We start from the raw sequence: 55,690 nt of genomic DNA, 5'->3' as shown, positions 1-55,690 counted from the left end.
GCATCGGCCATGGCGCGCAGCGTCTCGATGGCGTCGAGTTCGTTGCGCCCGATCCTGCGGTCCACGATCTCTTGCGTCGCGGCGGCGGAATCGAAGCGCCACACTTGGCCGCGCCGGACCATGGGCAGCGGCATCGGCCAGTCGTCCTCCCCCACCTGCAGCAGGGCTTCGTCCGCGCTGGGCTGGAGGATCTCGTTCTTCACGTCATAGGCGGCGACGACGGCGTCGCGCGCCGTGCGATCGGCCACGCGGTCGCCGGAGCGGACCAACCGCCGCCCCACCGTGCCGAGGATGCCGAGCAGGGCGCGCTCATCATGCGCCCGCATCGCCGCGATCAGCGCCGCGAAACCATCCTGCGGAGACCGGAAGGCGCGTGGCGGCACGGGCCGCGATGCCGGCGGCCGCTCCGGCGCCGCGGCCGGTTCCGGCGAGGCCGCCGGCGGGGGCTGCGTCTGTGCGGCCGCAGGCGCGGCGGCCAGCAGGCCGGCGAGGATCAGGGCCAGGTGGCGTGTGGTGTCCATCCGTCGTCTCCTCACCGATGCCGCCGTCCGCCGCCGCCGCGTGCCGCGCGGCCGCCGCCTCCACCGCCATGCGGGCGCTGTGCGGTCTGCCGTTGCTGCGCTCGCGCGCGGGCGGCCGGCTGCCCCTGGCGGCTCGCCCTGCCGCGCGAGGCGGCCGCCCGTTCATGGCCGCCCTGGCCCACGCCGCGCAGACCCTGCGGCGCCTGCCGAGTGGCCGCCGGGCGCGTCTGCGGACGCCCGCTCGGTCGATGCTGCACGGCGGGGCGGTTCGCCACCGGCCGGGCGCCACCTTGGCCCCGATTGCCGCCCAGGCTGGGACGTTGGCCCTCCGGCCTTCTACCGCCCCCGCCCAGATTGGGCCGATTGGCGCCATCGCGGTTCGGCAGGCGGTCGGCGATGTTCGGGCGGTTGCCATCCGGCCTTCCACCGCCTCCGCCCAGATTGGGCCGATTGGCGCCATCGCGGTTCGGCAGGCGGTCGGCGATGTTCGGGCGGTTGCCATCCGGCCTTCCGCCACTCCCACCGAGATTGGGCCGATTGGCGCCATCGCGGTCCGGCAGGCGGTCGGCGATGTTCGGGCGGCTGCCATCCGGCCTTCCGCCACCCCCGCCGAGATTGGGCCGATTGGCGCCATCGCGGTCCGGCAGGCGGTCGGCGATGTTCGGGCGGCTGCCATCCGGCCTTCCGCCACCCCCGCCGAGATTGGGCCGATTGGCCCCATCGCGGTCCGGCAGGCGGTCGGCGATGTTCGGGCGGCTGCCATCCGGCCTTCCGCCACCCCCGCCGAGATTGGGCCGATTGGCCCCATCGCGCCCAGGCAGCCGGTCGCCGAGGTTCGGATGATCGGTATTCGCCTGTTGCAGGCGGCCGCGGAACTGCTCTCGCGCCGCGGCGCGATCGACGCCGCCGCCCCCGGGCCGACGCCCCCCCACGCGGTCCCGCACGCGATCGCTGCCGTAGTTCACGCCATGCCGATGCGTGACGTCATGCTGCCAGCGATTATTGGTGATGCGGTCGCGGTTCACGTTGATGCTGTTGAAGCGATTGACGTCGATATCGACATCTCCGCGGCCCCAGCCGGGCCGCGCCCAACCCCACAGCGAATCCACCACCGCGACGCTGCCGGCGAAGGCCATCCCGGTCAGGATGGCATTGCCGACCCCCCAGCCGATCGGGGGCGGATAGTAGTAGGGCGGGTTCTCGGGATAGGGCCAACTCCCATAGACGACCGACGGGTCATAGGCCGGCACATAGACCTGACCCGGATCCGTCGGCGCGATGGCGATGGTCTGCGCTGGCGGCTGCACCGCCGCACCCTGCGCGGGCGCGACGGTCACATTCTGCGTCACGGTCACCGTCTGCTGCGGCCCCGTCTGCAACGATCCATTGGCCTGCGCCCGCCCGCGCAGCACCTGGATCGCGTTCATCACGTCATCCTGCTGCGCCAGCACCGCGTCGCCCATCTGCTGCGTCCAGTCGAGCTGCTCGTTCATCAGCCCCAGCACATCCGGGAAGGGCACCAGCGACTTCACCGATGGGTCCCAGGACTGCCCGTTCAGCGCCTGCACCAGCGCGTCACCGCGCAGCGCCGCATGGTCGTCCTGGCCGAGCCAGCGATGCGCCTGCACGATCTCCAGCGGATAGGTCGCTGCGATCAGCACCTGCATCAGCAGGTCGTCCGGATACAGCGCGACCGGCGCGAACACCTGCTCGAGCTGCGCCTGCGTCAGCCGCTCCTCATCCGCCGGCGCGGCCTGCGCCGCCGCGGCGGGGGGCGATTGCGCCACGGCCGGCGCGACCCCGCAAAGTCCCACCGCCACGGCGAAAACGACCCCCAGCATCACGCCGCCCCCGTGCCGCCGGGAAACCCCCGGCGCGGGTCGCGCCCGATCCTCTCCATGCGCCATCGTCGACCTCTTGGTTCGCTTTGCCGCACCATCGCGCCCGGCAGGCAACGGAGCACCGGACGCAACCAGACACGCGCCGGCCCGGCTCCCGCCAACGGCCGTCGAGCGCCACACCGTCACTGCCGCAACCCGATATCCTTGCGCGGGAATCGCTCGAAGGTCGCGTTGTGGCGCCCCACCCGCTGCATCACCTGCGGGATGCCCCATTCGAAGCGCAGATGCCCCTGGGAGGCCTGCTCCTTCGGGTCCATGTGGAGATTGTACACCCACGGCGCGATGCCGACCTGCACCAGCGTGTTCTCATCCAGGTTCCGCCGCACCGCTTGGTTCAGGAACACCCGCCAATGGACCTTGAACTCCATCCATCGCGCGGCGGTCAGCGTGTTCTCCGAATACATGAAGATGATGTCGCGGCAGCTCTGCCCGTCATCCGCCAGCAGGAACCCCGCCTGGTCCACGCCATCGATGTATCGGTCGGGCGAGATCCGATCGACGATCCCCGCGATCGACAGCGGCGTGTTGAACATGTCGCACTGGTCGAACAGCCCGTCGCTCTGTCGCCCCGCCTTGATCATGCCGGGCCAGTAGGCGATCCCGGGCACACGCACCCCGCCCTCCCAGGTCGTGCCCTTGCCGCCGCGGAAGGGCTGGTAGGACCCGTCCGGCCAGGCATCCTCGTTGCCGCCATTGTCCGAGGTGAGGAACACCAGCGTGTTCTCCTCCTGCCCCGTCTCCCGCAGCACGGCCATCAGCCGCCCGACGATGTCATCCGTCTCGACGATCGCATCCCGATGCGGGAACCCCGCCGGACTCCGCCCCGCATAGCCCGGCGCAGGAAAATTGTCGTTGTGCAGCCGCGCGAAGGAATGCATCAGGTAAAACGGCTTCTGCGCCTGCACCTGCCGCCGGATGAACCCTTCCGAGAACTCCGCGAACCGCTGGTCCAGCATCGACAGCTCCGCCGTGCTGTCCACCGCCCGATCGACCTCCAGCGGCCCACCCTTCCGCCCCTTGGTGATCTCGGGCGGCGCCGCCGCCCGCACCGCCGCCAGCCGATCCGGCCGCAGCACCAGATCCGGGTACAGCCGCTGATCCAGCTGCTGCGACATCTCGCTGGTGACGGTCAGGATGCCATAATACTCGTCATAGCCGACCTGGTGCGGATTGAGCCCATCGCCCTCGCCCAGATGCCACTTGCCTGACATCCCCGTCTGGTACCCGGCCTCCGACAGCATCGCCGCCGTCGTCTTCTCATCCGCCCAGGGGTTCGCCGTCGGCCGCTCCCCCGACAGGATCGGCCGCGTCAGCCCGCTGCGCGTCGGAAGCCGCCCCGTGATGATCGCTGCCCGCGACGGCGTGCAGGTCGGCTGCGAATAGCAGGAGAACAGCTTGAGCCCCCCCGCCGCCAGCGCATCGATATGCGGCGTTGGCGCCCCGATCAGCATCCCCCCGCCATAGGCCCCGCAATCCCCCCAGCCCATGTCGTCCACCAGGAAGATCAGCACATTCGGCGCCCGCCCCGTCCGCGCCCGCAGCGCGGCGAGCTTGCGCGCCGCCTCCGCCTGCTGCGCCGGGCGCGGAATGGCCGGCTCCAGATGCGGCGCGGCGACGACGGTCGGATCGAAGCTGGGGGCCGCGGCCGGCGCCGTCTGCGCCCGGGCGAGCCTCGGCAGGGCAAGGCATATCGTCGTGCCGAGCAGCCAGTGGCGGCGCGATACGGCCATGGTTTCTCTCCCGTTATCCTCGCGCCGCATTCTCCGCGCGGCGTCGGCGCGACTATCGCGCAGCTCTCTTCGCGTGAGTATCAAAAAGCGAATGGGCACAACGCGTTGAAGGGAAGGACGCGCCACGAGGAGGGCGCCGCCCCCCTTCGATCCCCCCGCCGGGGTGACCGTGTCACCCCGGACCCCGCCGGAACGCTGGCCTCCCGCGACAGCCCCGCTACTTCGGGAACACGAAGACCAGGTTCAGCCTTATGCCCCAATCCGGCCCGCCATCCGGCTTTTCGGCGAAATAGCGGATGCCCGCGCCCACCTGCACCCGCTGCCCGCCGATGCTCACCAGCTGGTTGACGCCCGCATTGATCGGCACCGTCCATTGCTGGCGCGACCAGTCATAGGTCGTCTCGGTATTGAGGAAGAACGTCGTCTGCGACGGCGTGATGTAGTTGAGGAAAGGCTGCAGGAAGGTCGCATTCACCGCCTCCGACCCATCCGGCGCGCCGCCCATGCCCCAGATGTGGTTCACCAGCGCGCCGAAGATCCACGGCCCGCTCTGCCGCAGCAGCACGCCGGTCGGCCCCACGCCCCATTGCCGCTGGCTGTACCCATTGGTCCCGGACGGATAGAGCACCGCCGGCCCCAGCCCCCAGGTGATCCCATTCACCGGCTGGGAGGGCGAGAAGAAGAAGCTCTGCGTGATGTCGCCCAGCCCGGCGCGATGGTCGTCATAGACGCGCTCGGTATAGAGCACCGGCACGATGGTCCGGACGATCAGGTTCCAGCTCGGCGTCAGCGTGACCGGCACCACCGGCTGGATGTTCAGATTGTACCGGAACGCATCGCCGGTGCCGCCGCCGAAATCGAGATTGTTCTGGAACGGCACGCTGATCAGCGCCGCAACCGGATTGGCGAGCTCCGCAGCCAGATCCACATCGCTCTGCCCGAAGGCCGGGGCCGCCGCGGCGGCGGCGAGCAACGCCAGGCCGGAGGCGAGACGAGGCGCGCTCATGGCACGGAAACCCGGACGAATGGCGGCGGTCGCAGGGCGCTCGCCCTGACGTGCAGCCAAAGCCAGCGCGATATCGTCATCCTGGACGTCCCCGCGTTTCCCGATGCCGCTCTGTTGAGGCCGACGGCTGCGCGACTATCGCGCGGCGATCATCGCGTGGGTATCAAAAAGCGCTGGCGGCGCAGGGAGTTGAAGGGGAGGGGGCGCGGGTGGTGAGCGCGCTGCGAGGGGGCGCCGCCCCCTCGACCCCCGCCGGGGTGACAGGGTCACCCCGGACCCCGCCGAAAGTGCCGCCATGCCGGACGGGCTCGCAGAGAACGCCGTTGCCCCGGCAGAGGCTGGTCACATCAGACAGGTCCTCACGACCCGCGCCTCTCACGCTTCGGCGCGGGTTTGTCGACCTTGATGGCAGTATCCGGCGTTTCCGGATGCGCCAACGGAATATCCGTGAAGCCCGCGTCGAGACAGGCCTGGCGCAGCTCCGCCGAGATGAAATACGCGCCGTTCCAATTTAAGTCGCGAAACAGATGCACGCCCGCCACCGGCAGGTCCTCGCGCAACGCATAGACCTGCGGGGCCGGGAAGAGCTCGAAGCTCTCCCCATAGGACCTCGGCTCGCGGAAAAGGAAGACCTCCATCGCATCGAGATCGAAGGCGGGAAGCTGCCGGACGATATCCACGAAGAAATACGCCTGCTCCACGGGCTGCTTCCGCCGCCCTTCCAACGCGATCGGCAGGATATCGAGAGCCTCGGGATCGAAGCGCTGCCAGATCTCCAGCAGGGGCCGCGACAGGATATGCGTTCCCTTGACGACAACGGTATTAAGCAGCGGCGGCAGCCTGCGGATCGACGTCCCGACGCCGAGGCGCAATTGCGGCTTGGGCAAGGTGCGCACCTCGTCCCAGCCCCTCCCGCCGCCACTCCCATACCAGGCCACCGGGGGGGCCGTCGGAAACTCGGCCGTGTCCCATATCGTACTTGTGGTGAAGAAGCGGCGATTCATCGCCGGCACGGGATCGACCACCGGGCGCCGCGATTCGGCGCGCCTGTACTGCGCCAGCCGGGCCTTGAGATACTCCCTGTGAAGCAAGGTATGCTCGGGCCCGTCCGGCGGCCCCGCATCCAGCGCGTCCCGCGCCTGACACAGCGCCTCATAGGCGTCTCGGCGAATACCCACGAAGGTTACCCATTTATTTGCCCGAAATGCATATATTAGAGGTATCATTCAAGCAAGGTTCGGCCCGATCTTTGATGTGCTTCCTCAGATGCGCCGCTAGCCTGAGCATTGCTATGTTGTGGGCCTTGGTTTTGGATTGTGGCCCGCGCAATGTCTGCGGATATGCTTGCCGCGCGCCGCGGCGGGTTTGGACCCAGCCATGCGCACCCTGCCGCGCCGTCCCCGCTTTCCCGCTGGACAAGCCGGGCCCCAGGCCCTATACGCCCGCCCTCGCCGACCGGCCGGGGGTCTTTCCCCGGCTGTCGGCGTTTTCCGGGAACGCGGGAGACCCTTCGGGATCGCATGCACCGCGGGCCTCTGGACCAACCACAGAGGACTGCCACAGTGGCGAAGAAGATCGCAGGCTACATCAAGCTGCAGATCCCGGCTGGCAAGGCGAATCCCTCGCCGCCCGTCGGTCCCGCGCTCGGTCAGCGCGGCCTGAACATCATGCAGTTCGTGAAGGAATTCAACGCGGCGACGCAGCAGATGGAGCCCGGCACCCCGACGCCGGTCGTCATCACCGCGTATTCCGACCGCACCTTCTCCTTCGTGACGAAGACGCCGCCGAACACCTACTTCCTGCTCAAGGCCGCGAAGCTCGAAAAGGGCTCCACCGCGCCGGGCAAGGGTGCCTCTGTCGGCCGCGTGACGAAGTCCCAGCTCGTCGAGATCGCCAAGACGAAGATGGTGCACATGAACGCGAACGACGTCGACGCGGCGGTGCGCATGCTGGCCGGTTCCGCCCGTTCCATGGGCCTCACCGTGGTGGAGGGCTGATCCGATGGCCAAGCAGGGCAAGCGTCTGAAGTCCGTCTACGCCGGCTTCGACCGCGAGAAGAGCTACGCGCTGGATGAGGCGATCAAGATCGCCAAGGCCAACGCCAAGGCGAAGTTCGACGAGACCATCGAGATCTCGATGAACCTCGGCATCGACCCCCGCCACGCCGACCAGATGGTCCGCGGCGTGGTCGGCCTGCCGAACGGCACCGGCAAGACGGTCCGCGTTGGTGTCTTCGCCCGCGGCCCGAAGGCCGAGGAAGCCAAGGCCGCCGGCGCCGACGTGGTCGGCGCGGACGACCTGGCCGCCCTGGTGCAGGAAGGCAAGATCGAGTTCGACCGCTGCATCGCGACCCCGGACATGATGGGCCTGGTGGGCCGCCTCGGTAAGGTTCTCGGCCCGCGCGGCCTGATGCCGAACCCGAAGCTCGGCACCGTGACCATGGACGTGAAGGGTGCCGTGACGGCGGCCAAGGCCGGCCAGGTTGAGTTCCGCGCCGAGAAGGCCGGCATCATCCACGCCGGCATCGGCAAGGCGTCCTTCGGTGAGGACGCGCTGCTGGCCAACGCCCGCACCTTCGTCGAGGCGATCCAGCGTGCGAAGCCCACCGGTGCCAAGGGCACCTATGTGAAGAAGGTCGCGCTCAGCTCCTCGATGGGGCCGGGCGTGAAGGTCGACGTCACGACGCTGGCGGCTTCGGCCTGACGAGATACGCCCGCCTTTCGGGGCGGGCGGGCAGGGGGCACCCCTCGGGGCGCCCCCGAACCTGTCGGAGACCTCCTGTGGCCCTCGGGCCTTAAGCCGGTGCGAACCGGGCAGGGGAGAGACGGGGTGCCACAGTGATTGTTGCCCGGGGGGAAGCTCCTCGGGTGGCTTGACGTGGTGTTCCGGCCTGACAGGCGAACCGGGGCGAAGGGCAGGTGCCCCGAGCCCCCGAGTGAACCGGCCGGAGCCCTTCCAAAAGGTTTCGGCCACCGACGGAGACGTGGAGTGGACCGTACGGAGAAGCACGAGTTCGTTGCCTCCCTCGCGGCCATCTTCGCCGAGACCTCCTTCGTGCTCGTGGCCCAGAACAAGGGTCTCACGGTCGCGGATGTGAGCGATCTGCGGCGCAAGATGCGCGACGCGGGAGCGACGTACAAGGTCGCGAAGAACCGCCTGGCCACCCTCGCCCTCGACGGCACCCGTTTCGACGGCGTCAAGCCGCTGCTGAAGGGTCCGACCGCGCTCGCGTGGTCGAAGGATCCGGTGGCGGTGGCGAAGACCGCGGTCGAGTTCGCCAAGACGAACGACAAGTTCGTCGTCCTGGGCGGTGCGCTCGGCACCCAGACGCTTGACGCCTCCGGCGTCAAGGCGCTGGCCGAGCTGCCGTCCCTGGAGACGCTGCGGGCGCAGCTTGTGGGTCTCATCCAGACCCCGGCGACGCGCATCGCGGGCATCCTCCAGGCCCCTGGTGGGCAGGTGGCGCGGGTCCTGGCGGCATACGCCAAGAAGGACGAGGCCCAGGCGGCCTGAGGGCCGCAGGAACCACCCCCGGGACATTCCGGCCCCAATTCGGGTCGCGTCGCGGGGGTTGCATAACCGATGTCAAGCCATTAGATCGAGGAGCATTCAAACATGGCCGATCTCGCGAAGCTGGTGGACGAGCTGTCCGCCCTGACCGTTCTGGAAGCCGCCGAGCTCTCCAAGCTGCTTGAGGAGAAGTGGGGCGTTTCCGCCGCGGCGCCGGTCGCCGTGGCCGCGGCGCCGGCTGCCGGCGCGGCTGCCGCCCCGGCTGCCGAGGCCCAGACCGAGTTCACCGTGATCCTTGCCGCCGCCGGCGACAAGAAGATCAACGTGATCAAGGAAATCCGCACCATCACCGGCCTTGGCCTCAAGGAAGCCAAGGACCTGGTCGAGGGCGCCCCGAAGACCGTGAAGGAAGCGGTCTCCAAGGACGAAGCGGACAAGATCAAGAAGGTGCTGGAAGAAAACGGCGCCAAGGTCGAGATCAAGTGATCTCGCCCTCCATCCCCGTCCGGCGACGGGCGGGGATGGGGGACCAGTTCGATCGGGTGCGGGTGGGGTTGCCGGAAGGGTTCGGCAATGCCGCCCGTTCCTGCGTTGCCAGGGATGGCAACATCAGGGTTCCCCGTCCGGCCGGGGTGTTGCGGGCCGGGGCAGATAGGGAAGCAGGACAGGCATGAACGCTATCACGAAGTCGTTCACGGGGCGCAAGCGGATCCGCAAGAGCTTCGGGCGTCTCCCCGAAGTGGCGCCGATGCCAAACCTCATCGACGTGCAGCGCGCCTCCTACGAGGCCTTCCTGCAGATGGAGGTGAGCCCGGACAGCCGCACCCAGACCGGGTTGCAGGAAGTCTTCAAGTCCGTCTTCCCGATCGACGATTTCGCCGGGCGTGGCCGCCTGGAGTTCGTGCAGTACGAGCTCGAAGAGCCAAAGTACGATGTCGAGGAATGCATCCAGCGCGGCCTGACCTTCGCTGCCCCGCTCAAGGTGCGCCTGCGCCTGATCGTGTGGGATGTGGATGAGGACACCGGGTCCCGCTCCGTCCGCGATATCAAGGAGCAGGACGTCTACATGGGCGACATGCCCCTGATGACGGACAACGGCACCTTCATCATCAACGGCACCGAGCGCGTCATCGTCTCCCAGATGCACCGCTCCCCGGGCGTGTTCTTCGACCACGACAAGGGCAAGACGCACAGCAGCGGCAAGTACCTCTTCGCCGCGCGCGTCATCCCCTATCGCGGCTCCTGGCTCGACTTCGAGTTCGACGCCAAGGACATCTGCTACGTCCGCATCGACCGCAAGCGGAAGCTGCCGACCACGACGCTGCTGCTCGCCCTGGACGGCGTGCGCACTGAAGGGCTGCGCGCCGAGGCGGCGGCCGCGGGCCGCGAGCTGGAGCCCAACGAGATCCGCGGCATGGATGCCGAGGAAATCCTCAACGCTTTCTATGGCCAGGTGGTGTTCTCCCGCTCGGCCAAGGGCTGGTCGCGAGCCTTCGACCCCGAGGCCTTCCGCGGCGTGAAGCTGATCGAGCCGCTGGTCGATGCCAAGACCGGCCTGGTGGTCGCCGAGAAGGACGCGAAGCTGACCCCGCGCGCCGCGCGCAAGATCGCCGAGGCCGGCACCACCGAGGTGCTGGTCGGCCGCGCCGATCTGCTCGGCCGCTTCGTCGCCGAGGACATGGTCGACCTGCAGACCGGCGAGATCTGGGCCGAGGCCGGCGACGAGCTGACCGAGCCGAAGCTCGCCGCGATCGAGGAGGCGGGTCTCGACCGCCTGCCGACGCTCGCCATCGACCAGTCGGTCGGCCCGTGGATGCGCAATACGCTGGCGGTGGACAAGAACACCAACCGCGACGAGGCGCTGATGGACATCTACCGGGTCATGCGCCCGGGTGAGCCGCCGACGCCGGAGACCGCGGAAGCCCTGTTCAAGGGCCTGTTCTTCGATCCCGAGCGCTATGACCTGTCCACGGTCGGTCGCGTGAAGATGAACATGCGCCTGGGCTTCTCGATCGAGGAGGTGCCCGACCATGTCCGCACGCTGCGCAAGCAGGACATCGTCTCGGCGCTGCGCGTGCTGCTCGATCTGAAGGACGGGCGCGGGCAGATCGACGACATCGACAACCTCGGCAACCGCCGCGTGCGCTCGGTCGGCGAGCTGATGGAGAACCAGTATCGCGTCGGCCTGTTGCGCATGGAGCGCGCGATCAAGGAGCGCATGGGGTCGGTCGATATCGACACCGTCATGCCGCATGACCTGATCAACGCGAAGCCGGCCGCCGCCGCGGTGCGCGAGTTCTTCGGTTCCTCGCAGCTCTCGCAGTTCATGGATCAGACCAACCCGCTGTCCGAGGTGACGCATAAGCGCCGCCTCTCGGCGCTTGGCCCGGGCGGTCTGACGCGTGAGCGCGCCGGCTTCGAGGTGCGCGACGTGCACCCGACGCATTACGGCCGCATCTGCCCGATCGAGACGCCGGAAGGTCCGAACATCGGTCTGATCAACTCGCTCGCGACCTTCGCCAAGGTGAACAAGTACGGCTTCATCGAGACGCCGTATCGCCTGGTGAAGGACGGCAAGATCGTCGGCAGCCCGCGCTACCTCTCCGCCATGGAGGAGGAGCGGCTCGTGGTCGCCCAGGCCGATGCCGAGGTCGACGCCGAGACCGGCGAGTTCAAGAGCGAGCTGGTCTCGGTGCGCCAGGGCGGCGACTTCCGCCTGGTGAAGCCTGAGGAAGTGACGGCGATCGACGTGTCGCCGAAGCAGCTCGTTTCGGTCGCTGCGGCGCTGATCCCGTTCCTCGAGAACGACGACGCCAACCGGGCGCTGATGGGGTCGAACATGATGCGCCAGGCGGTGCCGCTGGTGCGCGCCGATGCGCCGCTGGTCGGCACCGGCATGGAATCCGCGGTGGCACGCGATTCCGGCGCGACCATCGTGGCCAAGCGCGACGGCGTGATCGACAGCATCGACGGTTCCCGCATCGTGGTGCGGACCACCGGCGACGATGGCACGACGCGCGGCGTCGATATCTACCGGCTGCGGAAGTTCATGCGCTCCAACCAGTCGACCTGCATCAACCAGCGCCCGCTGGTGAAGGTGGGCGATGCGGTGCTGGCCGGCGACATCATCGCCGATGGCCCCTCGACGGAACTGGGCGAGCTGGCGCTGGGGCGGAACGTGCTCGTCGCCTTCATGCCCTGGAACGGCTACAACTTCGAGGACTCGATCCTGATCAGCGAGCGTATCGCGAAGGACGATGTCTTCACCTCGATCCATATCGACGAATTCGAGGTGATGGCCCGCGACACCAAGCTGGGCCAGGAGGAGATCACCCGCGACATTCCGAATGTCGGCGAGGAGGCGCTGCGCAACCTCGACGAGGCCGGCATCGTCTATATCGGCGCCGAGGTGCAGCCGGGCGACATCCTGGTCGGCAAGGTCACGCCGAAGGGCGAAAGCCCGATGACGCCGGAGGAGAAGCTGCTCCGCGCCATCTTCGGCGAGAAGGCGTCCGATGTGCGCGACACCTCGTTGAAGCTGCCGCCGGGTGTCGCCGGCACGGTCGTCGATGTGCGCGTCTTCTCCCGCCGCGGCGTGGACAAGGACGAGCGCGCCCAGGCGATCGAGCGCGCCGAGATCGAGCGGCTCGCCAAGGACCGCGACGACGAGAAGGCGATCCAGGAGCGGTCCTTCTATTCCCGTCTGCGCGAGCGGATGCTGAACAAGAAGGCGTCCGGCGGCTTCAAGGGTGTGAAGGCCGGCACGCCGATCACCGATGAGGTGCTCGACCAGTTCGCCAAGGCGACCTGGCGTCAGATCGGTGTCGCCGACGACGCCGCCATGGCGGAGATCGAGGCGCTGAAGCGCGAATTCGACGCCGCGGTGGAGAAGCTGCAGAAGCGCTTCGAATCCAAGGTCGAGAAGCTGCAGCGCGGCGACGAGCTGCCGCCCGGCGTGATGAAGATGGTCAAGGTCTTCGTCGCGGTGAAGCGGAAGCTGCAGCCGGGCGACAAGATGGCCGGCCGTCACGGCAACAAGGGCGTGGTCTCCCGCGTCGTGCCGATCGAGGACATGCCGTTCCTCGAGGACGGCAGCCATGTCGACCTGGTGCTGAACCCGCTCGGTGTGCCTTCGCGCATGAATGTCGGCCAGATCCTGGAGACGCATCTGGGCTGGGCCTGCGCCTCGCTCGGCCGCCAGGTGGGCGAGATGGTGGAGGAATACCGCCATCGCGGCGGTCGCCGCTCGGAGCTCGAGGAAAAGCTGAAGGATGTCTATGGCGAGGAGATCTTCGCCCGCGACATCGCGCCGATGAGCGACGAGCAGCTGGTCGAGCTGGGCGAGAACCTGCGCAAGGGCATCCCCATCGCGACGCCGGTCTTCGACGGCGCCCGCATGGCGGATATCGAGGGCATGCTGACCAAGGCGGGGCTCGATACCTCGGGCCAGGTGTGGCTGCATGACGGGCGCACCGGCGAACGCTTCGAGCGCAAGGTGACCGTCGGCTACATCTACATGCTGAAGCTGCACCACCTGGTCGACGACAAGATCCATGCGCGTTCGATCGGGCCCTACTCGCTCGTCACCCAGCAGCCGCTGGGCGGCAAGGCGCAGTTCGGCGGTCAGCGCTTCGGCGAGATGGAGGTGTGGGCCCTCGAGGCCTATGGCGCCGCCTATACTCTGCAGGAGATGCTGACGGTGAAGTCGGACGACGTATCGGGCCGCACCAAGGTCTACGAGGCGATCGTCCGCGACCAGGACAACTTCGAGGCGGGCATTCCGGAATCCTTCAACGTGCTGGTGAAGGAACTGAAGTCCCTCGGCCTCAACGTCGATCTGGAGAACCGCCCGGCGTGACGACGCGCCGGCGCTCCATCCCTTTCCTAACGCTCAGCCGCCGTGGTGATGCCACGGCGGCGGCCTCTTGCATGAGGACGGCCGCATGAACGAGCTGATGAAGATCCTGGGCCAGACCGGCCAGGCGATGACCTTCGACCAGATGAAGATCACCATCGCCTCGCCGGAGCAGATCCGCTCCTGGTCCTATGGCGAGATCAAGAAGCCCGAGACGATCAACTACCGCACCTTCAAGCCGGAGCGGGACGGGCTGTTCTGCGCGCGCATCTTTGGTCCGATCAAGGACTACGAGTGCCTGTGCGGCAAGTACAAGCGGATGAAGTTCCGCGGCATCATCTGCGAGAAGTGCGGCGTCGAGGTCACCCTCGCGAAGGTGCGCCGCGAGCGGATGGGCCATATCGAGCTCGCCAGCCCCGTCGCGCATATCTGGTTCCTGAAGTCGCTGCCGAGCCGCGTCGGCCTGATGGTCGACATGACGCTGAAGGAGCTGGAGAAGGTCCTGTACTTCGAGTCCTACGTCGTGCTCGAACCCGGCCTGACGGACCTCAAGCTCCATCAGCTGCTGAACGAGGACCAGTACCAGCAGAAGATGGACGAGTTCGGCGAGGACGCCTTCTCGGTCGGCATCGGCGCGGAAGCCGTGAAGCAGATGCTCGGCGGCATCGACCTGCAGGCCGAAGGCGTGAAGCTGCGCGGCGAGCTGAAGGAGACGACCTCCGAGGCGAAGCGCAAGAAGCTCGTGAAGCGGCTGAAGCTGATCGAGTCCTTCGCCGAGTCCGGCGCGCATCCGCAGTGGATGATCCTTGACGTCGTGCCGGTCATCCCGCCCGAGCTGCGCCCGCTGGTGCCGCTGGATGGCGGCCGTTTCGCGACCTCGGATCTGAACGACCTGTATCGTCGCGTCATCAACCGCAACAACCGCCTGAAGCGGCTGATCGAGCTCCGCGCGCCCGACATCATCGTGCGCAACGAGAAGCGCATGCTGCAGGAATCGGTGGACGCGCTGTTCGACAACGGCCGTCGTGGCCGCGCCATCACGGGGGCCAACAAGCGCCCGCTGAAGTCGCTGTCCGACATGCTGAAGGGCAAGCAGGGCCGCTTCCGCCAGAACCTGCTCGGCAAGCGCGTGGACTATTCGGGCCGTTCGGTCATCGTCGTCGGGCCGGAGCTGAAGCTCCATCAGTGCGGCCTGCCGAAGAAGATGGCGCTCGAGCTGTTCAAGCCGTTCATCTACTCCAAGCTCGAGAAGTACGGCCACGCCACCACCATCAAGGCCGCGAAGCGGATGGTGGAGAAGGAGCGTCCCGAGGTGTGGGACATCCTCGAGGAAGTCATCCGTGAGCACCCGGTCTTCCTGAACCGCGCGCCCACGCTGCACCGCCTCGGCATCCAGGCCTTCGAGCCGACGCTGGTGGAAGGCAAGGCGATCCAGCTTCACCCGCTGGTCTGCACCGCCTTCAACGCGGACTTCGACGGCGACCAGATGGCCGTGCACGTCCCGCTGTCGCTCGAGGCGCAGCTGGAAGCGCGCGTGCTGATGATGTCGACCAACAACATCCTCAGCCCGGCGAACGGCAAGCCGATCATCGTGCCGTCGCAGGACATCGTGCTCGGCCTCTATTACCTGTCGCTCGAGACGCCGGAATTCCTCGCGACCGAGGAGAAGGACTCGCCGTCCTTCGCCTCGCTCGGCGAGATCGAGCTGGCGCTGGAAGCGAAGTCCATCACGCTGCACAGCAAGATCCGTGCGCGGCGGAAGACGATGAACGCCGAAGGCGTCGTCGTGACGGAGCGCGTGACGACGACGGCCGGGCGCGTGATGATCGGCGCGCTGCTGCCGCTGCATCCGCAGCTTCCCTACAGCCTCGTCAACCGGATGCTGACGAAGAAGAACGTCTCCGACGTGATCGACGCGGTGTATCGCCACTGCGGTCAGAAGGAGAGCGTGATCTTCGCCGACCGGCTGATGGGCCTCGGCTTCCGCCAGGCGGCGAAGGCCGGCATCTCCTTCGGCAAGAACGACATGGTCGTTCCCGACACCAAGGTCGCGCTGATCGCGAAGACCAAGGAGGAGGTGAAGGAGTTCGAGCAGCAGTATCTCGACGGCCTCATCACCGCCGGCGAGCGCTACAACAAGGTGGTCGACGCCTGGTCGCGCTGCACCGACGAGGTGGCGGGCGCGATGATGAAGGAAATCCAGAAGCAGGAGATCGGTCGTCCGACCAACTCCGTCTGGATGATGTCGCATTCCGGTGCGCGTGGTTCGCCCGCGCAGATGCGCCAGCTTGCCGGCATGCGCGGCCTGATGGCCAAGCCCTCGGGCGAGATCATCGAGCAGCCGATCATCGCGAACTTCAAGGAAGGCCTGTCCGTCCTCGAGTACTTCAACTCCACCCACGGCGCCCGCAAGGGCCTCGCGGATACGGCGCTGAAGACTGCGAACTCGGGCTACCTCACGCGTCGTCTCGTCGACGTGGCGCAGGACTGCATCATCGTCGAGCAGGATTGCGGCACCGAGCGTGGCCTGACCGTGGGCGCGGCGATGGATGGAGCGGAGATCGTCTCCTCGCTGTCCGAGCGCATCCTGGGCCGCACCTCGCAGGAGGATGTCTTCGATCCGGCGACGGGCGAGGCGATCGTGCGTCGCAACGACCTGATCGACGAGGTCGCCGCGGAGCGCGTCGAGAAGTCCGGCGTGGAGCAGATCAAGATCCGCTCCGTGCTGACCTGCGATGCGCGCCAGGGCGTCTGCGGCCGCTGCTATGGCCGTGACCTCGCGCGCGGCACGCCGGTGAACATCGGCGAGGCGGTCGGCGTCATCGCGGCGCAGTCGATCGGCGAGCCCGGCACGCAGCTCACGATGCGCACCTTCCACATCGGCGGTGCGGCGCAGCGTGGTGCTGAGCAGTCGGCGGTCGAGGCCTCGGGCGACGGCACCATCAAGGTGCTGAACCGCGTGATCGTCGCGAACAGCCAGAACCAGCCGATCGTGATGTCGCGCAACTGCGAGATCGTGCTGATCGACGCCCAGGGCCGCGAGCGCGCGCGCCAGCGCGTGCCTTACGGTGCGCGCCTGATCGGTGAGGACGGGATGACGGTCACCCGCGGCCAGAAGCTGGCCGAATGGGATCCGTTTACCCTGCCGATCATCACCGAGAAGCTGGGCAAGGTCGAATTCGCCGACCTGATCGAGAACGTCACCCTGGTGGACCGCCAGGACGACGTGACCGGTCTCTCCTTCAAGGAGGTCGTCGAATACAAGGCTCCGGGCAAGGCCGCCGATCTGCGGCCGCGCCTGATCCTGCGCGACGAGCGTAACAACGTGGTGAAGCGCGACAACGGGACCGAGGCGATCTACTTCCTCACCCCGGGCACGATTCTCTCGATCGACAACGGGGCGCAGGTCGCCGCGGGTGACGTGCTCGCCCGACTGCCTCGCGAATCGTCGAAGACGCGCGACATCACCGGCGGTCTGCCGCGCGTGGCCGAGCTGTTCGAAGCCCGCCGCCCGAAGGATCACGCGATCATCAGCGAGATCGACGGGCGCGTGGAGTTCGGCAAGGACTACAAGGCGAAGCGCCGCATCCTGGTGGTGCCGGAGCAGGTGGGCGACGAGACCCCGGTCGCGCGCGAATACCTGGTGCCAAAGGGCAAGCACGTCTCGGTGCAGGAAGGCGACTACGTGAAGCGCGGCGACCCGCTGGTCGACGGGCCGCGCGTGCCGCATGACATCCTGCGCGTCCTTGGCGTGGAGAAGCTGGCCGATTACCTCGTGGAGCAGATCCAGGAGGTCTATCGACTGCAGGGCGTGAAGATCAACGACAAGCACATCGAGGTCATCGTCCGGCAGATGCTGCAGAAGGTGGAGGTCACCGACCCCGGCGACACCACCTATCTGATCGGCGAACAGGTCGACCGCATCGAGTTCGAGATCGAGAACGAGAAGCGCGTCGAAGCCAAGGAACGCCCCGCGGTCGCCGAACCGGTGCTGCAGGGCATCACCAAGGCATCGCTGCAGACGACGTCCTTCATCTCGGCCGCGTCGTTCCAGGAGACGACCCGCGTGCTGACCGAGGCCGCGACCGCGGGCAAGGTCGACTATCTGGCCGGCCTGAAGGAGAACGTGATCGTCGGGCGCCTGATCCCGGCGGGCACGGGCTCGGTGATGAACCGGCTGCGGGCACTGGCGGCGCAGCGGGACAAGGGCAAGCTGCCGTCGAATGCTCCGGCACTGCCGGAACCGCACGCGGCGGAGTGATCTCCGCCGCATTGTGGCGCGATACGGGGCCGGCATCCGGAAGGGTGCCGGCCTCTCTCATTTCCGTGTTCCGGCAATGCCGGAGGTGGCAGGATGGCGCGGCCGGGATCCCTTGCGAAAGGTGCCCACATCCATGCAAGCCGACACGGCGCCGTTGGTGCGCTTCCAGGCAGCGGACGACATGGATGCGATGGCCCAGGCACTGACTGGGGGACATGCGGACTTCGTCCCGCTGCGCTCCGGCCGCTTTGACGGCCGCTTCTGCGAGGTCAATCTCGGCGGAACCATGATTCGGCATATCCTGCACGGGCCGATGCTGATGCTCGGGGCGGTGCGGGCTGGCCATGTCTCGCTCCAATTCGCACCGCGCGCGCAGAGCCTCCTTCTGAACGGCGTACCGCTCACCGTGTCGGACCTCGGCTATCTGCGCGGCGGTGAGGATCTGCAGGTCCGGTTCGCCGCGCCACAGGAGAGGGTCGGCATCATTATTCCCGATGACGCATTCGATGCCGCGCTCGAGGAACATGACGTGAAGGCCCGCAGCACCACCTCCCGACAGGTGTTGCCGCTGCGCGCCGGCCTGGCGGAGCGCACCCGCACCGGCCTCATCGCCATCACCGACTTCGCCGAGCGCTTCCCCGAGCATCTTGCGACGCCCGGCCTGGCGGCGGCACTCGCCGAGGAATGCCGGCGTCTGATCGCCGGCGCTTTCGCCGCCACCGACGGACCGGGACAGCGGCCCTGCTTAGGCCCTGGCGTAATCGACCGCGTGCGCCGCGCGGATGAATTCCTGCGCGCGAACATCGCTCGGCCCATCTACAGCGACGAGATCTGCGCGGCGATCGGCGTCGTGCCGCGCACGCTGCATCAGAGCTTCATCTCGGTCTATGGCATGGCGCCGGCGACCTATCTGAAGCGGCGACGGCTGCTGCTGGTGCGCCGCGCCCTGATGGCCGCGCGCGACGGCCGGACGCTCGTGAAGTCGATCGCGCTGGCGCATGGCTTCTGGCATCTTGGCCGCTTCGCGCGTGACTATGCGGCGATGTTCGGGGAAGCGCCTTCGGTCACGCTCGGACGCGGTGCCCGGCATCCCCCCCTCGTGTCAGCGCGGCTGGCGACGGGCGGCCTCTGCGCGTAGTGCCGTCGCGAGGTCGACCAGTGCGCTCACCAGCGGCCGAGGCAGCGCGGGGTCCCGCACGGCGAGGCTCTCGCAGGGGTGGGCGAGGCACGACAACGCGTCGTCAGTGGCCGTGCCTGCCCTGCTGACAGCCGGGGAGGCCCAGGCGCAGCCTTCCGATGCGCCGCCGACGGCGGCCTCCGTGGACGCGCAACTCTTCACGGACGCCATACATCTATGGCTACTCGCTGATCACCACCGAGGTGACGCGGGTGCAGATGACGAATGTCGCCGCGCCACAGGGCCTGCATGCGCCGCTTGGCGAGTTCATCAATGTCCCGCGCTATCCGCCGGCGGACTTCCGCGGCGTCTCGGTGCCCCATGCCGATACGCTCTATTCGCTGGCCTGGCTCGATGTCGGGACGGAGCCGATGGTCTTCTCCCATCCGGACATGGGCGACCGCTTCTTTCTGTTCCTGATGTACAGCCTGTGGATGCTGGTGGTGACCTCGGTCGGCACCCGCACCGGAGCGACGAAGGCGACCAACTACCTCATCACCGGATCGGGCTGGTCCGGGCAGGTGCCGGTGGGCATGGTGCAGATCAAGTCGCCGACACGGTACTTTCTGATCCTCGGGCGTCCCCAAGCCGACGGCGCGAATGCCGATTACGCCGCCGTGAACACGTTGCAGGCGCAGTACAAGCTGACGCCGCTCTCGGCGTTAGGCCCCGCATTCACCTACCAGCTGGCGCCGGTGGATCCGAATCCCGGCTTCAGCACGACCGACAAGCCGCAATCGGTGATCCTGGGCTTCTCGGCCGAGGAGTATTTCACCCGAATGCTGCGGATCATGGCGAGCCCAGTGCCGCCAGCGCCGGAAGGCGCGCCGCTGCTTGCCCGCCTGGGTCGGATCGGCATGGTGCCGGGGCAGCCCTTCGATGCGTCCAAGCTGAGCCCAGCCGCGCGGGAGGGCCTGAAGGACCTTCCGCAGCGCGCGTTGACCACCATCGGCGCGCATCGCCAGGGACTTGGCGTGGTCGTCAATGGCTGGGCGGTGACCAAGGGACTCGGCCGCTACGGCACGGACTACATGAAGCGCGCGGCGGTCGCCGCCTTCGGCTGGCCGGCGAATCTGCAGGAGGATGCGGTCTATCCCTTCACCGAGACCGATAGCGAAGGGCGGCCGCTGACCGGTGCAAACCGGTACGCGCTGACCTTCGCGGTCAGACAGGCGCCGCCGATCAACGGCTTCCAGTCCATCACCATGTATGAGATCGACGAGGGCTGGTAATTCGTGCGGAACCGGCTCAACAAGTTCATCGTCAGCCCGCGGAACAACCTCAAGGCCAACCCGGACGGGTCCATCACGCTGTATTTCCTGGTGGAATCGCCCGGCGCGGAAATGGAGAGCAACTGGCTGCCGGCGCCGCGCGGGCCATTCATCCCGAAGCTGCGGATGCATTGGCCGCGGGAAGCGGCACCCTCGATCCTGGATGGCAGCTGGGCGCCGCCCTTCATCCGGAAGGCCCCGTTGAGAGGCCGCCCGCCCGCACCGCAGGGCACCCATGCGGAGGTTGGATGACTCGGGCGCCGATCTGCTTGACTCGTTCCTGACCCCCGCGTAGAAGCCCCCCCTCGGCAGGGCCCCGGAAACGGTGCCCTGTCAGGTTTTGGTCCACAACACTGCGCAGCCGGCGCCGCCCCAACGATCGGGGCTGAGGCCGGCAGCGGGTCGGACGCCTGGAAGGCGCGGTAAGGCGCGTCTCCCAGGTGATCGCTCTTTGCAGGGCTGGGGACAGGAAGGTTTTGAAGGGGCGTCATGCCGACGATCAACCAGCTCATCGCCAAGGGGCGTGAGACGAAGCCGGCCCGGAACAAGGTTCCGGCACTGAAGGGCAGCCCGCAGAAGCGCGGCGTCTGCACGCGCGTCTACACGACCACGCCGAAGAAGCCGAATTCGGCGCTTCGTAAGGTCGCCAAGGTGCGCCTGACCAACGGCTTTGAGGTCGTGAGCTACATCCCCGGTGAAGGTCACAACCTTCAGGAGCACTCGGTCGTCCTGATCCGCGGTGGCCGCGTGAAGGACCTTCCGGGTGTGCGTTACCACATCCTGCGCGGCGTGCTCGACACCCAGGGCATCGCCAAGCGCCGCCAGCGGCGTTCGCTCTACGGCGCGAAGCGTCCGAAGTGAGGCACTGAGAGATGTCCCGTCGCCACAGCGCCGAGAAGCGCGAAGTCCTCCCCGATCCGAAGTTTGGTGACCTCGTCCTGAGCCGTTTCATGAACGTGCTCATGTATGACGGCAAGAAGAGCACCGCCGAGCGGATCGTCTATGCTGCCATGGACACGCTGAAGAAGCGTGGCGGGCCGAACAGCGATCCGCTGCGCCTGTTCCATGAGGCGATGGACAATGTGAAGCCGGCCGTCGAGGTCCGCAGCCGCCGCGTCGGTGGCGCGACCTACCAGGTTCCGGTCGAGGTTCGCCCGGAGCGCCGTCAGGCGCTGGCGATCCGCTGGCTGATCGAGTCCGCCCGCAAGCGCGGCGAGCACACGATGGAAGAGCGCCTCTCCGGCGAGCTGATGGACGCGGCGAACAACCGCGGCGCGGCGGTGAAGAAGCGCGAAGATACGCACCGGATGGCCGAAGCCAACAAGGCGTTCAGCCACTACCGCTGGTAACGAAACCCCCGATCGGGAACGAAGACGATGGCGAAGGCAAAGTTTGAGCGGACGAAGCCGCACTGCAACATTGGCACGATCGGGCACGTGGACCATGGCAAGACGTCGCTGACGGCGGCGATCACCAAGGTCCTGGCCAAGGCCGGCGGTGCGACGTTCACGGCGTATGACCAGATCGACAAGGCGCCGGAAGAGCGCGCCCGTGGCATCACGATCTCGACGGCGCATGTCGAGTACGAGACGGCGAACCGCCACTACGCGCATGTCGACTGCCCGGGCCACGCCGACTACGTGAAGAACATGATCACGGGTGCGGCGCAGATGGACGGCGCGATCCTGGTCGTGTCGGCGGCCGACGGCCCGATGCCGCAGACGCGCGAGCACATCCTGCTGGCCCGTCAGGTCGGCGTGCCGGCGCTGGTGGTGTTCCTGAACAAGTGCGACATGGCCGATCCCGACCTGCTCGAGCTGGTCGAGATGGAAGTGCGCGAGCTGCTGTCGTCCTACCAGTTCCCGGGCGATGACATTCCGATCATCCACGGTTCGGCGCTGTGCGCGCTGGAAGACCGCGAGCCGGAGCTGGGCGAGCAGGCGGTGCTGAAGCTGATGGAGGCGGTGGACGCCTACATCCCGCAGCCGGAGCGCCCGGTCGACCGTCCGTTCCTGATGCCGATCGAAGACGTGTTCTCGATCTCGGGCCGCGGCACGGTGGTCACGGGTCGCGTGGAGCGCGGCATCGTGAAGGTGGGCGAGGAAGTCGAGATCGTGGGCCTGAAGGACACGGTGAAGACGACCGTCACGGGTGTCGAGATGTTCCGCAAGCTGCTGGACCAGGGCCAGGCGGGCGACAACATCGGCGCGCTGCTGCGCGGCACGAAGCGTGAGGACGTGGAGCGTGGGCAGGTTCTGGCCGCGCCGGGCTCGATCACGCCGCACACGCAGTTCAAGGCCGAGGCGTACATCCTGACGAAGGAAGAGGGCGGCCGTCACACGCCGTTCTTCACGAACTATCGTCCGCAGTTCTACTTCCGCACGACGGACGTGACCGGTGTGGTCACGCTGCCGGAGGGCGTGGAGATGGTGATGCCGGGCGACAACGTGTCGATGGATGTCGAGCTGATCGCGCCGATCGCGATGGACGAAGGCCTGCGCTTCGCGATCCGCGAAGGCGGCCGCACCGTCGGCGCCGGCGTCGTCGCGAAGATCACGAAGTAATCGGCAGGAACGCGGGTCCCAGACGATGGACAACCAGAATATCCGCATCCGCCTCAAGGCGTTCGATCACCGCGTGCTGGACGGCAGCACGCGGGAGATCGTGAACACCGCGAAGCGGACGGGCGCGCGCGTGCGGGGCCCGATCCCTCTGCCGACGCATATCGAGCGTTTCACCGTGAACCGCTCGCCGCACGTCGACAAGAAGTCGCGCGAGCAGTTCGAAATCCGGACTCATCGCCGGCTGCTCGACATCGTCGACCCCACCCCGCAGACCGTGGACGCGCTGATGAAGCTCGACCTCGCCGCGGGCGTGGACGTCGAAATCAAGATCTAAGGCCAGAGGGAAATAGAGCCATGGCCGCGAAGACGGGCCGCACCGGCCTGATCGCGAAGAAGCTGGGAATGTCCCGGCTGTTCAACGAGGACGGTTCGACCGTTCCCGTGACGCTGCTCCATGTGGACAATGTCCGCGTGGTGGCGCAGCGCACCTCCGAGAAGGACGGCTATGACGCCGTCCAGCTCGGCATCGGCGCGGCGAAGCCCAAGAACGTCTCCAAGGCGAACAAGGGTCACTTCGCGAAGGCCGGTGTGGAAGCGCCGAAGAAGGTGGTGGAGTTCCGCGTCGGCGCCGATGCGCTGCTCGACGCCGGGGCGAAGCTGACCTCCGCGCATTTCGTGAAGGGCCAGAAGGTCGACGTCACTGGCGTGACGGTCGGCAAGGGCTTCGCCGGCGCGATGAAGCGCTGGAACTTCGCGGGTCTCGAGGCGACGCACGGTGTCTCGGTCAGCCATCGTTCGCATGGTTCGACCGGCAACCGCCAGGACCCGGGCAAGACCTTCAAGAACAAGAAGATGGCCGGGCATCTCGGCGTCGAGCGCGTGACCACCCAGAATCTGGAAGTGGCCGCCGTCGATGTGGACAAGGGCCTGCTGCTGATCAAGGGCGCCGTGCCTGGTGCGAAGGGTGGCTATGTGATGATCCGCGACGCCGAGAAGCGCGCGCGTCACGCCGATGCGCCCTTCCCGGCGGCTCTGGCCTGAGGACTGGTACGATGCAGGTCAACGTCATCACTCTGGACAACGCCGCCGCCGGCGAGATCGAGCTGCCGGAGGCGCTGTTCGGCGCCGCGCCGCGCGCCGACATCATGGCGCGCGTCGTGCACTGGCAGCTCGCCAAGCGCCGCGCCGGCACCCACAAGGCGAAGGGCATGGGGGAGGTCTCCGGGACCACCAAGAAGCCCTACCGCCAGAAGGGCACCGGCAACGCCCGTCAGGGCTCGCTGCGCGCGCCGCAGTACCGCACCGGTGGCGTCGTCCACGGTCCGGTCGTGCGCGACCACGGCTACAGCCTGAACAAGAAGGTCCGCCGTCTCGGCCTGATCTCCGCGCTCAGCCAGAAGGCGGCCGAGGGCAAGCTCGTGGTGCTCGACACCGCGGCGCTGCCGTCGGATGCCAAGACCGGCGCCGTCGCGAAGCAGCTCAAGGCGCTCGGCTGGACCAGCGCGCTGGTGGTGGATGCTGCGGCGGACGAGAACTTCGCCCGCGTCGTGCGCAACCTGCCGAAGGTGCAGGTGCTGCCGACGGTCGGCGCGAATGTCTACGACATCCTCAAGCACGACGTGCTCGCGGTGACGCGCGCCGGCGTGGAAGCGCTGAAGGAGCGGTTGGCATGAGCGACGCCCCGAAGCCGAAGCGTCCAGTCATCGGGCGCGAGCGGATGTATCAGACCATCCTCTCGCCGGTCGTGACGGAAAAGGCGACGCTGAACAGCGAGCGCGGCCAGGTGACCTTCAAGGTCGCCATCGACGCGACGAAGCCGCAGATCCGCGATGCGGTCGAAGGCCTGTTCGGCGTGAAGGTCCTTGCCGTCAACACCATCCTGGTGAAGGGCAAGGCGAAGCAGTTCCGCGGCCGTCCCGGTCAGCGGTCGGACTGGAAGAAGGCGATGGTGCGCCTGGCCGAAGGCCAGAGCATCGACCTCACCACGGGGCTCGCGTAAGTCATGGCGTTGAAGAATTTCAACCCGGTCACGCCCTCGCTGCGCGGCACGATCCTCATCGATCGTTCCGAGCTGTGGAAGGGCGCGCCGGTCAAGGGTCTGACCGAGGGCAAGCATTCCTCGGGCGGGCGCAATCAGCACGGCCGCATCACCGTCCGGTTCCGCGGCGGTGGACACAAGCGCGCCTATCGCCTGGTGGACTTCAAGCGCCGGACGAAGTTCGGCATGCCGGCGATCGTCGAGCGGCTGGAGTATGACCCGAACCGCACCGCCTTCATTGCGCTGCTGAAGTACCAGGACGGCGAGCTCGCCTACATCCTGGCGCCGCAGCGCCTGAAGGCCGGCGACACGGTCGTCGCCGGCGAGAAGGCCGACATCAAGCCGGGCAACGCCATGCCGATGGCCGCGATCCCGGTGGGCACGATCATCCACAACATCGAGCTGAAGCCCGGTGCCGGTGGAAAGCTCGCGCGTTCGGCCGGAACCTTCGCCCAGCTCGTGGGCAAGGACCAGGGCTACGCGCAGGTGAAGCTGCAGTCCGGCGAACTCCGCCTGATCCGGTCCGAGTGCATGGCCTCGATCGGTGCGGTGTCCAACCCGGACAACAGCAACCAGGAACTCGGCAAGGCCGGCCGCAATCGCTGGCTGGGCCGCAAGCCCCATAACCGTGGCGTCGTGATGAACCCGGTTGACCACCCGCATGGCGGTGGTGAAGGCCGTACCTCGGGTGGCCGGCATCCGGTCACCCCGTGGGGCAAACCCACGAAGGGTGCGAAGACCCGTAACAACAAGCGGACCGACGGGCTCATCGTCCGCCGCCGCAACGCGACGAAGGGCTGACGCAGATGGCGCGCAGCGTCTGGAAGGGGCCGTTCGTCGACGGCTACCTGCTGAACAAGGCCGAGGCGGCTCGTGCCTCCACGCGCAACGAGATCATCAAGATCTGGACGCGCCGGAGCACGATCCTGCCGCAGTTCGTCGGCCTGACCTTCGGCGTCTACAACGGCAAGAAGTTCCTGCCGGTCCAGGTGACGGAGAACATGGTGGGCCACAAGTTCGGCGAGTTCTCGCCGACGCGCACCTTCACCGGTCATGCGGCCGACAAGAAGGCGAAGCGGGGCTGATCTGAGATGAGCAAGCCGAAGCACCCCCGTGGCCTCGAGGACAGCGAGGCCCAGGCCGTGACCTGGAACATCCGCGTTTCCCCGCGGAAGCTGAACCTGGTCGCCGGCCTGATCCGCGGCAAGCGCGCGCAGGATGCGGTCGCCGAGCTGACCTTCAGCAAGCGCCGCATCGCCGTGACCGTGAAGAAGACGCTGGAATCCGCGATCGCCAACGCCGAGAACAACCACAGCCTCGATGTCGACCGCCTGGTCGTCTCGAAGGCCGAGGTTGGCCGCGCCCAGGTGATGAAGCGCTTCCACGCCCGCGGCCGTGGCCGTTCGGCGCGCGTCGAGAAGTGGTTCAGCCACCTCAAGATCGTAGTGGCGGAGCAGCAGCTCGCCGCCGAGCAGGAGGCCGCGTAACATGGGCCAGAAAGTCAATCCGATCGGGCTGCGGCTCGGCATCAACCGCACCTGGGATAGCCGGTGGTTCGCGGGCGCCGACTACGCGAAGCTCCTGCACGAGGACTTCAAGCTGCGCGAGACGCTGGCCAAGCGCCTCAAGGGTGCCGGCGTGTCGCGCATCGTGATCGAGCGTCCGGCGAAGAAGCCCCGCGTGACGATCCACGCCGCCCGCCCGGGCGTCGTGATCGGCAAGAAGGGCGCGGACATCGAGGTGCTGCGCAAGGACCTCATGAAGATGGCCGGCGCGGAAGTCGCGCTGAACATCGTCGAGATCCGCAAGCCCGAGATCGACGCGACGCTGGTGGCCGAGAACATCGCCCAGCAGCTCGAGCGCCGCGTGGCGTTCCGCCGCGCGATGAAGCGCGCGGTGCAGTCCGCCATGCGCCTCGGCGCCGGCGGCATCCGCATCAACTGCTCCGGCCGTCTGGGCGGGGCGGAAATCGCCCGCATGGAATGGTACCGCGAGGGTCGCGTGCCTCTGCACACCCTCCGCGCGGATATCGATTTCGGCGTGGCGACCGCGAAGACCACCTATGGCACCTGCGGTGTGAAGGTGTGGATCTTCAAGGGCGAGATCATGGCCCATGATCCGATGGCGCAGGACAAGCGCGCCGCGGAACAGGCGCCGCAGCGCTGAAGGTGAAGGACAATGCTGCAGCCTAAGCGCACCAAGTTCCGCAAGGCCCACAAGGGCCGCATCCACGGCCTGGCCAAGGGCGGCTTCTCGCTGTCCTTCGGCGGGTTCGGCCTCAAGGCCCTCGAGCCGGAGCGCGTGACCGCGCGCCAGATCGAGGCCGCGCGTCGTGCGATCACCCGCGCGATGAAGCGCCAGGGTCGCGTGTGGATCCGCGTCTTCCCGGACGTGCCGGTCTCGACCAAGCCGGCCGAGGTCCGCATGGGTTCCGGCAAGGGCGCGCCCGAATACTGGGTGGCCCGCGTGAAGCCGGGCCGTATGATGTTCGAGATCGACGGCGTCTCCGCGGAGACGGCGCGCGAGGCGCTGACCCTCGGCGCGGCGAAGCTGCCGATCAAGACCAAGTTCGTCACCCGTCTGGGTGCGGAGGCCTGATATGGCTGCGACCAAGATCGGCGACATCCGCGCGAAGAGCGCGGACGAGCTGAACACCATGCTGCTCGACCTGCGCAAGGAGCAGTTCAACCTGCGTTTCCAGCGCGCGACCGGTCAGCTTGAGGCGCTTTCGCGCATCAAGCAGGTCCGTCGCGACATCGCGCGGGTTAAGACCATCATCGGCGAGCGCGCGCAGAGCGCCGCCCCCAAGGCCTGAGAGGAGACCGACGGCGATGCCGAAGCGCGTCCTCACCGGGCGGGTCACCAGCGACAAGACCGACAAGACCATTACGGTTCTCGTCGAGCGTCGCGTGATGCACCCGCTCTACAAGAAGTTCATCCGGCGCTCGAAGAAGTATGCCGTGCATGACGACGCCAACCTGTGCAAGGAAGGCGACGTCGTGTCGATCGAGGAGTGCCGCCCGATCTCCAAGTCCAAATCCTGGGTGGTGATCGAGCGCAACGGTGCTTCCGTCGAGAAGCCCGCCTTCCTCGCGACCGCGGAGGCCTGATCCATGATCCAGGTCGAATCCAACCTTGAGGTCGCCGACAATTCCGGTGCGCGCCGCGTGCAGTGCATCAAGGTGCTCGGCGGCTCCAAGCGCAAGACCGCGGGCGTGGGCGACGTCATTGTCGTCTCCGTCAAGGAAGCGATTCCCCGCGGCAAGGTGAAGAAGGGGACGGTGGAGCGCGCGGTGATCGTGCGCACCGCCTATCCGGTGCGCCGCGCCGACGGCACGGTGATCCGCTTCGACCGCAATGCGGCCGTGCTGATCAACAAGCAGAACGAGCCCATCGGCACCCGTATCTTCGGACCGGTGGTGCGTGAGCTGCGCGCCAAGAAGTTCATGAAGATCATCTCGCTGGCGCCGGAGGTGCTGTGACATGGCTGCGAAGATCCGCAAGGGCGATCGCGTCCAGGTCCTGACCGGCAAGGACAAGGGCCGGCAGGGTGAGGTGATCAAGGTGATGCCGACCGAGGGCCGCGCTCTCGTGCAGGGCATCAACCTGGTGAAGCGGCATCAGAAGCCGCAGGGCATGGGCCGCCCCGGCGGCATTCAGGAGAAGGAGGCCGGCATCGACCTCTCGAACCTGGCCCTGCTGGATCCGAAGTCGGGCAAGCCGACCCGGGTCGGCTTCAAGCTGCTCGAGGACGGCAAGAAGGTCCGGGTGGCGAAGGCCTCCGGCGAGGTGCTCGACGCATGAGCGACGTGACGGAACAGCCGCGGCTGCGGAAGCTCTACGACGAAGTGGTGCGCAAGCGCCTCGTCGAGGAGTTCGGGTACACGAACCCGATGGAAGTGCCGAAGCTTTCGAAGATCGTGATCAACATGGGCGTCGGCGAGGCCGCCGGCGACCAGAAGAAGCTCGACGCCGCTGTCGCCGAGCTGACGATGATCGCGGGCCAGAAGCCGGTGAAGACGAAGGCGAAGAAGGCCATCGCGGGCTTCAAGATCCGCGAGGGCATGGCGATCGGCACGAAGGTGACGCTCCGCCAGCAGCGTATGTACGAGTTCCTTGATCGGCTCGTGACCATCGCGCTGCCGCGCCAGCGTGACTTTCGTGGGCTGCCGGGCAACAAGGGCTTCGATGGCCGGGGGAATTTCTCCCTGGGCCTGAAGGAGCAGATCGTGTTCCCCGAGATCAGCTACGACAAGGTGGACGCGATCCGCGGCATGGACATCGTCTTCGTCACCACGGCGAAGACGGACAAGGAAGCGAAGGCGCTGCTCAAGGCCTTCGACCTTCCCTTCCAGAACTGATTTTTGGAAAACCGCCGGGGTGGCCCCCCGGCAGGTTCCGGAGGACCTAGACGGTATGGCCAAGACCTCGTCTGTCGAGAAGAACAAGCGCCGCGAGAAGCTGTCGAAGCTTCACGCGCCGAAGCGTGCTGCCCTGAAGGCCGTGATCATGGATCGCGACCTGCCGGTCGAGGAGCGCTTCGAAGCGACGCTGAAGCTCGCGCAGTTTCCCCGCAACGGCGCGAAGAACCGCGTCCGCCTGCGCTGCGAAGTGACCGGCCGCCCCCGCGGCAACTACCGCAAGTTCAAGCTGTGCCGTAACCAGCTGCGGGAACTGGCCTCGAAGGGCCAGATCCCCGGCGTGGTCAAGGCGAGCTGGTAAGGAAGGACCGGCCATGTCCATGTCCGATCCGCTGGGCGATATGCTCACGCGCATCCGCAACGCGCAGTCGGCGCGCCAGTCGCGCTGCAAGGCGCCGGCGTCCAAGCTGCGCGAGAACGTGCTCGACGTGCTGAAGCGCGAAGGCTACATCCGCGCTTGGCGCACCGAGGAAGTGCGCCCTGGCGTGCGCTTCATCGACATCGAGCTGAAGTATTCGGAAGGCGAGCCCGCCATCAAGGAGATCATGCGCGTCTCCAAGCCTGGCCGGCGCGTCTATTCGAAGATCGCGGAGCTGCCGAAGTTCTACAACGGCCTCGGCACGTCGATCCTCTCCACGCCGCGCGGCGTGATGAGCGAGAATGAGGCCCGCGCTGCCAATGTCGGCGGCGAAGTCCTCTGCCGCGTGTTCTGACGGGAGCCGCAGAGATGTCTCGCGTTGGGAAGTATCCTGTGCCGGTGCCAGCGGGCGTCACGCTCGCCATGGCCGGCCGCACGCTGACTGCCAAGGGCAAGCTCGGCGAGCTGAAGCTCGACCTCACGGATGATGTGGATGTCGAGATCAAGTCGAACGAGGTCGCGGTGTCGCCGCGCCGCACGGACCGCCGCGCGCGGACCATGTGGGGCACGACGCGCAGCCTGATCAACCAGATGGTGACGGGCGTCTCCACCGGCTTCGTGAAGGCCATGGAGATCACCGGCACCGGCTACCGCGCCGCGGTGCAGGGTTCCGATCTGGTGCTGAACCTCGGCTACAGCCACGAGATCCGCTACCCGATCCCCAAGGGGATCAAGATCACCTGCGAACGTCCGACCGCCATCAAGGTGGAAGGTTCGGACAAGCGCCAGGTTGGTCAGGTGGCCGCCGAGATCCGCGCGTACCGTGGTCCCGAGCCCTACAAGGGCAAGGGCGTCCGCTACGACAACGAGACCATCCTCCGGAAGGAGGGTAAGAAGAAGTAATGGCCAGCAAGCTCGAACTCGAGGCGCGCCGCCGGCGCCGTCTCCGCTTCCAGCTCCGGCAGAAGTCCGGCGGGCGCGTGCGCCTGTCGGTGTTCCGCTCGGGCAAGCATATCTATGCGCAGGTCATCGACGACGCGCAGGGGCGTACGCTCGCCGCCGCATCGTCGATCGAGAAGACGATGCGCGAGGGCATGAAGACCGGCGCCGACAAGGACGCGGCGACCGCGGTCGGCAAGCTGGTGGCCGAGCGCGCGCTCGCGGCCGGGGTGACGGAAGTCGTCTTCGACCGTGGTCCCTACCTGTATCATGGGCGCGTGAAGGCGCTCGCGGACGGCGCCCGCGAGGGCGGGCTGTCGTTCTGAGAGGCTGACACAGATGGCATATGCACCGAGGTCCGGTGGCGGCGAGGGTGGCGAAGGCGGGCGCGAGCGCCGCGGCCGCCGTCGCGACGGCAACAGCGAGAACCGTCAGGAGCGCCAGGACGGCGACGAGCTGAAGGACAAGCTCGTCACCATCAACCGCGTCGCCAAGGTGGTGAAGGGTGGCCGTCGCTTCTCCTTCGCGGCCCTGGTCGTGGTCGGCGATGAGAAGGGCCGTGTTGGCTGGGGTGCGGGCAAGGCCCGCGAGGTGCCGGAGGCCATCCGCAAGGCGACGGAGCGTGCGAAGCGCACGATGATCCGCGTGCCGATGCGCGAGGGCCGCACCCTGCACCACGACGTGATCGGCGAATTCGGCGCCGGCCGCGTCATCCTGCGCGCGGCCCCCGCGGGTACCGGCATCATTGCCGGCGGCCCGATGCGCGCGGTGTTCGAGACCCTGGGCATGGGCGACGTCGTCGCGAAGTGCACCGGCTCTGCCAACCCGCACAACATGGTGAAGGCGACCTTCGCCGCGCTGACGCGCTGCACGTCCCCGCGTGCGGTCGCCTCGCGCCGCAGCAAGAAGGTTGCCGACATCCTCGGCCAGAAGAAGGACGCCGCCGAGGCGACGGAGGCCGCGAATGGCTGATACCAAGACCGTGAAGGTGACCCAGACCGGGTCGCCGATCGGCCGCAAGCCCGGTCAGAAGGAGACCCTGATCGGGCTCGGGCTGAATAAGATGCATCGTTCGCGGGAGCTGGAAGATACCCCGGCCGTGCGTGGGATGATCCGCAAGGTGGCCCACCTCGTGAAGGTGGAGGGCTGATCCATGAAGCTCAATGAACTGCGCGACAACGAGGGCGCCCGCCCGAAGTTCAAGCGCATCGGTCGCGGCATCGGCTCCGGCAAGGGCAAGACGTCCGGCCGCGGCGTGAAGGGCCAGAAGGCGCGTACCGGCGTGTCGCTGAATGGGTTCGAGGGCGGTCAGCTCCCGATCTATCGGCGCCTGCCGAAGCGTGGCTTCGTCAACGTGTTCCGCAAGGAATACGCGGTGCTCAACCTCGGCGCGCTTGACGCGGCGATCGAGGCGGGCCGTCTGCCGGCCGGCCAGCCGATCGACGAGGCGGCGCTGAAGGCGGCGGGCGTGGTGCGTTCCTCGGCCAAGCTCGCGGGCGTGCGCCTGCTGGCGAAGGGCGAGATCAAGCGCGCCGTGACGCTGACCGTGACCGGCGCCTCGGCGGCGGCGGTCGCGGCGGTGGAAGCCGCTGGCGGTTCCGTGACCGTGACCGCGGCCGCGGCGGAAGCCGCGTCCGAGTGACCCCTTGCCCCGGACTAGCCAGGTAGCTAGGTCAGGGTCCGGATCTTCGCTGCGGCGCGCGGGGGAACCTGTGCGCCGCAGTGTGTTGTAAGGGCAGGCTGAGCCCCGGCACGTCACGCCGGCGCGGCTCCAGGAGGACAGGCATGGCGTCGGCGGCCGAACAGGCGATGTCGAACCTTAATTTCGGGGTTCTGGCGAAGGCGACCGAGCTCAAGAAGCGCATCTGGTTCACCCTGGGCGCGCTCATCGTCGTGCGGATCGGCACCTATATCCCCGTGCCCGGCGTCGATGCCGCGGTGATGGGGGAGATCCTCGCCCAGCATGGCGGCGGGATCCTCGGCATGTTCGACATGTTCACGGGCGGCGCGCTGGGGCGGATGACCGTCTTCGCGCTGAACATCATGCCCTACATCTCCGCCTCCATCATCGTTCAGCTGATGACCGCGGCGATTCCCGCCTGGGAGGCGTTGAAGAAGGAAGGCGAGGCGGGGCGGAAGAAGCTCAATCAGTACACCCGCTACCTGACCGTGCTGATCGCGATTTTCCAGGCCTGGGGCATCGCGGTGGGACTCGAATCGATGCGCGGGCAGTTCGGCGCCGCGGTCTACGACCCAGGCTTCTTCTTCCGCCTGTCCTGCGTCATCACCCTGGTCGGCGGCACCATGTTCCTGATGTGGTTGGGCGAGCAGATCACCGCCCGAGGTGTGGGCAACGGCATTTCGCTGATCATCTTTGCCGGCATCGTCGCGAACCTGCCCCATGCGTTGATCACCACGCTGGAATTGGGCCGGACCGGTGCGCTGTCGACCATCTTCATCATCTTCTTCCTGGTGATCGCGCTGGCCGTCATCGCCTTCGTGGTGTTCATGGAGCGCGCCCAGCGCCGCATCCCGGTGCAGTACCCCAAGCGCCAGGTCGGCAACCGCATGTTCAGCGGGGAGGCGACGCATCTGCCGCTGAAGCTGAACACCGCCGGCGTCATCCCGCCGATCTTCGCCTCCTCGCTGCTGCTGCTGCCGGCGACGGTCGCGGGCTTCTCGACGGACGCCACGCAGGAATCCTGGCTGCACACGATCACCGCGCTCGTCGCCCATGGGCGGCCGCTCTACATGATCCTCTACATGGCGCTGATCGTGTTCTTCGCCTTCTTCTACACCGCCGTGGTGTTCAACCCGGTGGAGACCGCCGACAACCTCAAGAAGTATGGCGGCTTCGTGCCGGGCATCCGGCCCGGCCAGGCGACGGCCGAGTATCTCGACCGGGTCCTGACCCGGCTGACGGTGATCGGGGCGATCTATCTGTGTATCGTCTGCATCATTCCCGAGATCCTGATCAGCCAGTACGGCGTGCCGTTTTATTTCGGCGGCACTTCCCTGCTGATCATCGTCTCTGTCACCATGGATACGGTGGCGCAGGTGCAGTCGCACCTCTTCGCCCACCAGTATGAGGGCCTGATCAAGAAGGCCAGGCTGGGTGGGCGCGGTTCGCCGCGGCCGCGTTGAGCGAAGAGGGGGAACGAATGAACCTGATCCTGCTGGGCCCGCCGGGAGCGGGGAAGGGGACTCAGGCCAAGCGCCTGGAGGACCAGTACGGGATCGCCCAGATCTCGACCGGTGACATGCTGCGCGCCGAGGTGAAGTCGGGCAGCGAGATCGGCCTCAAGGCCAAGGCGATCATGGAACGCGGCGAACTGGTGCCGGATGCGGTCATCACCGCCATGCTGGCCGCCCGCGTCTCCCGCCCCGATGCGGCGCAGGGCTTCATCCTGGACGGCTTCCCCCGCACCGTGCCGCAGGCCGAGGCGCTGGATACCATGCTGACCGAGAAGGGGTTGAAGCTCGACCACGTGATCGAGCTGAAGGTGGATGACGCTGCGCTGGTCGAGCGCATCGCCGGCCGCTTCACTTGCGCGAAGTGTGGTGCGGGCTATCACGACACCTTCAAGCCCACGGCCAAGCCAGGCGTCTGCGACGTCTGCGGGTCCACGGAATTCACCCGCCGGGCCGACGACAAGGCGGAGACGGTGGCGGCGAGGCTCGACGCCTATCACCGCCAGACCGCGCCGCTGCTTCCCTACTACGCGGCGCAGGGCAAGCTGCGCGGCGTGGATGGCATGGCTGCCATGGATGATGTGGCGGCCCAGATCGGTGCGGTCCTGTCCGGAAAGGGTTGACTCTACCGGGGGCGGGGGCTAGATCGCCCCCTCCCGCGACCGGGCTAGCCCGGCCGCCGATCAGCTTTGCATGGAATGGTTCACTGCGCCGGAGGGGCTGCACCCCCGCACGGCGATTTTCGGGGCAGCGGCCCCAGGAGAGGCACTGTGGCGCGCATCGCCGGCGTGAACATCCCGACCAACAAGCGGGTGCTCATTTCGCTCCGTTATATCTTCGGCATCGGGCCGAAGAACGCCAAGGACATCTGCGACCAGCTCGGCATTCCCGACGAGCGCCGGGTGAACCAGCTCACCGACGATGAGGTCCTGAAGATCCGCGAGCTCATCGACCGCGAATACCGCGTCGAGGGCGACCTGCGGCGTGAACAGGCGATGAATATCAAGCGGCTGATGGATCTCGGCTGCTATCGTGGGCTCCGTCACCGCAAGGGCCTGCCGGTCCGCGGCCAGCGCACCCACACCAACGCCCGCACCCGCAAGGGCAAGGCCGTGCCGATCGCCGGCAAGAAGAAGGTGACGAAGTAAGATGGCCCGCGAACCCCGCGGCGGCGCCCGTGGCCCCGTCAAGCGCAAGGAACGGAAGAACATCAGCTCGGGCGTGGCCCATGTGCTGGCGTCCTTCAACAACACCATCGTGACCATCACGGACGCCCAGGGCAATGCCATCGCCTGGTCGTCCTCCGGCTCCCAGGGCTTCAAGGGCAGCCGCAAGTCCACTCCGTATGCTGCGCAGGTCGCGGCGGAAGACGCGGGCCGCAAGGCGCGCGAGCACGGGATGGAAACGCTCGAGATCATGGTGTCCGGCCCCGGTTCGGGCCGCGAATCGGCGCTGCGCGCCCTGCAGGCGGTTGGCTTCTACGTCACCGCCATCAAGGACGTGACGCCCATCCCGCACAACGGCTGCCGCCCGCGCAAGCGTCGCCGCGTCTGAGATACCAGACGCGTCGCTGAAGCTGCCCCCGGTCGCCGAAGGAGAGAAGAGAGTGCTCGAAAGGAATTGGCGTTCGCTGATCGAGACGCAGAAGTCCGTCGAGATGGGTGCGGACCCGCTGCGTACGGCGACCGTGGTGCTGGAGCCGCTGGAGCGCGGCTTCGGCATGACGCTGGGCAATGCGCTGCGGCGCGTGCTCCTGTCCTCGCTGCAGGGTGCATCGGTCACGGCCATCCGCATCGACGGCGTGCTGCATGAATTCAGCTCGCTGCAGGGTGTGCGCGAGGACGTGACGGACATCGTCCTGAACGTGAAGCAGCTCGCCATCCGCATGCAGGGCGATGGCCCGAAGCGGCTCGCGCTGACCGCGACCGGCCCGGGCGAAGTCACCGCCGGCCAGATCCAGACCACTGGCGACATCGAAATCGCGAATCCGGAACTCGTGCTCTGCACGCTGGATGACGGTGCGAAGCTGTCGATGGAACTGACGGTCGATATCGGCAAGGGCTATGTCCCCGCCGCCGAGAACCGGCCCGAGGATGCGCCGATCGGCCTGATCCCGGTCGATGCGATCTACTCGCCGGTCCGTCGCGTCGCCTATCGCGTCGAGCCGACGCGCGTGGGTCAGCGCACCGATTTCGACAAGCTGATCCTGACGGTCGAGACGGATGGCACGCTGGCCCCCGAGGATGCCGTGGGCGTCGCCGCCCGCATCCTTCAGGAACAGCTCCAGATCCTGATCAACTTCGACGAGCCGCGCGCGCGGGTCGAGGAAGAGATCCGCGACGATCTGCCGTTCAACCGCAACCTCCTCCGCAAGGTGGACGAGCTGGAACTGTCGGTCCGCAGTGCGAACTGCCTGAAGAACGACAACATCGTCTATATCGGCGACCTGGTTCAGAAGACCGAGCAGGAGATGCTCCGCACCCCGAATTTCGGGCGCAAGTCGCTGAACGAGATCAAGGAAGTCCTCGCCTCGATGGGCCTCGGCCTCGGCATGACCGTCACCGGCTGGCCGCCCGAGAACATCGAGGAACTCGCGAAGAAGGTGGAGGAGCCCTTCTAAGGGCGCCCGGTTTCTAAGGATACACAACCATGCGTCACGGAATTGCCGGGCGTAAGCTCAGCGTCACCTCCGCCCATCGCGTCGCCATGTTCCGCAACATGGCGACCTCGCTGCTGAAGCACGAGCAGATCACGACCACCCTGCCGAAGGCCAAGGAGCTGCGCCCGTATGTCGAGCGCATCATCACCCTCGGCAAGCGCGGCGGCCTGCATGCCCGCCGTCAGGCGCTGGCTCAGATCCGCGACGAGAAGATCGTGGCGAAGCTCTTCACCGAGATCGCCGAGCGCTACAAGACGCGTCAGGGTGGCTATTGCCGCGTGCTGAAGGCCGGCGTGCGCTACGGCGACGCCGCGACCATGGCGGTGATCGAACTGGTTGACCGCAACGTCGCCGCCAAGGGCCTGGATAGCGGCCCGAAGCCGGAAGCGACGGAAGAAGCGGCCGAAGACTGATCCGCGCCGACAGCGCCGGATGAGACAAAGGGGCGGATGGGGAACCATCCGCCCTTTTTCTGTGCAGAGCCTGCCATGACATTAATGCGACGTCATGGAAGTTTCGCGTCCCAGCCAGAGGGAAGAAATTTCCCACCGGTATTCCCCGCAGCGCGACCGCCCGCAGGGCGGCGGTTCATTGCGCAAAAGGACGCCGGATGTCGGAACAACATGTCGTTTTCGTCGGGATCGACGGAATACAGTTGGAGCAGATGCTCCTGCTCGGTCTGCGGGGTGAGGCCGAGGCGCTGAACAGCCTCGACATCGTCGAGGCCTATACCGGTGGTGTGCAGGGCACGGAGACCGAGCAGCCGACCGTCAGCGGCCCCGGCTGGTCCACCCTGCTGACCGGCGTCTGGACCAACCAGCACGGCGTCACCAGCAACAACGGTGCGCCCGTGGCCTCCGAGGTCGACAGCGTCTTCGAACTGGTCGATGCCGGACTCGCCGACGCCAATATCGCCTCCATCGTCCATTGGGACGACATCAACACCGGCCATTTCTCGGCTGAGGTATCCTCGGGCGTCATCGACACGGCGATGAGCGGCCTGTCGGACCAGGCGGTGACGGATGAGGCGGTCGCGCTCATCGACGCCGGCACCCCGGACTTCATGTTCCTCCAGCTCGACGACGTCGACGGCGCCGGCCACAACGCCGGCTTCGGCGAGGGTTACGAGGACGCGATCAACACGGTCTCCGCCCAGCTCGCCCAGATCCTCGCCGCGGTCGATGCGCGGGAAGCCGCCAACCCGGATGAGAACTGGCTCGTCGTCGTCTCGACCGACCATGGCCGCGACCCGAACACCGGCTCGGGCCACGGCAACCAGACCGACATGGAGCGGCGGTCCTTCATCGCGGCGAACCAGGATCTCGGCAGCTTCTCCGACCCCGTGCCGGTGACTTCCGTCGTCTCGACGATCCTCGACTTCCTCGGCATCCCCTTCACCGTGAGCGCGGACGGGCTGCAGAGCGGCTCCGTGCTGGAAGGGGCGGCCGATCCGCTGCCGCCGGCGATCGAGGCCTTCCTCACCCCGGTGGACGACCAGGCGCGCGTCGGCGTCGATACCGACCTCTCGCTCCGCTTCAGCGAGGCGGTGCAGGTCGGCACGGGCGCGATCACCATCCGCGACGCGGCGGATGACAGCATCGTCGCGGTCATCGACGTGACCTCGGACGCTGTCAGCATCGCCGGCGACACCGTGACCATCACCCTGCCGGAAGCGCTCGCTGCCGAGACGTCCTACTATGTGCTGATCGATGAGGGCGCCTTCACCGACGGCACCAACGGCTTCTTCGGCATCAGCGACCCGACCGCCTGGAACTTCAGCACCGAGGCCGATCTCAGCGCGCCCGAGATCGTCGCCCTCACGCCCGCCGACGATGCCGACGCGGTCCCGGTCGATGCCGACCTGACCATCACCTTCAATGAGGCGGTCATCGCCGGTGAAGGCAACATCGTCATTCGCCGCGTCTCCGACGACAGCGTGGTCGAGACGGTCTCCGTCACCTCCGACGCCGTCACCATCGACGGCAGGACGGTGACGATCGACCTGCCCGGCCTGCTCGAAGGCGGCGTCGAATACTATGTGCAGGTCGACGAAGGCGCGCTGCGCGACACCTCGACCCGCGTCACCCTCTTTACCGAGGATTTCGAGAGCGTCGCGCTTGGCCCCTTCGTGAGCCCCACCGAAGGCGGCGGCGACGGCACCGACTTCAACGGCAATGGCCCGGATGGCTGGACCCGGGACAACACCACCACCCCGACCGGCGGCCCGCTGGAATTCTTCGGCTGGACCGTGCTCGACAAGAATTCCTGGATCGTCAGCGCGGGCGACCAGGGACGGGGGCAGTTCTCCAACGCCTCGGGCGCCGTGCTGGTCGCCGATCCCGATGAATACGACGACGGCGCGGCCGATGTCGGATCGAACCTGTTCAACGCCTACATCAAGACGCCGGCCATCTCCCTCACCGGCATCGAGGCCGGCACCGCGACCGTGACCTTCGATTCGAGCTGGCGCGCCGAGGGTACGCAGAAGGCGGCGGTCGACGTCTCCTACGATGGCGGCGCCACCTGGACCCGCGTCATGCTCTTCGACTCGGATTCCTCCTCGGCGCACTACAAGGCCGACGCGACGAATGAGAGCATCACCGTCGCCCTCAACAATCCGGAAGGCGCGAGCGAGGCCATCATCCGCTTCGGCATGTTCGAGGCCGGCAACAACTGGTGGTGGGCGATCGACGACATCGCGGTGCAGGGTGAGGGCGACGCCACCGGCACCACCGGCAACGCCTTCGCCGGCATCGCCGACAAGGAGAGCTGGACCTTCACCACGACCCCGGTCGAGGCCCGGTTCATCGAGGGCACCAATGGCGCCAACACCCTGGTCGGCGATGCCGGCAATGACACGATCTACGGCTACAACGCCGCGGATTCGCTGGTCGGCGCCGGTGGCAACGACTCCATCGGCGGCGGCAACGGCAATGACACGCTCGACGGCGGCACCGGCAATGACCGTCTTGAAGGTCATGGCAGCAACGACGTGCTCTTTGGCGGCGAAGGCGACGACACGCTGTCCGGCGGCAACAACGATGACCTGCTGAAGGGCGACCAGGGCGACGACTTCCTCGAGGGCGGCAACGGCTCCGACACGCTGGAAGGCGGCGAGGGCGACGACCTGATGCTCGGCCGCGCCGGCACCGATACGCTACTCGGTGGCGCCGGGGCCGACACGCTCGATGGCGGGGGCGGCCGCGACCTGCTGGCCGGAGGCCAGGGCGCCGACGTCCTGACCGGCGGCCTCGGCCGCGACATCTTCGCCTTCGGTGCGGCCGGCGGCGATGACGTCGTGAGCGACTTCGCGCTCGAAGACTGGATCCGCCTGGAGGGCGGCATCACCATCGCCTCGTCCGAGGTGATCCTGGTCGACGGCGATGCGACCCTCGACACGGTGCTGCACTTCAGCGACGGCGGCAGCGTGGCGCTGCTCGGCTACAGCGCGGGGGTCGAGCAGATCGCCTTCGCCTGATGCCGCCCTGCCTTGCCGGTGATCCGTCAGCGGCAAGGTGAAAGGCGTGGCGCGCGAGGCCGGCGTGGCGGCCTCGCGCGACCGTACCTCAATCACAATGAAACCGGCATGGGGCCGCTCAGCGCGGCCCCATGGCCTCTGCCAGCGCGGGGACGAATGCCGCGAGGCCATCCCGCAGGCCCGCCGGCCAAGCGCGCGGATCGGGCGGGACAGACAGGCGCACCGCCCCCTTCTCGGTGAGCAGGATGAAGATCCGCTCGTCATGGACGTCATAGGCCAGGAAGGCGCCGCCCTCCCGGCAGCCGCCCTCCGGCATGCAGCCGAAGCCATAGACATAGCGATCATCGGCCAGGGCGACCGGTGGGCCCGGGTCGCGCAGCCGGGCAGCCAGGGCCGAGCGATGGCCGCCGCTGTTGAAGCGCAGGCCGGTGGTCATCTCCGGGCGCTGCGCCAGGGCGAGGACCGGCTCGCCGATGACGCTGGTGATGGAATCCTGGGCGGCGAGGGGGGACGCCAGGAGCAGCAGGGCGACATGGAGGGGCTTTGCCCCCAGACGCCGGAAGGCCTCGCTGATGAGCGGCCTGTTTCCGCTGTGGAACCGAGAGGGGCGTTGCCCCTCCCGGACTCTCCCCAGCAAAGGCCAAGGAGCCTTTGCAAACATCAACCTGGCGCCGTGCGCCACAGACAGAATGGCGCCGAAACCCGCACTTGCGCGCCAAGCGCGCTTGGCGGGGCGAGATTGCCTGCTGTGCTCAGCACCAAAAGACCGCGTTCCAAGTGCTCCCAGCACTTGGCGGGGTGGTTCGGAGGGGCAGAGCCTCTCCGACGCGACGATACCAGCCTTTGCCCCTCCCGACGGGGCGACCCCGGCGAAAGACGCGCCGGAAAGGCCCGCGCGCCCTCCGTGAAACCGTACAGCGACCATGCCCACCCTCTGCGGGTCGCCTTGCCCAGCGTCAAGCCGCATGGCGTCCTCGTGCGTGGCGTCGCAGGATGCCGCGCATGATGACTCCGCCCCGCTACGACGATCTGCCCCGCCCCGAGGGCGACCCAACCGGCCTCCCGCTCTCCTGGGGCGTCTGGGGGGCGGATGACCAGGTCGGCACGCTGAACCGCATCACCGCCGAGACCGTCGCCGCCGCGCGCGAGGAAATCCGCGACGGTCGCCGCTTCAACATCAACCTGCCGCTCGACGAGCCCTTCGGCGCAGCACTGCCCGGCGCCCATCGCCGCCGTGCCGCCCCGCACCCGGTCATGGTGTCCGAGGAACATCCCGGCCGCGTGACGCGGGACGACCGGCTGGACGGCTTCTGGTTGCAGGCCAGCACGCAATGGGATGGGCTGTCGCATTTCGCCGATCCGACGCATGGCTTCTACAACCACGCGCCGCTGTCTTCGATCGTGCATGGGGCGGACAGCCGCAATGGCATCGACAAGGCGCTCGCACACGGCATCGCCGGGCGCTGCGTGCTGGCCGATCTGGCACGGCATTTCGCCCGCACGGGGCGCGACTGGTCGCCGATGGGCGGCAAACGCGCGACGCCGGACGACCTCGCCGCCTGCCTCGCCGCGCAATCCGTCGCGCTGCGCCCGGGCGACATCCTGCTGGTGCGCATGGGTTGGACCGAGGCCTTCCGCGCCGCCCCCGACGCCGAGGCGCGCCACCTGCTGATCCAGGGCGTGAACGGGGCCCGCGACTATTCGGGCCTCGATGGCAACGAGCCGATGTGGCGCTTCCTCTGGGATGCCGGCATCGCCGCGGTGGCGGCCGATAACCCGACGGTCGAGGCCTGGCCGATCTTCCCCTGGAAGCCGGCCCTGCATCTTGCCATCGCGCGCCTCGGCCTGTGCCTGGGCGAGTTCTTCGACCTCGAGGCGCTCGCCGCCGACAGCGCCGCGACCGGCCGCTACACCGGCTTCATGACGGCGGCGCCGCTGAACCTGCGGGGCGGGATCGGGTCGCCCGGCAATGCGCTGGTGATCCGGTAGCCCTTCCTGGACTCGGCTGGTAGTTCTAATTATGTTCTCACTGCCAAGGGTGGGAATTTGTCCGAAACAGCACACGCCGGCGTGAAGGCGGCGCTACCCGAAGGCCCGCACCACCAGCCAGGCACCCAGCACCCCCAGCGCCATCTGCACCACCCGCCGGAACGCCGCCTCATCCAGCCTCAGCCGCAGCCGGCGCCCGGCCTCCATGCCCAGGAAGGCCGGCACCATCCCGAGGCATGACGCGAGCCCCAGCTCCGCCGGCAGCATCCCGCCTCCGGCGAGCCCCGCCGCCATCGCCCCGTTCACCAGCACCACGCCCAGCCCGAATCCCTGCACGAACTGCTCCCGCGGCAGCCGGATGGCCTGAAGCCAGGGCGCGGCCGGCACCAGGTAGCTGCCGGTGAAACCCGCGATCGCCCCCGAGGCGAGGCCCATCGGCGGCCCCAGCCAGATCTCGGCGCGCGCCCCGGGCGCCGGCATCCGCGGCGCCGCCAGCGCCACGGCGGCCGAGGCCATCAGGCAGACCCCGAGTAGCCCCGACAGCAGCACCGCATCCGTCCGGGCCAAGTGTCCCGCCGCGAGGAATGCCGCCAGCGCCGAACAGCCCAGGAAGACCCCGATGCGCGGCGCGACCTGCCGCAGCGTCCCGCCCGCGAGCGCCTGCCACAGATTGGTGGCGAGCGAAGGCACCAGCATCAATGCCATGGCCTCGGGCAGTGGCCGGAACAGGGCGAGCAGGGCGATGGAGATGGTGGGCAGGCCGAATCCGGCCACGCCCTTCACCAGGCCGGCGATCAGGAAGACGGGGATGACGAGGAGGAGGAGGTGTTCCATGCCGTGATCCTGCTCCGAAGCTGCTCGTCATCGGTCAGGCCGAGACCGAAGCGTGGCGCGAGCCCGAGTGCCGCCGCCAGCGGCACCAGCCAGATGATCCGCGCCTGGTAGCGATCCGCCGGCCCCGACAGCGCGCCGGTCGCGAAGGCATTCACCACGACCGCCAGCAGCAGCCCGGCGATCAGCCCGGCCGCCGTCCGGTCCCGCCGCCGCACCGCGCGCAGCAGGGCGAACAGCGCCAGCGGCAGGCTCAGCAGCACGATCGCGGGCTGCAGCGTCAGCCACGGCATGGCGAGCGCCGGCAGCTCCCCGCGCATCTGCGCGGCGGCATCGAAGGCCGCGAGCTCGGAGGCCGGCATCCGTTCCACGGCGCGCCGCGCCGAGGCAACAAGATGCTCCGCCCCCAGCGTGTCGCCCACGGCGAAGCGCTGCAACTGGGCCAGGGTGTTGCGCGCCATGGCCTCGGCGACCGCGCGCGGATGCTCGCGGAATGTGGCTTCCAGGATGGCCTGCGCCTCGGGCGCCGCGCGCACGCCGCCCATGGCGATGGGCGATCCCGTCACGCTGCGGTTCAGCGGCGATTGCGGGTCCCAGAGGAACGTGTTGCTGTCCATCGGCAGCCGGTCGGCGAAGCCGCAGAGCCGCCAGCCCGCCGCCGGGCAATGGGCCCGGATGGTCTCCGCCGCGGGCCCGTCGGCCTGCAGCCGTGCCAGCAGGAAAACGGCACCGTTGGGCGACAGCGTCGGCCGCCCGGTTGCCCAGGCATTGGCCGCGACCAGCCCGACGATGGCGATCACCAGCGGCAGCGCGGCCCGCAGCCCCGCGCCGATCGTCCGCCCCGCCACGCCGATGAAGACCATCAGCGCCAGCGCGGTCGGCAGGTGCGACAGATGCGTCGCGATGGCGAGCGCGCCGAGCAGCACCAGCCATGCCGCCTCGACCGCGCTCAACCGGTCCCGCGCGAAGCCGAGCAGCAGCAGGCAGAGCGGCCCGATCGCCGTCAAGAGATCCGGCATCAGCGTCGCCGCGAACCAGGGCGCCGAGGTCAGCGCCGCGAGCGCCGCGCAGAGCAGCCCATGGCCCAGCGCCGTCGCCTCGCCGCGTAGCCCGCGCTGGGTCAGCCACAGCAGGTGCGACAGGATCAGCCCCTGCGCCGCGAGCGGCACCCACAGCGACCAGCCCCAGTGGAACAGGTGCAGGAAGGCGCCATAGGCCGGCGTCTTGTCCCAGGGCCATTCGGGAAACAGCGTCTGGCCGAGATAGGAGACGCTGTCGATGAAGACGAGCGGATAGCCGTTCAGCGCCGCCGGCCAGACCAGCATCGCCGCGCCGAGCAGGATGGCGAGGACGGGGATCACGCGGGTCTCCGCGTCACGGGGATCGCCAGGCAGACAACGAGCGGCAGCAGCCAGGCGATGCGCGCCTGATAGCGTGGGAAGACCCCTGAAAGTCCGCCGGTCGCGGCGGCATTCGCGACGATGCCCACCAGGACGAAGCCGAGCAGAGCCAGCACGGCCGCATCCCGCGCGCGCCAGGCCCGCCAGGCGATCCAGCCCAGCAGCGGCAGTGCCAGCAGCAGCGCCGCGGCATGCAGCGGGACCAGCGGCGCGACGATCGCCCGCAGCCGGTCCTGCGCCTGCAGGCTTGCGTCGAAGGTTGCGACGTCGCGCGGCGGGAAGCCCTCCGCAAGGCGCGGGCGCAGTGCGGTGGCGAGGTTTTCCGGCCCCAGCGTGTCGCCGATGCCGAAGGTGACGAGCTGGCGCAGCGTGTTGCGCAGCATCGCCTCCGCGACGGCGAGCGGATGGGCGCGCAGCGTCTCGCCCACGATCACGCCGGCCTCGGCGGAGAGCAGCGCGCCGCCGAGGAAGCGGGGATGACCTTCCGCGTCACGGTTCACCGGGCTGTCCGGCTGCCAGAGGAAGTCGTTCGCATCCATCGGCAGCCGGTCGACGAAGGCGCAGAGATACCAGCCGGCCTCCGGGCAGCGCGCACGGATCACCGCGGTGGCCGGCCCATCTGCCTGCAACCGGGCGAGCAGGAAGGTCGCGCCATGCGGCGACAGGGCGAGACGCCCGTGACCAACCACATTGCCCGCCAGCACCATCATGACCGCGGCGATCGGCGGTGCCGCGGTCCAGGCCGCATCGCGCAGCCCGCGCCGGCGCGGCAGCCCCGAGAGGAAGGCCATCGCCACCAGCGCCAGCGCGATCGGCAGATGCGACAGATGCGATGCGATGCCGAGTGTCGCGAGCAGCGCCACCCAGGCGACCTCGCCAGCCGACAACGCCTCGCGTCCCGGGCCGAGCAGGAACAGACCCAATACCACGACCGACGCGAAGACATCCGGTAGCAGCATCGCGACGGTGAAGGGTGCCGTGCTCAGAACGGCCAGGCTCAGGCAGGCCAGCAGGTGGCGCCCTGGTGTCGCCTTGCCCCGTGCGGCCCGCTGCGTCAGCCAGATCAGGTGGGAGACGATCAATGCCTGCGCCGCCACAGGCGGCCACAGCGACACCCGCCAATGCGCCAGATGCAGCAGCGGTCCGTAGACCCAGGGTTTGTCCCACAGCATCAGCGGCCCGAGCGTCTGGTGCAGGAACCCGCCCGTATCGCTGAACACCAGCGGATAGCCGTTCACCAGCGCCGGCCAGACCAGCAGCATCGCGCCGCCCGCCACCGCGGCCAGCGCCGTCATGTCCGCCCGATCCCTGCCGACTCCATCCGAGGCATCCCGATGCCATACCGCAAGCCTCGCCCATCGCGCCCGCTTCGCAAGGGATTCGCAAGGGTGGGGGTCGCATTGCTCCGCTCACGGCGCCAGGCGTAGGCTCCCGCACGGAAGCGAAGGGCGCAGCGTGCGCCGGCAGAGGAGAACGGCATGCCAGTCAGCACGCTGCCGCCGGATGGCGGCATCGCGGGCCGAGTGCGGCAGGAGGCATGGCGCACCGCCCGCCACCGCGGCCTGGCGGGGGCGCTCACGGCATTGTGGCTGCTGGGCATGCCGCAACCCGCAGCGGCGCAGCAACCGTCGGCCACGGCCGCCGCACCGCGTCCTGTCGCGACCTCGGGCCAGCAGCAGGCGCTGACCCAGGCGCAGCTCGAGCAGCTTCTCGCACCCATCGCGCTCTATCCCGACGACCTGCTGATGCAGGTCCTGATGGCCTCGACCTACCCGCTCGAGGTAGTGCAGGCGAAGCGCTGGCTGGGTGAGGGCCAGAACGCCGCGCTGCGCGGCGATGCCCTGACCCAGGCCCTGGTCGCCCAGCCCTGGGACCCTTCGGTGAAGTCGCTGGTGCCCTTCCCCGACGTGCTGACCATGATGAACGACCAGCTCGACTGGACGCAGCAGCTTGGCGACACGGTGCTGGCGCAGCAGCAGGACGTGATGAATGCTGTGCAGGTCCTGCGCGGCCGCGCCCAGGCCGCCGGCACGCTGCAATCCGGCCCGCAGCAGACGGTGAACGTGACACAGACGGTGAATGTTCCGCCACCGGCCGCCGGTGCGCCGCCGCCGGTCGTCACGCCGCCGCCGCAGGTCATCACCATCGCGCCGACCCAGCCGAACACCGTCTATGTGCCCGCCTACGATCCGAATGTGGTCTATGGCACCTGGCCCTATCCGCAGACGCCGCCCTACTATTACCCGCCGCCGGTCGGCTGGGGGGTGGGCAATGCGCTGCTGACCGGCATGGCCTTCGCGACCGGCGCGGCGGTTGTCGGGTCGCTCTGGGGCTGGGCCAGCCCATCCTGGGGCCGCGGCAACATCGACGTGAACGTCAATCGCTACAACAACATCAACGTCAACCGGGCGCAGATCAACAACAACGTCTGGCAACATGACGTCAGCCATCGCCACGGCGTCGCCTACAGCAATGACAGCGTGCGCAACCGGGTCGGTGCCACGCGACCCGGCGTGGACGGCGTCGACCGGACCCAGGCGCGCGACCAGCTCCGCGGACGCATGGACCAGGCCGAGCGCGGCGGCGGGCTGGGGGGGGACCGGCAGGGCGCCGGCCGGCTCGGCGGCGATGGGCCCGGCCTGGGCGGCAACCGCCCGGGCGGCGGAGACGGGCCGCTGGCCGGGGCCCGCTCGGGTGGCGGCGATGGCCCGGGTGCGGGCGGCGGGCGTGGGGGGGGTGACGGACCCCTGGCAGGCGCTCGCCCTGGTGGTGGAGATCGCCCGGGTGCCGGTGGCGGCCGCCCCGACGGGGATGGTCCCCTGGCCGGAGCGCGCCCGGATGGCAGCAACCGTCCCGGCGGTGGTGCCGGCGCCGGGCGCCCCGGGGGCGGCGATGGGCCCTTGGCCGGGGCAAGGCCTGGAGGCGGTGATCGGCCCGGCGGGGGCGGCGGCGCGCAGGCCGGCGCCCGCCCCGGCGGAGGCAGCACGCCGCAGCGGCCCAATGCCGGCCAGGGCAACCGGCCGCAGGCGCAGCGCCCTGACGCCCAGCAGAGGCCCACGCCGCAAGGCTTCCAGGGCATGGGCCAGGGCAGCCGCGACCGCGCCGCCGCCCAGCGCGGCGCGTCGAGCCGGCAGGCCATGCAGCGCCCCGCCGGGGGCGGTGGCCGTGCCGGGGGTGGCGCCCGCGGCGGTGGTGGGCATCGGCGATAGGGGAGGCATGCAATGATCCGGACTGCCCTGCGCGGCGCCCTCGCCGCCCTGATCCTCACCCCCGTGGCCCTGGCCCAGGCGCCAGTCCCGGGTGATCCGCCCGCCGCCGAGCAGCCCGCGCCCCGGCGGCGCGCGCCCTCGCAGCAGACCTTCCGCACGCCGGAAGAGGGCTTCTCCGCCCTGGTGGCCGCGCTGCGCGCCCCGGGCGATCGCCAGGCGCTGCGCGTGCTTGGGCTGGGGAGCATGCGGCTGCTGCGCTCCGGCGATCCGGTGGCCGATCGGGCGGCGCGGGATGCCTTCCTCGCCGCCTTTGACCGGAAATCGGAGATCGTCCGCCCCAGCCCCGGTCGCGCGGTGCTGCAGGTGGGCGAGGATGGCTGGCCGCTGCCGCTCGTGCTGGTCCAGCGCAACGGCACCTGGCGCTTCGACACTGCGGCCGCGACGCAGGAGATCGTCGATCGCCGCATCGGCCGCAACGAGCTCGACACCATCGACACGCTGCGCGAGTTGGTCCGCGTGCAGGAGGAATACGCCCGGGGCCCCGGTCGGCAGGGCGCGTTGCGCGTCTATGCGCAGCGCTTCATGTCCACGCCGGGACAACATGACGGCCTCTACTGGCCGAGCGAACCGGGCGCGCCGGAAAGCCCGCTCGGTCCGCTCGCGGCCGAGGCCAGCGCCGAGGGCTACGGCCACGCCGCCGGCAGCACCGCACCACAGCCCTTTCACGGCTACCTGTTCCGCATCCTCGCAGGGCAGGGGCCGGCGGCGCGGGGCGGGGCGCTGGACTATGTGGTGAACGGGCGGATGATCGGCGGCTTCGCGATCGTTGCCTGGCCGGCCCGCTATGGCGTGTCGGGGATCAAGACCTTCATGGTCAGCCACGACGGGATGGTTTGGGAACGCGACCTGGGACCGGACACGGCGCAGGCGGCCGCGGCGATCACGCGGTTCGATCCGGGCGAGGGGTGGTCGCGGGTGGCGGAGTAGGATCCGGGAAGAGCTCTGCTCCATACGCGCGACGATGCGACAGTGACCGCGATGGGGAGGGGCAAAGCCCCTCCCTGGCCTGTCACGCCGCCCGCGGTCGTTGCAGCACCAGCAGCCCCACCGCCAGCGCCATCCCGATCCAGTGCGGATAGGGCAGCAGATCCGCCGCGAAGTGTTCGATTAGCGCGGGGAAGATCATCAGCAGTCCGGCGATCGCCAGGCCGACGCGCTCCCACGCTGCCATCAAGCGCCGCCCGTAGCCCTGCGCTGCCGCTGCCAGCGCGGCGAGGCCTGCCGCCGCCAGCACGAACTGCCAGATCACGTCGATCCAGGTCATGCTGGGCGTGAAGCTCAGCAGCAGGCCGACGCCCTCGGGGTCGGTGACGAAGACGAAGGGCAGCAGGAAAGCCGGCAGGGTGTATTTCCACGCCTGCAACGTGGTGCGGTACGGCCCCGCGCCGGTGATCGCCGCGGCCGCGAAGGGGGACAGCGCGGTGGGTGGGGACACCTCGGACAGCACGGCGTAGTAGAAGACGAACATATGCGCCGCGTAGTCCGGCACGCCGAGCTTCATCAACGCGGGCGCGGCCACCACCGCGCAGATGATGTAGGATGCCGTCACCGGCACGGCGAGGCCGATCACCCACACGATCAGCGCGGTGTAGAGCGCGGTCACCACGATCGATCCGCCCGCCGCCTGGATGGCGATGTCGCTGAACTTCAGCCCGAGCCCCGTCAGCGTGATGATGCCGACGATGATGCCGGCGCTTGCGCAGACGGCGGCGATGCCCACGGCCTGGATGGCGCCGCTGGCCAGCGTCTCGATCAGCTTGCGCGGCCACAGCGCCTGTTCGGGCCGGATGAAGGACAGCACCACGGCGACGATCATGGCGTAGAGCACCGACAGCGTTGCCGAATACCCCCACACCATGAAGACGATGATCGCGATCAGGGAGGAGAAGTGGAACCCGTACTTCCGCACGAGCTGCGGGATGGGCTCGACCGTCATGCCTTCCACGGCGCTGATGCCGCCGCGCTCGGCGGAAATGCGCCGCTGGTCCAGTTCCACCATGAAGAGCAGCGAGGCGTAGTAGAGAATGGTCGGGATCACCGCCATCTTCAGCACGTCGAGATAGCCGATCTTCAGGTACTCGGCGATCAGGAAGGCCGCCGCGCCGAGCACGGGCGGCGAGATGATCGCCCCCAGCCCGCCCGCGGCGAGCAACCCGCCCGCATCGTCGGCGCGATACCCCACCTTCTTCATCATCGGCCAGGCAACGGTGCCGAGGGTGACGGTGGTCGCCACGCCTGACCCGGATGGTCCGCCGAGCAGGAAGGAGGACAGCACCACGGTCCGCCCTGCGCTCGCTGCCTTGCCGCCCGTCGCGGCGAAGGAGAAGTCGACGAAGAACTTTCCCGCCCCACTCGCCTGCAGGATCGCGCCATAGATGGTGAACAGGATGATCAGCGTCGCGGAGACATCGACCGCCGTGCCGAATATCCCCTCCAGCGTGATGGTCAGGTGCGGGATCAGCCGCTCGGAATCATAGCCCTGGTGCTGCCAGGGCGGCGGCAGGTGGTTGCCGAAGAAGCCGTAGAGCAGGAACAGGATCGCCACGACCGGCATCACCGGTCCCGTGGTGCGCCGCGCGGCTTCCAGCACCAGTGCGATCAGCATCCAGCCGACGACGAGGTCCATCGGCTCCGGGAAGATGTAGCGGTCCTGGAGATCGTCGCCGCCGGCGATCAGGTACCAGATGCAATAGACGGCCGCCGCGGCGAGCACGACGTCCCATGGCATCAGCCGGTTGCGGAAGCGCCGCAGCACCGGGAACAGCACGAAGCCGAGCACCAGCGCGAAGCCGACATGCACATAGCGCAGCGTGGTGGTGGGCACGATGTCCCAGGCCGCCCAGAGATGAAACAGCGACATGGCCAGCGCGAGCATGGTCGCGCCATAGCCGAGCCAGCCGGAGAAGCGGTTCTGTGCGCCCTCTTCTTCCTCGATCAGTTCCTCGATGCGGGCGGCGGTCGCATCGTCAAGGTTATCGACGGCTGCCTCGGGCGGCAGGTGGTGGTTGTTGGACACAATGGTGCTCCGATCGGCGATGCGTGCGGCGGAAAGGGACCTCGCCCTTTCCGGACTTGACCCCCGCCTCGGGAATCGACGGATGTTGCCGTGCAACGTCCATGGATCCCGGACTCCATCGCCTGGCACCGTGCGGCGCTGTCAGCGCCTTCTTGTGCACGGGGGACAGCCCCGGGCGCGCGTCCCGACAATCGCGCCCTGCGCCGGATGACGGTGTTCCAGGGGGGACATCGCCCCCCGGGGCGGATTCCATCGGCGATGCGCGGCATCGCCGACGGGGGGTGGCGGAGGGACTCGCCCCTCCGGGTGGGATCAGAGGCTCGCGCCCTGGCCCTTCCAGAAGGTCTCGGCCGCCGGGTGCCACGGAATGCCCGCCGCCGCCGATTTCTGGGCCGCCAGGGTGAAGTCCCGCGCCGCGGAATGTACCCGCGCCCAATCCTCCCGGTTGGTCCAGGTCACCTGCAGGATCTTGGTGACCAGGTCCGCCGGCATGTCATCCCGCACCGCCATGATGTTGCCGACCGACATCTGCTTGTTCGGTGTGGTCTGGCCGGGATAGGTGCCGGCCGGGATCACCTCGGGGAAATAGACCGGACCGTATTTCTCGACGATCTTCGGAATGTACTGGTCATGGTCGATCAGCACGAGCTGCACCCCCGGCGTCGCGCCGAGATCGGTGATCGCGCTGGTCGGCACGCCCGAGACGAAGAAATACGCGTCGAGCTTGCCGTCCTTGATCGCATTGGTGCTCTCGGCCGGCGACAGGCGTTCGCGCGCACGGAAATCCTTGTCGCGATCGAGCCCCGCGCCTTCGATCAGCCGGAACGCCATGACCTCGGTCGCCGATCCCGGCGCACCGGTGGACACGCGCTTGCCCTTCATGTCTTCCATCGACCGGATGCCGGTGGAGGCCACCGTCACCACCTGCATGCGATTGGTGTAGAGCACCGCGATGGCACGCGCCGCGACCGGACGGCCGCGGAAGCGGTCACGCCCCTGCAACGCATCCACCGCCGCGTCCACCTGCGTGATGGCGATGCCGACGCGGTTGGCGCCGAGCAGTTGCATATTGGCAACCGACCCGCCGGTTACCTCGACGGTCGCGCTCATGCCCGGAATGCCGCGGGAGAGGTAATTCGCGAGCGCACCGCCCAGCGGATAATAGACGCCGCCTGTGGTTCCCGTGGCGATGGCGAGTTGCTGCGCCGCCTGTGCATGCACCAGACCCGGCATGGCGATCACGCCACCTGCTGCGGCGATGAGATTGCGACGTGAAATCCCGGACATATTTGCCCCTCCTCCATGTTCTTGGACTGTAGATGCTGGATATCCTTGTCTGCCTATGCCGTTAAGTCCACGCCGTTGATCTGACGCAAGGCGACCGGCCGCCAGTGGCGGCATTCTGCGAGACAGCCTTACTGGAGGAATGAGCCAATGCCTGGTCTGACCGCCCGCGACCTGATGACCCCCGACGTCGTGACCGTGCCGCCGGAAACCCCGGTGATGGCCATGGCCCGACTGCTCGCCGATCGCGGAATTTCGGCGGTGCCGGTGGTGGACGCTGCCGGCAAGGTGCTTGGCATCGTGACCGAAGCTGACCTGATCCGCCGCCTTGCCGGTGAGGAGGACAAGCCTGCCTCCTGGTTCTCGTCCCTGTTCAGCGATCCGGCCGGCCAGGCCGAACGCTTCGCGCGCACCCACGGGGTCACCGCGAAGGATCTGATGACCGAGAAGGTCGTCAGCGTCGCGCTCGACACCACCGCTGCGCACATTGCCCACATGATGGAGGAGCAGCACATCCGCCGGGTCGTGGTGCTCGAGGATGACAAGCTGAAGGGCATCGTCAGCCGCGCCGACCTGCTGCGCGCCCTCGTGACCCCGGCGCATGAGGAAGCCGAACTCTCCGACGAGCGCATCCGCCGCGCCGTTATGGCGGCGATGAAGAAGGAGCCCTGGACCGACACCTTCTACACCATGGTCGAGGTCGAGAACGGTGTCGTCACCTTCCACGGCTTCCGCCGTTCCGACGCCGTGCAGCGCGCGCTGCGCGTGCTGGCCGAGAACGTGCCTGGTGTGAAATCCGTGACGGACGACACCCAGCCCATGCCGGTCTTCATCTACGGCGGCGTCTGAATCCCGTATCGTGCGGCCGGTGCCATGGCGCCGGCCGCAGCACGGGCAACTCTCGCCCGGGGCCGCGGTTCCCTGGTATTGCGCGAACCGGAGGAATCCTTGCATGGCCCGCATCCGCATCCGTCACATGACGCGTTACGAGTACAAGACGCCCGTCGGGTTGACGCAGCACCGGCTGATGGTGCGTCCGCGCGACAGCCACGACCTGCGGCTGCATGACGCGACGCTCGCCGTGTCTCCCGTTCCGCGGGTCACCCGCTGGGCGCATGACGTCTTCGGCAATTCCGTCTGCCTGATCGACTGGGAAGCGGATGCACGGACCGATCACCTCGAGATCACCTCTGAGCTCGACCTCACCCACTACCCGGCCGGGCCGGAACTGCCCCGCGCCACCGTCGATCCGTCGGTCGAGGTCTTCCCCTTCTCCTACGCCGCCGAGGAAGCCCCGGACTTGGCGCGGCTGCGGGAACGCCACCTGCCCGACCCGCAGCGCCGGGTGGATGCCTGGGCACGGCGCTTCCTGGCCCAGGGCGGGGCGACGCGTACCCTGCCGATGCTCGAGGCGATGACGCGCGCCATCCGCGACGAATTCACCTACGAAGCCCGTGACGCCGAGGGCACGAACAGCCCGGTTGTGACCCTCGAAACCGGCAGGGGCGCGTGTCGCGACTTCACGTTGCTGATGATGGAAGCGGCCCGCAGCCTTGGCCTGGCCGCGCGCTTCGTCAGCGGCTACCTCTATGACGCGACTGGCACGGGCGTGGTTGGCGGCGGTGCCACCCACGCCTGGTGCTCCGTCTATGTCCCTGGCGCGGGCTGGGTGGAGTACGACCCGACCAACGGGCTGGTGGCCGGCGAGAACCTCATCCGCGTCGGCGCGACCCGGACGCCGGACCAGGCCGTGCCGGTCGGTGGCGGCTTCTTCGGCAAGGCCGACGATTTCGGCAGGCTGCATGTGGATGTCGCCGTGATGGTGGGCATCGGGGACGATCCTCTGCCGCCCTTCGACCCACCTGCTCCGTCCGCGCCGATCGCCGAAGCGCCCGCCGAGGAAAGCCCCGCAGCCGATCCGGCCGCAGAGGCTGCGGCGACGACGGAGCCCTCCGTGGCGTGAAAGGGGCGTTGTCTCATACGCGCGAAGATTAGGCCGCTGGCGGAGATGGAGAGGGACCCTGCCTCTCTCCGGACCTCACCGCGCCAAAGGCCCTACGGCCTTTGGTGGGGTAGTTTGGAGGGACGAAGTCCCTCCAATCCGCCGGTCAGACGATCGGCACCGCCACCCCGATCATCGCATCCCGCGTGACCAGCGACGCCAGCCTCGCCTCGTCCCAGCCTTCCGTCCCGGCCGGGCGCATCGGCAGCACCATCCAGCGATAATCCGCCGTGCTGTCGACCACGCGCAGTTCCACGTTGTCCGCGAGGTTCAGCCCCCATTCCGCCAGCACGGCGCGGGGTTCGCGCACGGCCCGGGACCGGTAGGCGAAGGACTTGTACCAGTTGGGCGGGTAGCCCAGCACCGCACGCGGGTAGCAGGAACACAGCGTGCAGACGACCAGGTGATGCCGCGCCGGCGTGTTCTCCAGCACACCAAGCGGCGGGGCGCCGGCCATGGAGACACCCATCTCCTCGGCCGCGGCCTTGCCGTCGGACAGCAACAGGGCGCGATAGGCCGGGTCCGTCCAGGCCTTGGCCACCATGCGGGCACCGGTTTCGGGGCTGGCGCGGTCGGTGATGGCCTGGCGCGCGGCGACTTCGGCCTCGGTGGCGATGCCCTTGGCTTCCAGCGCGGCCATCAGGCGGTCGAGCAGCGCAATGCTGTCGGGACGCGGGGGTGCGGCCATGTCAGGCCTCCTCCAGCCAGTGTTCGAAGACTTCCACCATCACGGTGTCGCCGGCCCGGCCTTCGTGCCAGATCGGTTCCTGCGGAAACAGCACATGGTACAGCGTGCGCTTCGGCGCCGGCCGGGCGAAGGCCAGGTCCTCGGGATTGGCGAAGGCGCCGAGGGGCCGGACGACGGTGCCCGTGCGGCCGCGGATGTAGTGCGGCGTGCGGATGTGGCAGGGGCCGCGGCGCTCGGGCCAGTCATCCTTCACGCGCACGGTCGCACCGGGGGCGAATCGGGGGGCACCGCTCATTCCAGCACGTCCTTCGCGACCATGCCCTTCTCGACCATCAGCCCGGCGATGGACCGCAGCCAGCGCTCGTAATAGCCGAGGGCGAAATACTCGGGCTCGGGGATGGATTCGATCCCGCGGCGGAGCTCATCCACCGTCATCAGCCCCTTCTGCGCCAGGATCTGGCGCAGCGCGTCGACCTTCTTGCCGAAGGCGTCGGGCGGGACTTCGTCATGCTCGACCGGGGTGCAGCGGAACCGGGCCGCGCCGCCGAGGTCGTGGATGGCTGGAATGGGCGTTTCTTCCGACATGCGCGGAGGCTAGGCCGGCCGGTGCCGCTCCGTCCAGCGTGGCTACTTGATCTCCTCGTCGGGCAGCACGCCCCACAGATCGGCGCGCCGGATATAGCCGCGATAGTCGCCGGTCTGGGCCTCGCACCACGGATTGCCGGCCTCGCATTGACGCAGCCGGACGATGACGCCGGGGCGCAGCCGGGCGACCGGGGCGGCGTCGGGCTCGGGCCGGCGGCGCAGCGGTGTCTCGCTGCCCGGGGCGCCGCGGACGATGGCGCTGCGGCGGCCCATCAGGGTGGATTGGTGGACCCAGCCCTCCGTTCCGTCGGGATCGCGGATGCGGCGCCACAGCTCGAATTCCCGAGTGATCTCCACCGGCAGCTCGCGTCGCTGATAGGTCCATTCGATCGGGAAGCGGGTGCCCGGTCCGGTGCGGAGGTTCACCTCGTCCGACCGCAGCGCGGCGAAGCGCGGCAGGGGCAGGCTGGTGACCGATCCGACCGAGGGCTGTGGCTCGGGCGGCGTGGCGGGTGCGGGCGCCGGGGCGGCGGGCGCCGGTGGCCGCGCCGTGGCGGCGCCGGCGGCAGCACCCGCCGCTCCCGCCGCGGCGCCGGCGGCCGCACGGTTGCGGGTGGTTGTGCCGGATGACGGGCGGGTGGCCTGGTTGGCGGCGGCGCCGCGCGGGCGAGCATCGGGGCGGCTGGGTGGGCGCACCACGGGCGCGGCCTGTTCGGCGGTCGGCCGCCGGGGCGGCGGCGTCGGG

General features: G+C 68.4%; 58 protein-coding genes and 1 pseudogene (1 of these 59 cut by a window edge). 44 read left to right on the top strand and 15 right to left on the bottom strand.

Annotated features, from left to right (window positions below; translation table 11 throughout):
* The 5 genes from KPL78_RS28115 to KPL78_RS28095 form a co-directional block, all read right to left on the bottom strand.
* Positions 1–521: the 5' portion of a DUF2950 domain-containing protein gene (locus KPL78_RS28115; protein WP_304621887.1), read on the bottom strand. Its footprint begins 469 nt before the window's first position; the window shows 521 of its 990 coding nt (coding positions 1–521); the start codon lies at positions 519–521; its stop codon lies beyond the left edge, outside the window.
* Between the two features lie 11 nt (positions 522–532).
* Positions 533–2,362, bottom strand: coding sequence for a DUF3300 domain-containing protein (locus tag KPL78_RS30685; RefSeq protein WP_219766618.1), 1,830 nt, complete (start codon positions 2,360–2,362; stop codon positions 533–535).
* Between the two features lie 182 nt (positions 2,363–2,544).
* Complete coding sequence (locus KPL78_RS28105) at positions 2,545–4,152, bottom strand: arylsulfatase (protein ID WP_219766617.1); 1,608 nt, start codon at positions 4,150–4,152, stop codon at positions 2,545–2,547.
* Positions 4,153–4,369: 217 nt separating this feature from the next.
* Positions 4,370–5,158, bottom strand: a complete 789-nt coding sequence (locus tag KPL78_RS28100) for a transporter (protein ID WP_219766616.1) — start codon at positions 5,156–5,158, stop codon at positions 4,370–4,372.
* A gap of 359 nt (positions 5,159–5,517) precedes the next feature.
* Positions 5,518–6,162: an imm11 family protein gene (locus tag KPL78_RS28095; protein WP_219766615.1), complete on the bottom strand. Its 645-nt coding sequence runs from the start codon at positions 6,160–6,162 to the stop codon at positions 5,518–5,520.
* Between the two features lie 558 nt (positions 6,163–6,720).
* Between KPL78_RS28095 and rplK the strand changes: the two genes are divergently transcribed.
* From rplK to KPL78_RS27895, 39 genes and pseudogenes are all read left to right on the top strand, one after another.
* Entirely contained in the window at positions 6,721–7,155 is a 435-nt protein-coding gene (rplK, locus tag KPL78_RS28090) for a 50S ribosomal protein L11 (RefSeq protein ID WP_219766614.1), read from the top strand.
* 4 nt (positions 7,156–7,159) lie between these two features.
* Positions 7,160–7,861, top strand: a complete 702-nt coding sequence (gene rplA, locus KPL78_RS28085; RefSeq protein ID WP_219766613.1) for a 50S ribosomal protein L1 — start codon at positions 7,160–7,162, stop codon at positions 7,859–7,861.
* A 285-nt stretch (positions 7,862–8,146) separates the two neighbouring features.
* On the top strand, positions 8,147–8,671 hold the full coding sequence (gene rplJ, locus KPL78_RS28080; RefSeq protein WP_219766612.1) for a 50S ribosomal protein L10: 525 nt from the start codon (positions 8,147–8,149) through the stop codon (positions 8,669–8,671).
* Between the two features lie 102 nt (positions 8,672–8,773).
* A complete protein-coding gene (gene rplL, locus KPL78_RS28075; RefSeq protein WP_219766611.1) occupies positions 8,774–9,154 on the top strand; it encodes a 50S ribosomal protein L7/L12 in 381 nt (126 codons plus the stop codon).
* A 184-nt stretch (positions 9,155–9,338) separates the two neighbouring features.
* Complete coding sequence (gene rpoB / locus KPL78_RS28070; RefSeq protein ID WP_219766610.1) at positions 9,339–13,526, top strand: DNA-directed RNA polymerase subunit beta; 4,188 nt, start codon at positions 9,339–9,341, stop codon at positions 13,524–13,526.
* A gap of 85 nt (positions 13,527–13,611) precedes the next feature.
* Entirely contained in the window at positions 13,612–17,784 is a 4,173-nt protein-coding gene (rpoC, locus tag KPL78_RS28065; RefSeq protein WP_219766609.1) for a DNA-directed RNA polymerase subunit beta', read from the top strand.
* A gap of 133 nt (positions 17,785–17,917) precedes the next feature.
* Positions 17,918–18,922, top strand: coding sequence for a helix-turn-helix domain-containing protein (locus tag KPL78_RS28060; RefSeq protein ID WP_219766608.1), 1,005 nt, complete (start codon positions 17,918–17,920; stop codon positions 18,920–18,922).
* Positions 18,923–19,080: 158 nt separating this feature from the next.
* Positions 19,081–20,484 (top strand): annotated as a pseudogene (locus KPL78_RS28055) (DUF1254 domain-containing protein).
* 237 nt (positions 20,485–20,721) lie between these two features.
* On the top strand, positions 20,722–21,093 hold the full coding sequence (gene rpsL / locus KPL78_RS28045; RefSeq protein ID WP_137127375.1) for a 30S ribosomal protein S12: 372 nt from the start codon (positions 20,722–20,724) through the stop codon (positions 21,091–21,093).
* Positions 21,094–21,104: 11 nt separating this feature from the next.
* Positions 21,105–21,581 (top strand): 30S ribosomal protein S7, encoded by a 477-nt coding sequence (gene rpsG / locus KPL78_RS28040; protein WP_219766605.1) that lies wholly within the window; start codon positions 21,105–21,107, stop codon positions 21,579–21,581.
* A 27-nt stretch (positions 21,582–21,608) separates the two neighbouring features.
* On the top strand, positions 21,609–22,796 hold the full coding sequence (tuf, locus tag KPL78_RS28035; RefSeq protein ID WP_219766604.1) for an elongation factor Tu: 1,188 nt from the start codon (positions 21,609–21,611) through the stop codon (positions 22,794–22,796).
* 25 nt (positions 22,797–22,821) lie between these two features.
* A complete protein-coding gene (gene rpsJ, locus KPL78_RS28030; RefSeq protein ID WP_137127378.1) occupies positions 22,822–23,130 on the top strand; it encodes a 30S ribosomal protein S10 in 309 nt (102 codons plus the stop codon).
* Between the two features lie 20 nt (positions 23,131–23,150).
* On the top strand, positions 23,151–23,837 hold the full coding sequence (gene rplC, locus KPL78_RS28025) for a 50S ribosomal protein L3 (RefSeq protein WP_219766603.1): 687 nt from the start codon (positions 23,151–23,153) through the stop codon (positions 23,835–23,837).
* Between the two features lie 11 nt (positions 23,838–23,848).
* On the top strand, positions 23,849–24,469 hold the full coding sequence (rplD, locus tag KPL78_RS28020; protein WP_219766602.1) for a 50S ribosomal protein L4: 621 nt from the start codon (positions 23,849–23,851) through the stop codon (positions 24,467–24,469).
* 29 nt (positions 24,470–24,498) lie between these two features.
* Entirely contained in the window at positions 24,499–24,795 is a 297-nt protein-coding gene (locus tag KPL78_RS28015; protein WP_432761299.1) for a 50S ribosomal protein L23, read from the top strand.
* A 3-nt stretch (positions 24,796–24,798) separates the two neighbouring features.
* Entirely contained in the window at positions 24,799–25,635 is an 837-nt protein-coding gene (gene rplB / locus KPL78_RS28010) for a 50S ribosomal protein L2 (RefSeq protein ID WP_219766600.1), read from the top strand.
* Positions 25,636–25,640: 5 nt separating this feature from the next.
* Positions 25,641–25,919 carry a 30S ribosomal protein S19 gene (gene rpsS / locus KPL78_RS28005; protein ID WP_219766599.1) on the top strand — a complete coding sequence of 93 codons (279 nt, stop codon included), beginning with the start codon at positions 25,641–25,643 and terminating at the stop codon, positions 25,917–25,919.
* Between the two features lie 6 nt (positions 25,920–25,925).
* Positions 25,926–26,321: a 50S ribosomal protein L22 gene (gene rplV, locus KPL78_RS28000; RefSeq protein WP_219766598.1), complete on the top strand. Its 396-nt coding sequence runs from the start codon at positions 25,926–25,928 to the stop codon at positions 26,319–26,321.
* Position 26,322: 1 nt separating this feature from the next.
* A complete protein-coding gene (rpsC, locus tag KPL78_RS27995) occupies positions 26,323–27,000 on the top strand; it encodes a 30S ribosomal protein S3 (RefSeq protein WP_219766597.1) in 678 nt (225 codons plus the stop codon).
* Between the two features lie 12 nt (positions 27,001–27,012).
* Positions 27,013–27,432 (top strand): 50S ribosomal protein L16, encoded by a 420-nt coding sequence (gene rplP, locus KPL78_RS27990; protein ID WP_219766596.1) that lies wholly within the window; start codon positions 27,013–27,015, stop codon positions 27,430–27,432.
* Position 27,433: 1 nt separating this feature from the next.
* Complete coding sequence (gene rpmC, locus KPL78_RS27985) at positions 27,434–27,649, top strand: 50S ribosomal protein L29 (RefSeq protein ID WP_219766595.1); 216 nt, start codon at positions 27,434–27,436, stop codon at positions 27,647–27,649.
* A gap of 16 nt (positions 27,650–27,665) precedes the next feature.
* Positions 27,666–27,944: a 30S ribosomal protein S17 gene (gene rpsQ / locus KPL78_RS27980; RefSeq protein WP_219766594.1), complete on the top strand. Its 279-nt coding sequence runs from the start codon at positions 27,666–27,668 to the stop codon at positions 27,942–27,944.
* Positions 27,945–27,947: 3 nt separating this feature from the next.
* The gene (gene rplN / locus KPL78_RS27975) at positions 27,948–28,316 is read left to right on the top strand and encodes a 50S ribosomal protein L14 (RefSeq protein ID WP_198375863.1); all 369 of its coding nucleotides are present in this window, start codon (positions 27,948–27,950) and stop codon (positions 28,314–28,316) included.
* A 1-nt stretch (position 28,317) separates the two neighbouring features.
* Entirely contained in the window at positions 28,318–28,638 is a 321-nt protein-coding gene (rplX, locus tag KPL78_RS27970) for a 50S ribosomal protein L24 (protein WP_219766593.1), read from the top strand.
* Positions 28,635–29,195 (top strand): 50S ribosomal protein L5, encoded by a 561-nt coding sequence (rplE, locus tag KPL78_RS27965; protein ID WP_219766592.1) that lies wholly within the window; start codon positions 28,635–28,637, stop codon positions 29,193–29,195. Before rplX ends, rplE begins: the two co-directional genes overlap by 4 nt.
* 55 nt (positions 29,196–29,250) lie before the next feature.
* Positions 29,251–29,556, top strand: coding sequence for a 30S ribosomal protein S14 (rpsN, locus tag KPL78_RS27960; RefSeq protein ID WP_170052690.1), 306 nt, complete (start codon positions 29,251–29,253; stop codon positions 29,554–29,556).
* A 13-nt stretch (positions 29,557–29,569) separates the two neighbouring features.
* The gene (gene rpsH, locus KPL78_RS27955; protein ID WP_219766591.1) at positions 29,570–29,968 is read left to right on the top strand and encodes a 30S ribosomal protein S8; all 399 of its coding nucleotides are present in this window, start codon (positions 29,570–29,572) and stop codon (positions 29,966–29,968) included.
* Positions 29,969–29,982: 14 nt separating this feature from the next.
* A complete protein-coding gene (gene rplF / locus KPL78_RS27950; RefSeq protein ID WP_219766590.1) occupies positions 29,983–30,516 on the top strand; it encodes a 50S ribosomal protein L6 in 534 nt (177 codons plus the stop codon).
* Complete coding sequence (gene rplR / locus KPL78_RS27945; RefSeq protein ID WP_219766589.1) at positions 30,516–30,878, top strand: 50S ribosomal protein L18; 363 nt, start codon at positions 30,516–30,518, stop codon at positions 30,876–30,878. Before rplF ends, rplR begins: the two co-directional genes overlap by 1 nt.
* Positions 30,879–30,891: 13 nt before the next feature.
* Positions 30,892–31,524, top strand: coding sequence for a 30S ribosomal protein S5 (gene rpsE, locus KPL78_RS27940; RefSeq protein WP_219766588.1), 633 nt, complete (start codon positions 30,892–30,894; stop codon positions 31,522–31,524).
* Entirely contained in the window at positions 31,517–31,702 is a 186-nt protein-coding gene (rpmD, locus tag KPL78_RS27935; RefSeq protein WP_219766587.1) for a 50S ribosomal protein L30, read from the top strand. The genes rpsE and rpmD overlap by 8 nt, the downstream gene beginning before the upstream one ends.
* A 3-nt stretch (positions 31,703–31,705) precedes the next feature.
* Entirely contained in the window at positions 31,706–32,194 is a 489-nt protein-coding gene (gene rplO, locus KPL78_RS27930; protein WP_219766586.1) for a 50S ribosomal protein L15, read from the top strand.
* Positions 32,195–32,337: 143 nt separating this feature from the next.
* Entirely contained in the window at positions 32,338–33,696 is a 1,359-nt protein-coding gene (gene secY, locus KPL78_RS27925; RefSeq protein WP_219766585.1) for a preprotein translocase subunit SecY, read from the top strand.
* 17 nt (positions 33,697–33,713) lie between these two features.
* Positions 33,714–34,367 carry an adenylate kinase gene (locus KPL78_RS27920; RefSeq protein WP_219766584.1) on the top strand — a complete coding sequence of 218 codons (654 nt, stop codon included), beginning with the start codon at positions 33,714–33,716 and terminating at the stop codon, positions 34,365–34,367.
* A 147-nt stretch (positions 34,368–34,514) separates the two neighbouring features.
* Positions 34,515–34,892, top strand: a complete 378-nt coding sequence (rpsM, locus tag KPL78_RS27915) for a 30S ribosomal protein S13 (protein ID WP_219766583.1) — start codon at positions 34,515–34,517, stop codon at positions 34,890–34,892.
* 1 nt (position 34,893) lies between these two features.
* Complete coding sequence (gene rpsK / locus KPL78_RS27910) at positions 34,894–35,298, top strand: 30S ribosomal protein S11 (protein WP_211869757.1); 405 nt, start codon at positions 34,894–34,896, stop codon at positions 35,296–35,298.
* A gap of 52 nt (positions 35,299–35,350) precedes the next feature.
* Positions 35,351–36,364: a DNA-directed RNA polymerase subunit alpha gene (locus KPL78_RS27905; RefSeq protein ID WP_219766582.1), complete on the top strand. Its 1,014-nt coding sequence runs from the start codon at positions 35,351–35,353 to the stop codon at positions 36,362–36,364.
* A 29-nt stretch (positions 36,365–36,393) separates the two neighbouring features.
* The gene (rplQ, locus tag KPL78_RS27900) at positions 36,394–36,816 is read left to right on the top strand and encodes a 50S ribosomal protein L17 (RefSeq protein WP_219766581.1); all 423 of its coding nucleotides are present in this window, start codon (positions 36,394–36,396) and stop codon (positions 36,814–36,816) included.
* A 197-nt stretch (positions 36,817–37,013) separates the two neighbouring features.
* Positions 37,014–39,881 carry an Ig-like domain-containing protein gene (locus KPL78_RS27895; RefSeq protein WP_219766580.1) on the top strand — a complete coding sequence of 956 codons (2,868 nt, stop codon included), beginning with the start codon at positions 37,014–37,016 and terminating at the stop codon, positions 39,879–39,881.
* Between the two features lie 118 nt (positions 39,882–39,999).
* Here the strand turns inward: KPL78_RS27895 and KPL78_RS27890 are convergent, their stop codons facing one another.
* On the bottom strand, positions 40,000–40,518 hold the full coding sequence (locus tag KPL78_RS27890) for an Ivy family c-type lysozyme inhibitor (protein WP_219766579.1): 519 nt from the start codon (positions 40,516–40,518) through the stop codon (positions 40,000–40,002).
* A gap of 365 nt (positions 40,519–40,883) precedes the next feature.
* Here KPL78_RS27890 and KPL78_RS27885 point away from each other — a divergent pair, with 365 nt between their 5' ends.
* Positions 40,884–41,870, top strand: a complete 987-nt coding sequence (locus tag KPL78_RS27885) for a cyclase family protein (RefSeq protein ID WP_219766578.1) — start codon at positions 40,884–40,886, stop codon at positions 41,868–41,870.
* A gap of 93 nt (positions 41,871–41,963) precedes the next feature.
* Here KPL78_RS27885 and KPL78_RS27880 read toward each other — a convergent pair whose 3' ends face one another.
* The 3 genes from KPL78_RS27880 to KPL78_RS27870 are packed head-to-tail and all read right to left on the bottom strand — an operon-like array spanning position 41,964 to position 45,396.
* Entirely contained in the window at positions 41,964–42,704 is a 741-nt protein-coding gene (locus tag KPL78_RS27880; RefSeq protein ID WP_219766577.1) for a sulfite exporter TauE/SafE family protein, read from the bottom strand.
* The gene (locus KPL78_RS27875; protein WP_219766576.1) at positions 42,665–44,062 is read right to left on the bottom strand and encodes a hypothetical protein; all 1,398 of its coding nucleotides are present in this window, start codon (positions 44,060–44,062) and stop codon (positions 42,665–42,667) included. The genes KPL78_RS27880 and KPL78_RS27875 overlap by 40 nt, the downstream gene beginning before the upstream one ends.
* Positions 44,059–45,396, bottom strand: coding sequence for a hypothetical protein (locus tag KPL78_RS27870; RefSeq protein WP_219766575.1), 1,338 nt, complete (start codon positions 45,394–45,396; stop codon positions 44,059–44,061). Before KPL78_RS27870 ends, KPL78_RS27875 begins: the two co-directional genes overlap by 4 nt.
* Positions 45,397–45,579: 183 nt before the next feature.
* Here KPL78_RS27870 and KPL78_RS27865 point away from each other — a divergent pair, with 183 nt between their 5' ends.
* Both KPL78_RS27865 and KPL78_RS27860 read left to right on the top strand, forming a co-directional pair.
* Positions 45,580–47,310: a DUF3300 domain-containing protein gene (locus tag KPL78_RS27865; protein ID WP_219766574.1), complete on the top strand. Its 1,731-nt coding sequence runs from the start codon at positions 45,580–45,582 to the stop codon at positions 47,308–47,310.
* A gap of 12 nt (positions 47,311–47,322) precedes the next feature.
* The gene (locus KPL78_RS27860) at positions 47,323–48,297 is read left to right on the top strand and encodes a DUF2950 domain-containing protein (RefSeq protein WP_219766573.1); all 975 of its coding nucleotides are present in this window, start codon (positions 47,323–47,325) and stop codon (positions 48,295–48,297) included.
* An 82-nt stretch (positions 48,298–48,379) separates the two neighbouring features.
* Here KPL78_RS27860 and KPL78_RS27855 read toward each other — a convergent pair whose 3' ends face one another.
* Positions 48,380–50,386: a TRAP transporter permease gene (locus tag KPL78_RS27855; protein ID WP_369412884.1), complete on the bottom strand. Its 2,007-nt coding sequence runs from the start codon at positions 50,384–50,386 to the stop codon at positions 48,380–48,382.
* Positions 50,387–50,698: 312 nt separating this feature from the next.
* Complete coding sequence (locus KPL78_RS27850; RefSeq protein WP_219766572.1) at positions 50,699–51,673, bottom strand: TAXI family TRAP transporter solute-binding subunit; 975 nt, start codon at positions 51,671–51,673, stop codon at positions 50,699–50,701.
* Between the two features lie 147 nt (positions 51,674–51,820).
* Between KPL78_RS27850 and KPL78_RS27845 the strand changes: the two genes are divergently transcribed.
* Together KPL78_RS27845 and KPL78_RS27840 are read left to right on the top strand one after the other, a co-directional pair.
* Positions 51,821–52,519 carry a CBS domain-containing protein gene (locus KPL78_RS27845; RefSeq protein ID WP_255569538.1) on the top strand — a complete coding sequence of 233 codons (699 nt, stop codon included), beginning with the start codon at positions 51,821–51,823 and terminating at the stop codon, positions 52,517–52,519.
* A gap of 103 nt (positions 52,520–52,622) precedes the next feature.
* Positions 52,623–53,633 (top strand): transglutaminase family protein, encoded by a 1,011-nt coding sequence (locus KPL78_RS27840; protein ID WP_219766571.1) that lies wholly within the window; start codon positions 52,623–52,625, stop codon positions 53,631–53,633.
* A 145-nt stretch (positions 53,634–53,778) separates the two neighbouring features.
* On the opposite strand, the gene KPL78_RS27835 is transcribed toward KPL78_RS27840, so the two are convergent.
* The 4 genes from KPL78_RS27835 to KPL78_RS27820 all read right to left on the bottom strand — a co-directional run.
* Entirely contained in the window at positions 53,779–54,360 is a 582-nt protein-coding gene (locus KPL78_RS27835; RefSeq protein WP_219766570.1) for a nitrile hydratase subunit alpha, read from the bottom strand.
* 1 nt (position 54,361) lies between these two features.
* On the bottom strand, positions 54,362–54,655 hold the full coding sequence (locus tag KPL78_RS30950) for an SH3-like domain-containing protein (protein ID WP_219766569.1): 294 nt from the start codon (positions 54,653–54,655) through the stop codon (positions 54,362–54,364).
* Entirely contained in the window at positions 54,652–54,945 is a 294-nt protein-coding gene (locus tag KPL78_RS30945) for an SH3-like domain-containing protein (RefSeq protein ID WP_219766568.1), read from the bottom strand. Before KPL78_RS30945 ends, KPL78_RS30950 begins: the two co-directional genes overlap by 4 nt.
* A gap of 42 nt (positions 54,946–54,987) precedes the next feature.
* Positions 54,988–55,690, bottom strand: a 703-nt coding sequence (locus KPL78_RS27820) for an SH3 domain-containing protein (protein ID WP_255569537.1), incomplete at its 5' end; no start/stop codon positions are given.

The organism is Roseomonas alba, assembly GCF_019430885.1.
GTDB classification, from domain to species: domain Bacteria; phylum Pseudomonadota; class Alphaproteobacteria; order Acetobacterales; family Acetobacteraceae; genus Neoroseomonas; species Neoroseomonas alba.
Note: the sequence above shows the minus strand (reverse complement) of the source record. Positions and strands in the feature narration are given on the sequence as shown.

What these genes read in the sequence shown, in the direction of transcription:
- KPL78_RS30685 (WP_219766618.1), bottom strand. Translation starts at nt 2,362, where the DNA reads ATGCTGGGGGTCGTTTTCGCCGTGGCGGTGGGACTTTGCGGGGTCGCG.
- KPL78_RS28105 (WP_219766617.1), bottom strand. Translation starts at nt 4,152, where the DNA reads ATGGCCGTATCGCGCCGCCACTGGCTGCTCGGCACGACGATATGCCTT.
- KPL78_RS28100 (WP_219766616.1), bottom strand. Translation starts at nt 5,158, where the DNA reads ATGAGCGCGCCTCGTCTCGCCTCCGGCCTGGCGTTGCTCGCCGCCGCC.
- KPL78_RS28095 (WP_219766615.1), bottom strand. Translation starts at nt 6,162, where the DNA reads ATGAATCGCCGCTTCTTCACCACAAGTACGATATGGGACACGGCCGAG.
- rplA (WP_219766613.1), top strand. Translation starts at nt 7,160, where the DNA reads ATGGCCAAGCAGGGCAAGCGTCTGAAGTCCGTCTACGCCGGCTTCGAC.
- rplL (WP_219766611.1), top strand. Translation starts at nt 8,774, where the DNA reads ATGGCCGATCTCGCGAAGCTGGTGGACGAGCTGTCCGCCCTGACCGTT.
- rpoB (WP_219766610.1), top strand. Translation starts at nt 9,339, where the DNA reads ATGAACGCTATCACGAAGTCGTTCACGGGGCGCAAGCGGATCCGCAAG.
- rpoC (WP_219766609.1), top strand. Translation starts at nt 13,612, where the DNA reads ATGAACGAGCTGATGAAGATCCTGGGCCAGACCGGCCAGGCGATGACC.
- KPL78_RS28060 (WP_219766608.1), top strand. Translation starts at nt 17,918, where the DNA reads ATGCAAGCCGACACGGCGCCGTTGGTGCGCTTCCAGGCAGCGGACGAC.
- rpsL (WP_137127375.1), top strand. Translation starts at nt 20,722, where the DNA reads ATGCCGACGATCAACCAGCTCATCGCCAAGGGGCGTGAGACGAAGCCG.
- rpsG (WP_219766605.1), top strand. Translation starts at nt 21,105, where the DNA reads ATGTCCCGTCGCCACAGCGCCGAGAAGCGCGAAGTCCTCCCCGATCCG.
- tuf (WP_219766604.1), top strand. Translation starts at nt 21,609, where the DNA reads ATGGCGAAGGCAAAGTTTGAGCGGACGAAGCCGCACTGCAACATTGGC.
- rpsJ (WP_137127378.1), top strand. Translation starts at nt 22,822, where the DNA reads ATGGACAACCAGAATATCCGCATCCGCCTCAAGGCGTTCGATCACCGC.
- rplC (WP_219766603.1), top strand. Translation starts at nt 23,151, where the DNA reads ATGGCCGCGAAGACGGGCCGCACCGGCCTGATCGCGAAGAAGCTGGGA.
- rplD (WP_219766602.1), top strand. Translation starts at nt 23,849, where the DNA reads ATGCAGGTCAACGTCATCACTCTGGACAACGCCGCCGCCGGCGAGATC.
- rplB (WP_219766600.1), top strand. Translation starts at nt 24,799, where the DNA reads ATGGCGTTGAAGAATTTCAACCCGGTCACGCCCTCGCTGCGCGGCACG.
- rpsS (WP_219766599.1), top strand. Translation starts at nt 25,641, where the DNA reads ATGGCGCGCAGCGTCTGGAAGGGGCCGTTCGTCGACGGCTACCTGCTG.
- rplV (WP_219766598.1), top strand. Translation starts at nt 25,926, where the DNA reads ATGAGCAAGCCGAAGCACCCCCGTGGCCTCGAGGACAGCGAGGCCCAG.
- rpsC (WP_219766597.1), top strand. Translation starts at nt 26,323, where the DNA reads ATGGGCCAGAAAGTCAATCCGATCGGGCTGCGGCTCGGCATCAACCGC.
- rplP (WP_219766596.1), top strand. Translation starts at nt 27,013, where the DNA reads ATGCTGCAGCCTAAGCGCACCAAGTTCCGCAAGGCCCACAAGGGCCGC.
- rpmC (WP_219766595.1), top strand. Translation starts at nt 27,434, where the DNA reads ATGGCTGCGACCAAGATCGGCGACATCCGCGCGAAGAGCGCGGACGAG.
- rpsQ (WP_219766594.1), top strand. Translation starts at nt 27,666, where the DNA reads ATGCCGAAGCGCGTCCTCACCGGGCGGGTCACCAGCGACAAGACCGAC.
- rplN (WP_198375863.1), top strand. Translation starts at nt 27,948, where the DNA reads ATGATCCAGGTCGAATCCAACCTTGAGGTCGCCGACAATTCCGGTGCG.
- rplX (WP_219766593.1), top strand. Translation starts at nt 28,318, where the DNA reads ATGGCTGCGAAGATCCGCAAGGGCGATCGCGTCCAGGTCCTGACCGGC.
- rplE (WP_219766592.1), top strand. Translation starts at nt 28,635, where the DNA reads ATGAGCGACGTGACGGAACAGCCGCGGCTGCGGAAGCTCTACGACGAA.
- rpsN (WP_170052690.1), top strand. Translation starts at nt 29,251, where the DNA reads ATGGCCAAGACCTCGTCTGTCGAGAAGAACAAGCGCCGCGAGAAGCTG.
- rpsH (WP_219766591.1), top strand. Translation starts at nt 29,570, where the DNA reads ATGTCCATGTCCGATCCGCTGGGCGATATGCTCACGCGCATCCGCAAC.
- rplF (WP_219766590.1), top strand. Translation starts at nt 29,983, where the DNA reads ATGTCTCGCGTTGGGAAGTATCCTGTGCCGGTGCCAGCGGGCGTCACG.
- rplR (WP_219766589.1), top strand. Translation starts at nt 30,516, where the DNA reads ATGGCCAGCAAGCTCGAACTCGAGGCGCGCCGCCGGCGCCGTCTCCGC.
- rpsE (WP_219766588.1), top strand. Translation starts at nt 30,892, where the DNA reads ATGGCATATGCACCGAGGTCCGGTGGCGGCGAGGGTGGCGAAGGCGGG.
- rpmD (WP_219766587.1), top strand. Translation starts at nt 31,517, where the DNA reads ATGGCTGATACCAAGACCGTGAAGGTGACCCAGACCGGGTCGCCGATC.
- rplO (WP_219766586.1), top strand. Translation starts at nt 31,706, where the DNA reads ATGAAGCTCAATGAACTGCGCGACAACGAGGGCGCCCGCCCGAAGTTC.
- secY (WP_219766585.1), top strand. Translation starts at nt 32,338, where the DNA reads ATGGCGTCGGCGGCCGAACAGGCGATGTCGAACCTTAATTTCGGGGTT.
- KPL78_RS27920 (WP_219766584.1), top strand. Translation starts at nt 33,714, where the DNA reads ATGAACCTGATCCTGCTGGGCCCGCCGGGAGCGGGGAAGGGGACTCAG.
- rpsK (WP_211869757.1), top strand. Translation starts at nt 34,894, where the DNA reads ATGGCCCGCGAACCCCGCGGCGGCGCCCGTGGCCCCGTCAAGCGCAAG.
- rplQ (WP_219766581.1), top strand. Translation starts at nt 36,394, where the DNA reads ATGCGTCACGGAATTGCCGGGCGTAAGCTCAGCGTCACCTCCGCCCAT.
- KPL78_RS27895 (WP_219766580.1), top strand. Translation starts at nt 37,014, where the DNA reads ATGTCGGAACAACATGTCGTTTTCGTCGGGATCGACGGAATACAGTTG.
- KPL78_RS27885 (WP_219766578.1), top strand. Translation starts at nt 40,884, where the DNA reads ATGATGACTCCGCCCCGCTACGACGATCTGCCCCGCCCCGAGGGCGAC.
- KPL78_RS27880 (WP_219766577.1), bottom strand. Translation starts at nt 42,704, where the DNA reads ATGGAACACCTCCTCCTCCTCGTCATCCCCGTCTTCCTGATCGCCGGC.
- KPL78_RS27870 (WP_219766575.1), bottom strand. Translation starts at nt 45,396, where the DNA reads ATGACGGCGCTGGCCGCGGTGGCGGGCGGCGCGATGCTGCTGGTCTGG.
- KPL78_RS27865 (WP_219766574.1), top strand. Translation starts at nt 45,580, where the DNA reads ATGCCAGTCAGCACGCTGCCGCCGGATGGCGGCATCGCGGGCCGAGTG.
- KPL78_RS27860 (WP_219766573.1), top strand. Translation starts at nt 47,323, where the DNA reads ATGATCCGGACTGCCCTGCGCGGCGCCCTCGCCGCCCTGATCCTCACC.
- KPL78_RS27850 (WP_219766572.1), bottom strand. Translation starts at nt 51,673, where the DNA reads ATGTCCGGGATTTCACGTCGCAATCTCATCGCCGCAGCAGGTGGCGTG.
- KPL78_RS27845 (WP_255569538.1), top strand. Translation starts at nt 51,821, where the DNA reads ATGCCTGGTCTGACCGCCCGCGACCTGATGACCCCCGACGTCGTGACC.
- KPL78_RS27840 (WP_219766571.1), top strand. Translation starts at nt 52,623, where the DNA reads ATGGCCCGCATCCGCATCCGTCACATGACGCGTTACGAGTACAAGACG.
- KPL78_RS27835 (WP_219766570.1), bottom strand. Translation starts at nt 54,360, where the DNA reads ATGGCCGCACCCCCGCGTCCCGACAGCATTGCGCTGCTCGACCGCCTG.
- KPL78_RS30950 (WP_219766569.1), bottom strand. Translation starts at nt 54,655, where the DNA reads ATGAGCGGTGCCCCCCGATTCGCCCCCGGTGCGACCGTGCGCGTGAAG.
- KPL78_RS30945 (WP_219766568.1), bottom strand. Translation starts at nt 54,945, where the DNA reads ATGTCGGAAGAAACGCCCATTCCAGCCATCCACGACCTCGGCGGCGCG.